Source organism: Terrabacter aeriphilus, from assembly GCF_039542985.1.
GTDB classification, from domain to species: domain Bacteria; phylum Actinomycetota; class Actinomycetes; order Actinomycetales; family Dermatophilaceae; genus Terrabacter; species Terrabacter aeriphilus.
In genome coordinates this window covers 1-57,257 of record NZ_BAABIW010000002.1, presented here as the reverse complement: position 1 = coordinate 57,257, position 57,257 = coordinate 1, and the positions used below count along the sequence as shown (strand labels likewise).

The following is a 57,257-nucleotide window of genomic DNA, read 5'->3' as shown; positions in this document are numbered from 1 at the left end:
GCACGAAGCAGAACGTGCTCATCCAGAGCTTCGTCTCCGAGAGCAGGGGCCGCGACATCCGGGCGCTCGTCGTCGGCGACCGCGTCGTCGCAGCCATGCGGCGGCGCGCGAAGGGCGACGAGTTCCGCTCCAACGTGCACCGCGGCGGCATGGTCGAGCCGGTCGAGCTGACACCGGAGTACGAGCAGGCAGCCGTCCGCTCGGCCCAGATCATGGGGCTGCGGGTCGCGGGCGTCGACATGCTCGAGGGCAACGATGGCCCGCTCGTCATGGAGGTCAACTCCTCCCCCGGCCTCGAGGGCATCGAGCGGGCGACGAACCTCGACGTCGCGGGCGCCATCGTCGACCACATCGCGGGCCAGGTCGCCTTCCCCGAGATCGACGTGCGCCAGCGGCTCACCGTCTCGACGGGCTACGGCGTGGCCGAGCTCGTCGTGCACGCGGGGGCCGACATCATCGGCAAGACGATCGGCGAGTCGGGGCTCGAGGAGCGCGACCTGCAGGTGCTCACCCTGCACCGCGGGCCGAGCGTCGTGCCGAACCCGCGCCGCCGCGTCGTGCTCGAGGCCGAGGACCGGCTGCTGTGCTTCGGTCGCCTCGAGGAGATGCGCTCGATGATCCCGGAGCGCCGTCGACGGCGGGCCAAGGTGCGCAAGCTGCCGACCGAGCCGCTCCACCCGACCGCCTGACAGCGGTCGGGTCGGGCGTCGGGCCAGGCGCTCGGGTCAGGCGGTCGGGTCAGGCGGTCGGGTCAGGCGTCCCCGGCGCGGGGCGCGAGCACGTCGAGGTCACGCTCGGCGTACAGCCGGTGGTGCCACTCCTCGCTGAGGATCGTGCGCAGGATGCGGGTGACGGGATACGGCTCCGGCTCGGGGTAGCCCGGCTCGGTGACCGGGGTCGTCGTGCCCGCGAGCTGCTCGTCGGTGAGCGCGTCGACGACGCGGCGCACCATGGCCGTCCGCTCGGCGCGCAGGGCCAGCACCTCCTCGAGCGAGGGACGCACGCTCCGGTCGCGCGGCACCGGCGGCGAGTCGGGCATGTCGTCGTGCGGCAGGTCGAGCGGGTGCCACGGCTCCGGGTCGCCGAGCAGCGCCCGCGCCACCCACGCATCGGTGGCGAAGGCGAGGTGGCGCAGGGTCTCGATGAACGACCACTCGCCGTCGACGCTCGCGTGGAGCAGCTCCGGGTCGAGGGTGCGGGCGCGCTCGACCGTGCCGGCCCACCGTCGCTCGAGCACGTCCCACGCCTCGCGGTGGCCGGCGGCGTCGGTGGGGCGCATCTTCGGCCGGTCGGGGTCACGGCGGTCGAGCTCGGCCTCGATGAGCGGGGCGACGTCGACGCCGTTGATGCGCACGTTCTCGACGTCGCCGGTGATCTCGACGTCCTCGAGCCACACGTCACGGTCGCGCAGGCCGCGCAGGTCGACCATGCGCAGGCTCGCGCCGCGCAGGTCGACGTCGTGCAGTCGCGCTCCGTCGAGGTGGACGTCCTCGAAGGTGGCACCGGTGAGGCGCACCCGCTCGAACCTCGCGCCGCTGCGGTCCTCGTGCGTCTGCTCACCCACGGCCGGCCTCCCCACGTCCCGTCGGCCACCGTGGCCGCTCGTCGTCGAGCAGCGTAGGACCGGTTGCGGACGTTCGGGGGTGTCGACGGGGTGTCGTCGGGGGGGGTCGACCGGGGTGTGGCCGGGCGGGGTGGTGACCGGCCGACAGGTCAGCGCACGCCCTTGATGATGAGCAGCACGCCGAAAACGAGGAACGCGGCGGCGGCGCCCCACTTGATGACGTGCTCGGGCAGGCGCTTGCCGAGGGCGGCGCCGACGACGATGGCGAGCGCGTCGGCCGCGACCATGCCGATGGTGCTGCCGAGCCACGTGCCGAACCAGCCGTGCTGCGTGGCGAGCGTGATCGTCGCGAGCATCGTCTTGTCGCCGAGCTCGGCGAGGAAGAACGCGACGGTGACGGCGATGATCGCGGTGCGGCGCGTCGTGCGGGCGACGGACGCCTCCTCGTCGGAGAGCGAGTCGCCGCGCAGCGTCCAGGCGGCGAAGACGAGGAAGGCGACGCCGGCCGTGATCGAGATGGCGTCGCGGGGCAGGTTGTCGCCGATGGCCGCACCGATCGCCACGGAGCCGAGGTGCACGACGGCGGTGGCGATCGTGATGCCGATGAGGACGTGGAGCATCTTGAAGCGGGTGGCGAAGGTCATCGCCATGAGCTGGCTCTTGTCGCCGAGCTCGGCGACGAAGATGACGGCAGCGCTGATCAGGAAGGCGGACATCGGTGGGTCTCTCCTCGGCACACCGGCACGAGGCACGTCGGGAGCCTCGACCTGGTGCGCCCGTCGGTGGGTCGGCACGAGGTCGAAAGTCTCGTCCGCCCCACGTTGACGACCGGTGGTGCCGGTGTCACGTCGAGGGCCCACCGCACCGGGCCGGAGCCAGTATGTCGATGCGGTCGTTAGGGACTACTCCCTTTCGATGGCACGACCGTAGGCGCACCCCGGCGGGTGGTGCAACGTCTCGGTCTGCCTAGCGATTCTTCTCGGAAAGCCTTGTGGCGCTGATGTGTCGGCACACGGAGTAGTGACAACCCTTGTCGTTCAAGGCATCTCGTGCTGCGGGCTCGACGCAGACGAGCAGTGCAGACACCGCCTGGTCGCCGAGCTCGGCGGTGGTCGCCCCGCCCGCTCCGGGAGCAGTGACCGCGACGAGCGTGGCCCCGCCGAACGGACGACGCTCGCGCACGACGACCTCCGCGTCGACGCACACCCCGGTGTCGGCGAGCCAGCGCAGCAGGGCCGGGTCGTCGTCGTCGATGCGGGCGACGTAGCGCGGCTCGTCGACGGGCACGTCGGCCAGTGGTACGGCGGCGGGCTGGTGCAGCACGCCGTCGGCCGTCGGGATGGGGTCACCGTGCGGGTCGCGCCAGGGGTGGCCGAGCTGCTCGGCCATCCGGTCGACCATGAGCGTGGAGACGGCGTGCTCGAGCACCTCCGCGTCGTCGTGCACCTCGTCCCAGGAGTAGCCGAGCGAGGTGACGAGGAAGGTCTCGACGAGGCGGTGGCGACGCACCATCCGCAGGGCCTGGGCCAGCCCCTCCTCGGTCAGGCGCATGCCGCCGTAGCGCTTGTGCGCGACGAGGCCGCCATCGGCGAGCTTGCGGGCCATCTCCGACACCGACGACGTGGAGACCCCGAGCCGCGCTGCCACGGCCGCGTTGCTCACCGTCTCCTCGTCCCACTCGCCGAGGGAGAAGATCACCTTGAGGTAGTCCTCGACGGCGGTGCGGTTCTCGGTCTTGGCCACCGCCAGAGACTACGGGAGCAGACGGTCGACCAGCCATGCGAGCAGCACGAAGGCCGCGACGAAGGCGGCCGAGCGCACCACGCCGGTCACGAGCACGCGCACCTCAGAGTTCGGCATACCCAACTTTTATCATAGGGAAGCCGAGCTCGCGGCTTTTCCCCGCGCCGCGTCAGGAGAGGGTGTCGGCGACCGCGACGACGAGTCCGCCGAGGAGGAAGGCGGCGATGGCCGCGGCGAGCACCGGCGTCGGCAGGTCGGGGACGAACCGCCTCGCGCCGGTGGGCGCGGCATCGCCGTGGAGACCGTGCGTCAGCGCGTGCCCCTTGCCGCGAGCGAGCAGGTGGCGGTTGACGGGGTAGGCCGCGAGGAAGGCGGCGACGAGCGAGATCGCCATGCCGACCCAGAAGACCACGTTGACGAGGCCGGCATCCATGGCTCCGGGGATGACGGCCATGACGAGGTTGTCGACGACCTCCATCGTGAGGATCGACACCGTGTCTGCGGCGAGCACGAGCCGCAGCGCCGCGCCGAGCGACAGGCCGCCCCGCAGCAGCGGGAAGCTCGAGAGGGTGTAGCCGAAGACGAAGGCGAGCGCGATCGACAGCGCGATCGTCTGCGCCGAGCCCAGCCCCACGGCCGCACCCACGAGCAGGCCGACGATCTCGCCGACGGCGCACCCGGTGAGGCAGTGCAGGGTGGCGCTGCCCGCCATCGACGACGCAGCGCCCCCGTGCGCGCCATGCGCGCCGTGCGCGCCGTGCGCGGCGTCCTCGCGAACGCCCTCCTGACGATGGTCCAGGTGCTCCATGGCGGGCCCTCCGAGCTGGTCGTCACATACCCCCAGTGGGTATGTCTTCGGCCACGTCAACGCAACGGCGCCCGGTTCTCTTCCCCCACGGGACGCCGTCGCCCCAGCACCGCGGCCGGAGCCCTCGACGACGATGCTTGACCTTGACGCAGCGTCAAGGTTGCACGCTGGCGCCATGACCACGACACACGCCATCGAGGTCGCCGGGCTCACCAAGTCCTACGGCGACCACCCCGTGCTCCGAGGGGTGGACCTGCGGGTCCACCCCGGCACCGTCCTCGCCCTGCTCGGCTCCAACGGGGCCGGCAAGACGACGCTGGTGCGCATCCTGTCCACGCTCCTGCGGCCCGACGGCGGGACGGCTCGCGTCGAGGGCCACGACGTCGTCAGCGACCCCGCGAGCGTCCGCGCCTCGATCAGCCTCACGGGGCAGTTCGCCGCCGTCGACGAGGTGCTCACCGGTCGCGAGAACCTCGTGCTCGTCGCCTCGCTGCGGCGCGTGCCCGACCCCGGTGCCGTGGCGGACGAGCTGCTCGCCCGGTTCGACCTCACCGAGGCCGGCGGCCGGCGCACCGCGACGTACTCGGGCGGCATGCGCCGGCGCCTCGACATCGCCATGAGCCTCGTCGGCGACCCGCCCGTGCTCTTCCTCGACGAGCCGACGACGGGCCTCGACCCGCAGGCGCGGATCGAGGTGTGGCGCACCGTGACCGAGCTCGCCGGTCAGGGCACGACGGTGCTGCTGACGACGCAGCACCTCGAGGAGGCCGAGCAGCTGGCCCACCGGATCGCGATCCTGCACGAGGGGCGGATCATCACCGAGGGCACCCTCGCCGAGCTCAAAGCGCTCGTCCCACCCGCCACCGTCGAGTACGTCGAGAAGCAGCCGACGCTCGAGGAGGTCTTCCTCGCCGTCATCGGCCACGGTGGTGCGAGCACGGCGGAGGCACGGCGATGACGACGACGCCCCGCACCCCGGCCAGCCACGCGGTGCACGACACCACCGTGCTGCTCGGCCGCTCGCTGCGCCACGTCCTGCGCAGCCCGGACACCATCATCACGACCGCCGTGACCCCGATCGCGATGCTGCTGCTCTTCGTCTACGTCTTCGGCGGGGCCATCTCGGTCGGCACCGATCGCTACGTCGACTACCTGCTGCCGGGCATCCTGCTCATCACGGTGGCCTCCGGCATCGCCTACACCGCGTTCCGGCTCTTCACCGACGTCTCGGGCGGCATCGTGGAGCGGCTGCGGTCGATGCCGATCGCGCGTTCCGCCGTGCTGTGGGGCCACGTGCTCACCTCGGTCGTGGCCAACCTCGTCTCGCTGGCGCTCGTCGTGCTCGTCGCCCTCGCGATGGGGTTTCGTTCCGGGGCCGGCGTGCTCGCGTGGCTCGCGGTGCTCGGCATCCTGCTCGTCTTCACGCTCGCCCTGACGTGGCTCGCCGTGATCCCGGGCCTCACCGCGAAGACGGTCGACGGCGTGAGCGGCTTCTCGTACCCGCTCGTCTTCCTGCCGTTCCTCAGCTCCGCGTTCGTGCCCACCGCCGGCATGCCGGGACCGGTCCGCTGGTTCGCCGAGCACCAGCCGGTCACCTCGATCGTCGACACGATCCGCAACCTCTTCGCCGGCCGGCCCGTCGGCGCGGACCTCTGGGTCGCCCTGGCCTGGTGCGTGGGCCTGCTCGTCGTCGCCCACGCCCTCGCGATGCGCACCTACCGCCGCACCGCGGGCTGAGACGGGCTCGGTTGGGCTGGCCCGGCCGGATGCCGGCACCGGCGGTCCGCGGCCTGTCACACTTCCCGCGCGCGGACCGTCAGGTGCACGGGACCGTCGGATCGCGACCACGCCGACCCGCCGGCATCCCGGCCCCACCCACCGCTCACGAAGGAGTCGACCATGAAGACCATGACGTGCCGGGCGCTCGGCGGCCCGTGCGACCTCGAGCACCGCGGCGCGACCGCGGACGAGGTCATCAAGGCCCAGGACGCCCACCTCAAGGAGGCCGCGGGCGGCGGCGACGCGGCCCACGGGCCGGCGCGGGAGGCGATGAAGGCCCGCTGGCGCCACCCGAAGCGCTCGATGGACTGGTACCGCGAGGCCAAGGCGGCCTTCGCCGCCCTGCCCGAGGACTGAGCCATTTCGCGCCGGCGGCAGCCGCCGGGCAGCGACGGCCCCCGGCGCGCCACGGAAGCGCTGCGCGCGGCGCACGACGGGTGCACACTGACGACGTGGAGCGCGACGAGATCGTTGCCGGTGTCCGACGCCTCTTCGACCTCGTGGCCGACAGCTACGACGCCGTCGGGGTGACCCTCTTCGAGCCCATCGCCACCGGCCTCGTGGAGGCGGTGGGCGCCAGCCCCGGTGACCGTGCGGTCGACCTCGGCTGCGGCAACGGGGTCTCGAGCCGGGCGCTCGCGGCCGCGGTCGGTCCCACCGGCTCGGTCGTCGGGCTCGACCTCAGCCCGGCGATGGTCGAGCGCGCCGCGGCGGCGCTCGACGGGAGCCCGACCGAGGTCACGTTCGTCGTCGGCGACGCCCAGGACCCCGACCTGTCCCCGGCCTCGTTCGACGCGGCCATCGCCTCCCTCGTCGTCTTCTTCCTCCCCGACGCGGCCGGCGCGGTGTCGCGCTGGCTGCGGCTGCTCCGGCCCGGCGGCCGCCTCGGCATCAGCACCTTCGGACCGTCGAGCCCGCAGTGGCAGGCGCTCGAGGCCCCGCTGCGCGAGTTCATGCCCCCGACCGACCCGCGGATGGCCGGCCCGCAGAGCCCGTTCGGGAGCGACGGCGGCATGGAGGCGCTCGTCACGGGCGCCGGCGCCGTCGACGTGCAGACCTCGAGCCGCCGCGTGGAGTTCGCGTTCGACGACGTCGACCACTGGGTGCGCTTCTCGCGGTCCGTCGGGCAGCGCATCGCCTGGGAGCGCATGACGGACGACCAGCGCGCCGGCGTGCTCGAGCGGTCGCGCGCGACCTTCGCCGAGGTGGCCGGGCCGGACGGCTCGCTGCCGGTGTGGCAGCAGGTGCGCTACACCGTCGGGCGCGCGCCCGGTGACCCGAGCCGGAGCTAGAGCAGGCCGGTCAGCACGCCGCCGTCGGCGCGCAGGGCCGCGCCGTTCGTGGCGGACGAGAGCGGGCTGGCCAGGAAGACCACGAGGTCGGCGATCTCGCGCGGCTCGATGAAGCGCTGCACGAGCGAGGTCTGCCGTCCGGCGACGATGGCCCCCTTGAGCTGGCCCACTGGAACGCCCTGCAGCTGCGCGATCTGCTCGACGGCCCCGGCGACACCGTCGGAGTACGTGGGGCCGCCGAGGATCGTGTTGACCGTGACACGGGTGCCCCGCGTGCGCTTGGCCAGCCCGTTGCCGAGGGCGAGCACGGCGGCCTTGGTGACGCCGTAGTGGACCATGTCCGCGGGCACGTCGACCCCGGACTCGCTGCTGACGAAGATGATCCGGCCCGCGCCGCGCTCGATCATGCCGGCCAGCACGCCCCGCGAGAGCCGCACCCCGCTCATGACGTTGAGCTCGAAGTAGGCCTGCCAGTCCTCGTCGGCGACGTCCTCGAAGGCCTTGACCTCGAAGGCGCCGACGTTGTTGACGAGGATGTCGAGGTCGCCGAGGTCGCCGAGCCGGGTGAGCACGCGCCCGACCCCGTCGGGGTCCGCGAGGTCGGCCGCGATGCCGGTGACGTCGGCGCCGGGCACGGCCTGCGCCAGCCGCTCGGTCGCGGCCCGCACCCGCTCCTCGGTGCGCCCGTTGACGACGACCCGGGCCCCCTCCTGGAGCAGCGCCTCGGCGACGGCATAGCCGATGCCCTGCGTCGAACCGCTGACGAAGGCCCTCTGGCCACTGAGCTGCAGATCCACGTCGCACACCTTCCCCGGCCCGGTGACGCCGAACCCATTGACTTTCTCGATCAAGTGAAAGCCACCTTCGATGAGTTTCTTGAGCAAGTCAAGCCGGGTAGTCTCACCCCATGCCCGACCGTCTGCCCGACTCCGACGTCCCGGACCGGCTCACCGGCGAGGACCTCGAGACGTGGTCCTCGCTCGCCACCGTGCTCGAGTGGCTCCCGCCCGCCCTCGACCGCCAGCTGCTGCGCGACGCCGGGATGACGCACTTCGAGTACGGCATCCTCTACGCGCTGGCTGCGGCGCCCGAGCGGACGCTGCGGATGAGCACGCTCGCCACCTACGCGAACAGCTCGCTCTCGCGCCTGTCGCGCGCCGCGGCCCGGCTCGAGCGCACCGAACTCGTGCGCCGCCGTCCCGATCCCACCGACGGTCGCTACACCCTCGCCGTCCTCACCGAGATCGGCATGAGCACGATGGAGGCCGCGACCCCGGGCCACGTGCGCACGGTGCACGCGCTCGTGCTCGACCGCCTGACCGCGGCCCAGAAGCGCCAGCTGAAGGAGATCAGCCGACGGATCGTGCGCGCCGTCGGCGAGGGGCAGGGCTGGGAGCCGCCGACGGATGCCGGCCGGCCGGGCTAGTCGGGCTGGTCGGGCTGGTCGGGCTGGTCGGGCTGGTCGGGCAGGTCGAGGAGGGCGGCGATCCCCTCCAGGACGAGGTCGAGGCCGGGCTCGAACTCGCGCGAGAAGTCATACCCGGGCGCGAGCACGACGTGCTGGGTGAACCACACCATGTTGGGGTGGGCCGCCACGACCTCGGCGAGCGGGCCGGCGCTGACGAGGTCGGCGGCCTCGGAGCCCGACCGGAACGGCAGGGAGGTCTCCTGGAGCACGAAGCCGTAGACGAAGGCGTCGACGACGGCGTACGCGTGGGCGACCTGGGCGGGGGTGAAGCCGGCCGACCGGAGGCAGGCGATGTTCGCCTCGTGGTAGGCCAGCGTCGCGGGTCCCGGCGCGCCGCGTGACTCCATGAGGGGCAGGGCCCACGGGTGCCGGCCCAGCACCGCACGCACCGACAGCGAGCGCCGGCGCAGCTCGGCGTGCCAGTCGCGGGCGGGGTCGGGCAGGGCCACCTCGGCGTACACGCGGTCGACCATGCCGTCGAGCAACGCCTCCTTGTTCGCGACGTGGTGGTAGAGCGACATGGCCTCGACACCGAGCTCGCCCGCGAGACGACGCATGGAGAGGCGGCCGATCCCCTCGGCGTCGGCCATCGTGACGGCCGTGTCGAGCACGCCCTCACGGGTCAGCTTGCGCGGGGGCATCGTCTCTCCTGGGGATTGCTTGCCTTACGCCGTAATGCTAGCGTCCCGACAAGACTTACACCGTAAGAGAGCGAGTCGCCGTGAATGCCTTCAGCGCCCCCAGCCCCACCCCCGGCCCCAGCGGGCCCGCCACGACACCGGACCGGATCCCACGGACGGGGCGTGCCGTGACGCGCCGCCGCTACGGCGGCGTCGAGCAGGTGCGCGTCGAGGTGCTCGACGTTCCCGAGCCCGGCGCGGGCGAGGTGCTCGTCCGGGTGGGCGCGGCCGGGCTGGATCGCGGCGCGCTCCACCTGCTCACCGGCACCCCGCTCCTCGCCCGCGCGGCCTTCGGACTGCGCCGGCCGCGCCAGCCGGTCCTCGGCTTCGAGCTGGCCGGCACCGTCGTCGCGGTCGGAGCCGGGGGCGCCGCCCGGTCGTCGACACCCGCTCTCGCACCCGGCGACCGCGTCTTCGGCACCGCGTCCGGCGCCTTCGCCGAGTACGCGGTGGCCCGGCCCGACCAGCTGGCGCCCGTTCCCGAGGCGGTCACCGACGAGCAGGCCGCGACGTTGCCCGTCTCGGGCGGCACGGCCCTGCTGGCGGTGGAGGACCACGCGCGCGTCGAGGCCGGGCAGCGGGTGCTCGTGCTCGGCGCGTCGGGCGGGGTCGGCGGCTTCGCCGTCCAGCTGGCCGCGCGGCGCGGGGCCGAGGTCACCGGGGTGTGCCGCGCGGCCAAGGCCGACCACGTCCGCGGGCTCGGCGCCGCGCACGTCGTCGACTACGCCACGACCACCCCGCGCGACCTCGACGGGCCCTACGACGCGGTCATCGACATCGCCGGCAACCACCCGGTGCGCGAGCTCCGCCGCCTCCTGACGCGCACCGGCGCGCTCGTCGTCGTCGGCGGGGAGGGCGGCGGCCGCGTGCTCGGCGGCCTGCACCGCAACCTCGCCGTCTCGGTGCTGGCGCCGCTGACCCACCAGCGACTCTCGTGGTTCGTCACGCGCCAGACGAGCGCGCTGCACGCCCGCCTCGGCGAGCTCGTCGCCGCGGGCGAGATCCGCACGCCGATCGACCGCACCGTCGGGCTCGACGGTGTCGCCGACGCGCTGGCCGCCCTGCAGCACGGCACCCTGCGCGGCAAGGTCGCCATCCGCCCCTGACGCCGGCGTTCCCGGTGCGGCCCCGCCCCTGGTGGAGCCCGCACCGGCAGCGCTCGTCCGAGCAGGGTCCCCTCGCTAGCCGATCACCGCCGTCAGCCGGATCGAGACGAGCACGCCCGGCAGCTCCGGCCCCAGCCGGGCGACGTAGCGCGCGGGCGGGTCGTGCGGGAAGACCTCGGCATACGCCTCGTTGAGGCCGGCGAAGTCGTCGGGACGGGCCAGCAGCACACCCACCTCGACGATGTCCGCCGCCGAGCCACCAGCCGCCTCGACGACGCAGACGCAGTTCGCGAGCGCCTGCCTGGTCTGCGCCTGGATCGTGGGGCCGGCCATCTCGCCGGATGCCGGGTCGCCCCCCGTCATGCCGGACACCCAGAGGTGTGGCCCGGCCCGCACGCCCTGGGCGAAGAGCGGCGAACGCGGGGCGTGCTCCGTCGTCACGACCTGACGTGCCATCCCGGCCTCCCTCGGCTCGACCCACCGACGATTCTGCTCCGGGGTCGAGTGCTGGGTCGAGCCCATGACCCGCGCGCAGGCCAACGGGCCTGCCAGTCGCGGCCCCGACGAGCGGGACCGGGTCAGAAGTTGTTGGCCATGTTCGTGAAGCGGCTGAAGTGACCCTGGAAGGCGACGACGATCGTGTCGGTGGGGCCGTTTCGGTGCTTGGCCACGATGAGGTCGGCCTCGCCCTCGCGCGGGGAGTCCTTCTCGTAGGCGGCCTCGCGGTGGAGCAGGATGACCATGTCGGCGTCCTGCTCGATCGAGCCGGACTCACGCAGGTCGCTCATCGCCGGCTTCTTGTCGGTGCGCTGCTCGGGACCACGGTTCAGCTGCGAGATCGCGATGACCGGCACCTCGAGCTCCTTGGCGAGCAGCTTGAGCGCACGCGAGAACTCCGAGACCTCCTGCTGGCGCGACTCGACGCGCTTGCCCGAGCTCATCAGCTGGAGGTAGTCGATGACGACGAGCTTGAGGTTCTCGCGCTGCTTGAGCCGGCGGCACTTGGCCCGGATCTCCATGAGCGACATGTTCGGCGAGTCGTCGATGAACAGGGGCGCGTCGGAGACCCGGCCCATCGTCGAGGCGAGACGGGTCCAGTCCTCCTCGCGCATGGTGCCCTTGCGCATGTGCTGGAGCTGGATGCCGGCCTCGGCGGAGAGCAGACGCATCGTGATCTCGGTGCGGCTCATCTCGAGCGAGAAGACGACGGCAGCCATCTTGTGCTTGATCGCCGCCGAGCGGACGATGTCGAGGCCGATGGTCGACTTGCCCATCGCCGGTCGGGCCGCGATGACGATCATCTGACCGGGGTGCAGACCGTTCGTCAGCGCGTCGAAGTCGGTGAAGCCGGTCGGCACGCCGGTCATCTCGCCGGAGCGGCCGGAGGCGACCTCGATCTCGTCGACCGTGGCCTCGATGACGTCGCCGATGGCGTGGTAGTCCTCGCCGCCGCGCTTGTCGGCCACGGCGTAGACCTCGGCCTGGGCCGCGTTGACGATGTCCTCGACGTCGCCGCCGCCCTGGGCGTAGCCGAGCTGCACGATGCGGGTGCCGGCCTCGACGAGGCGGCGGAGAACGGCCCGCTCGCCGACGATCTGGGCGTAGTAGCCGGCGTTGGCGGCCGTCGGCACCGAGGCGATGAGCTGGTGGAGGTAGGCCTGGCCCCCGACCCGGCCGAGGTCTCCGCGCTTGGTCAGCTCGTCGCTGACGGTGATCGCGTCGGCGGGCTCGCCACGACCGTAGAGGTCGAGGATCGCGTCGTAGATCAGCTCGTGCGCGGGGCGGTAGAAGTCGGTGCCCTTGAGCTGCTCGACGCAGTCGGCGATGGCGTCCTTCGACAGCAGCATGCCGCCGAGGACGGACTGCTCCGCGCCCACGTCCTGCGGGGGGAGACGGTCGTCGGGCGGTCCGCCGTCGCGGGAGGACGACGACGCGAACGCGCTCGTGCTCAGCTCGTCGAGCGACACGTGCTTCCCTTTCGCCGGAGGTCGGATGCCAGTGGGTGCACCCCGTCGACATCAGTAGACATCGCAGCGCCGACACGGCCACCCGACCGGGTCGGCGGGTCGGCACCGTGGAGCACCGACCCACCGTAGGGGCGTGGCCGGGCAGCGACCAACCCGAGGGCGGGTCCGGCATCCACTGCCTGTGGACAACCCGTGGACAACTTCCTCCGACACGCCGTACACAGGTGTGGACAAGGTGTGTGTACAACTGTGGGCAGCGCTCGCCCGCCCGCGCAGTTCGTGCTCCACGACCTGCGCAAACGCCCGTCCACGGGCTGTGGAGGAAAAGTTCCCCACCCCTGTGGGTTGTCCACAGCCGGTGCGACACGCCGCGTGAGCACGAGCCGACCGGTCGGACGCTCGGGACTCCGGAAGGGCTCGTCCCGCCCGCTGCGTCCCCGGCGCGTCCTACAGTCGGAGCATGTGCCGCAACATCCGCCAGCTCCACAACTTCGAGCCCGCCGCGACCTCGGAGGAGGTGCACGCTGCCGCCCTGCAGTACGTCCGCAAGGTGAGCGGCAGCACCAGGCCGAGCCAGGCGAACCAGCACGCGTTCGACGAGGCCGTCGAGGCGGTCGCGCACGCGACGGCGCACCTGCTCGAGCACCTGACGACGAGCGCACCGCCGAAGGACCGCGAGGTCGAGCGGCAGAAGGCCCGGGAGCGCAACGCGGTCCGCTTCGGCACGCCGGCCTGAGTCACCGGCCGGGCCCTCGCCCGGATCCGTGGCAGGGCGGGCAGCCGCGACACCGCACACTGGACCCGTGCCGATCTTCGTCGTCCTCGTCGCCGTCCTCCTCGCGCTGCTCAGCCTCCTGCTCCACCGCCGCCTCGCCGTCGCGCCCGGGTGGTCCGCGCCGGTGCGCCGCGCGGCCGGCGTCGCCCTCGCCCTCGGGTGGGCCTGCGCGCTCGCCGGCTTCGCGCTCCAGGCGGGCGTGCTCGACCCCCGCCCCGTGCGCTGGGTGGCGTGGGCGGGCTTCACCTGGCTCGCGCTCGCCTGGTACCTGCTCCTCGGCACGGCCCTGCTCGCCGTCGTCATGCTCGCCCTGCGCGCGACCGGCCGGGCCGCGCACCGGCGGCGCGTGCTCCGGGTCGGCACCCCGCTGCTCGTGGTCGCGGCCCTCGGCACGACGGCATACGGCCTCGGGGAGGCGGCCTCGCCGACGGTCACGCCCGTCACCGTCACGCGACCGGGCCTGCCGGCCGAGCTCGACGGACTGCGGGTCGCCCTCGTCACCGACCTGCACGTCGGCCCGGTGCGCGACGCCGGGTTCACCCGCCGCGTGGTGGAGCAGGTCAACGCGCAGCGGCCCGACGTCGTCGTGCTCGGGGGCGACCTCGTCGACGGCAAGGTGAGCCAGGTCGCCGACGCGCTGGCTCCGCTGGCCGACCTCGAGGCGCCGCTCGGGACCTTCGCCGTGACCGGCAACCACGAGTTCATCTCGCAGGAGGCCGACAGCTGGATGGACCACTGGGAGACGCTCGGCATCGACGTGCTGCGCAACGAGAACGTCACGCTGACGAAGGGATCCACCTCCTTCCACGTCGCCGGCATCCACGACGTCACCGGACGCGGCGACGACGCCCCCGACCCCGCGCGGGCCCTCGACGGCATCCCGGCCGACGACCTCACCCTCTTCGTCGCGCACCAGCCGGTGTCGGCGCAGGACGTGCAGGGCCGCGGCGTCGACCTCCAGGTCTCCGGCCACACCCACGGCGGGCAGCTCTGGCCGTTCCGGTATGCCGTCCTCCTCCAGCAGCCCGTCGTCGACGGACTCGACGCAGTGGGCGACGTCCCCGTGCTCACCTCGCGCGGGGCCGGCGCCTGGGGTCCCCCGGTGCGCGTGCTCGCCCCGCCGCAGATCCCGGTGGTCACCCTCCGGGCCGGCTGACACGCACCGGGCCCCGCACCCAACCCCTGGGGCCCCGGATGCGTCCTAGTGGTGTGACCGACAGGGGAGAAGATCCATGAACCGCACCGAACGCGAGGCCGGCTTCGCCGACTACGTGGCGGCGCGGCGTCCGAAGCTCTACCGCACGGCATACCTCGTCTGCGGCGACCCGCACGAGGCCGAGGACCTCGTGCAGACGGCGCTCGCCAAGCTCTACGTCGCCTGGCCCCGGGTCGTCGCCACGGGCCAGCCCGACGCCTACGTGCGACGGGTCATCGTCAACGCGCACCTCGACGAGATCCGCCGACCGCACCGACGCCGCGAGCGCAGCACCCGTGACGAGCTGCTCGACGGCCCGGCCGGCGACCCGGAACGGCCCGAGGACACCGACGAGCTGTGGCAGGCCCTGCGCGCCCTGGCCCCGGGCCAACGGGTCGTCGTCGTGCTGCGGCACTACTGGGGGCTCTCGGTCAACGAGACCGCCGAGACGCTCGGGCTCTCGCCCGGGACCGTCAAGAGCCAGACCTCCTGCGCCCTCGAGCGGCTCCGCGCCGCCCTCGACCAGCACCACCTGACCACAAGGGGATGACATGTCCGACCAGATGATGCTCGACCGACTGACCCGGCTCGCCGACGACGTCACCGCACCGGACACCGCGGTGGCCGACGACGTGGCCCGCGGGCGACGCGGCCTGCGGCGCCACCGCGTCCGCACGGGACTCGGTGGCGTCGTGGCCGCCGGCACGGTCGCCGGCGCGGTGCTCGTCGGGTCGAGCCTGCTGCCCGGGGTGGCCACCGACGGGTCCGTCACGGCCTCGAGCCCGACCGGCGCCCACGCCTCCCAGCTCGCGGCATCCTCGCCGCTCGCCCCCGCCGGCGACGGGAGCGGGGGCGTGCACCCAGCGCCCTCGCCGTCCGCGTCGGGCACCGAGCCGACGCCGGACCCGGCCACGCGCGAGGCCATGGTCGCCGCGATGCGCCGCCTCGACCCGCAGGGCCGCCACCTCGACCGGAGCGACCTGACCGGCGAACAACTGGGCTGGGGCTACGACCGTCGCGGCCTGACCGGGGCGTCGCTCGACGTGCGGTGGCGCGAGCCCGGCCAGTCGGCCGTCGGAGTGGCCCGGGTCGGCCTGACCCGCGAGCCGTTCGTGTGCGCCCTGGAGCCGCCGAACCCGTCCGTGCAGATGCGGTGCGAGACCGTCATGCTCGGCAGCGTCAAGGCCACGAAGGTGCAGTCCGTCATCAAGAACCAGGCCCCGACGTCGCCGGAGTACTACCTGCAGAACCCGTCCGGCACGTGGGTCTACGGCTACGTCTCGCCCACGTACGGTCCGAGCCCGGCGAAGCTCAGCTCGCTCTCGGTCACGCCGGCCCAGCTCGGCGCCATGCTCACCGCCCCCGGGCTCGAGCTGCCTGCCCCCAACTGACGGAGCTCCTCGGGCCGGCACGTGCGGTCCATGCCCGTGGCGCGAGCGGTCGGCCTAGGCTGCCCGACATGGGCATCTGGGCCAGGCAGGTCACGCCGCGGCTCGTGGCGCGTGGCACCGAGCCGGAGCGGATCCGCCGGTTGCGCGCGCGCACCTGCGCCGGCCTCCACGGCGAGGTGGTCGAGCTCGGCTTCGGCAGCGGCGCCAACCTCGGCCTCTACCCGGCCGAGGTGACGCGCGTCGTCGCGGTGGAGCCGTCCGACGTCGGGTGGGGGCTCGGGGCGGAGGGTCGCGCGCGCAGCGCCGTCCCCGTCGTCCGCGGCGGCCTGGACGGGCAGCGCCTCGACCTCCCCGACGCGAGCGCCGACGCCGTGCTCGCCACCTTCACGCTCTGCACGATTCCCGACGTCGCGCGGGCGCTGCAGGAGGTGCGCCGGGTGCTGCGGCCGGGCGGCCGGCTGCACTTCCTCGAGCACGGGTTGTCGCCGGACGAGGGCGTGCAGCGGTGGCAGCGCCGCCTCGAGCCGGTGCAGCGCCGGGTCTTCGACGGGTGCCACCTCACGCGGCCGATCGACCGGCTCGTCGAGGACTCCGGGCTGGTGCTCGAGTCGGTCGAGCGCGACTACGCCCTGACGCCGAGCCTCGCGCGACCGTGGGTCTACGCCTATCTCGGACGGGCGCACCGCGCCTGACGACCCGGCGCTAGCGTGGCGCCCATGCCGGAGCAGGAGGTCGCGCGCGGGGTCGCGCCCGAAACCGAGCGGGGGGAGGCGCAGCGCGAGCTCGTCTCCGCCGTGACGACCGCCCTTCGCGCGGCGGCCGACCCGGAGCGGGCGATCGGGCAGCAGCGCTACATGAAGTCGTCGCTGCCCTACTTCGGCCTCACCGCGCCCGAGCTGGCGGCGACGCTCCGGCCGCTGCTGCGCGACCCCGACCTGTCGATGCGGTCGCGCGAGGAGTGGGCGGCGACGATCCGGGCCCTGTGGGAGGGCGCCACGCACCGCGAGCAGTGGTATGCCGCCATCGCCCTCGCGCGTCACCGCACCTACCGCGCGTGGGTCGACAGCGACGCGATGCCCTTGTGGGAGAGCCTGATCCGCGCCGGCGCCTGGTGGGACGTCGTCGACGACATCGCCACCCACCTCGTGCGCGACACCGTCCTGTCCCACCCGGACGTCGAGGGACTGCGGATGCGGGAGTGGGCGGCCTCCGACTCGCTCTGGGTACGGCGAGCCGCGATCATCTGCCAGGTCGGGGCCGGTGGCCGGCTCGACCAGGCCCTGCTCCGCGACGTCATCGAGCCGAACGTCGCCGACCCGGACTTCTTCAGCCGCAAGGCGATCGGGTGGGCGCTGCGCGACCACGCGCGCCACGACCCGGACTGGGTGCGCTCGTTCGTGACGACCCACCCCGACCTCTCCGGGCTCTCCCGGCGTGAGGCCCTCAAGCACCTGGGACCGACGACGTGAGCCTGCCCGCCCCGCCTCCCGTGAGCCATCGCCGCGAGATCGTGCGCCTCGCGGTGCCGGCCTTCCTCGCCCTCATCGCCGAGCCGCTCTTCCTGCTGGCCGACTCGGCGATCGTCGGGCACCTCGGCACGGCCGAGCTCGCCGGCCTCGGGGTGGCGAGCGCCGCCCTCATCACGGCGGCCGGCATCTTCGTCTTCCTCGCCTACGGCACGACGAGCGTCGTGGCCCGCCACCTCGGGGCCGGCGACGAGCGGTCGGCGGTCAGCGCGGGCATCGACGGGCTGTGGCTCGCGCTGGGGCTCGGCGCCGTCACGGCCGTGGTGGTCGCCCTCGCGGCCGAGCCGATCAGCGCGGTCTTCGGGGCGTCCCCCGCCGCGCTCGAGCAGGCCACGACCTACCTGCGCATCTCGGCGCTCGGCATCCCGGCGATGCTCGCCGTCCTCGCCGTCACGGGGGTGCTGCGCGGCCTGCAGGACACGACGACGCCGCTCGTCGCGTCGGTGGCCGGCTTCGGCACGAACATCGTGCTCAACCTCGTCTTCGTCTACGGGTTGCACTGGGGCATCGCCGGATCCGCGTGGGGCACGGTGATCGCGCAGACCGGCATGGGAGCCGCCCTCGTCGCGGTGCTGCTCGTGCGCGCACGGGCCCGGCACGCCCGGCTGCGACCCCACCCCGCGCGCGTCCTCGCCGCGGCCCGCACCGGCATACCGCTCCTCGTGCGCACGCTGGCGCTGCGGGCCACGCTGCTCGTGACGACCTGGGTGGCCGCGTCGCTGGGCGACGTGCCGCTCGCGGCGCACCAGGTCGCCCTGACGGTCTGGTCGTTCCTCGCCTTCGCCCTCGACGCGCTCGCCATCGCGGCCCAGGCCATCACCGGACGGGCGCTCGGCGCCGGCGACCGCCAGGCCGTGCGGGTCGCCATGGGCACGATGGTGCGGTGGGGCGTGTGGGGCGGCCTCGTGCTCGGGCTCGTCCTCGTCGCCCTCCACGGCGTCATCCCCGCGCTCTTCACCACCGACCCGGCCGTCCAGGAGGCCCTCGGGGCCGCCCTCGTCGTCGTCGGTCTCGGCCAGGCCGTCGCCGGCTACGTCTTCGTGCTCGACGGCGTGCTCATCGGGGCCGGCGACGGGGCCTGGCTCGCCAAGGGCATGGCCGTCACGTTCATCGCCTACCTCCCGCTCGCGCTCGCGGTGCGCGCGGCCGGTTCGAGCGGATCGGCCACCCACGACGTCGTCGTGCTCTGGCTCGCCTTCACCGGCTTCATGGTGATCCGCGGCGTCGTGCTCGGCTGGCGCGCCCGCCACGACGACTGGATGGTGATCGGCGCGCGCTGACCGGTCGGGGCGCGGGTCTCGCTCAGCCGCCCCGCACGGCGCCCGCGACGAGCAGTCCGGCCGAGGCGAGCGAGAGCGCCGCCCCGCACGTGTTTCATCGCGACCCAACCCGGCGCACACCCCTGCCAGGCGGCCGCGGTGGCCGGTGTCGTCGCACCGACCCGGGCGCCGGCCCGAGGGCCCGATCGGGGTCTGGGCCAACTGCTACCTGATTCCCAGCGTTCTTTAAGGTACGGCGGTCATAGTCGTTCTCGTGAGTTGCTCCTGTGCGGCTCGGTGATCTCCTCCCCTGTCAGATCACCGGGCCAAGGGCACCTGCTCCTGCTGGTCGAGTTCGGCGACGTGACCAGCAGGAGCGGGTTTTCTCGTTTCCAGGGGCCGTCCGGCGCTTCCGCGTCAGAGCGCGCCGTCGGCCACCTCGACGTCGGAGAGCAGGGCGTGGACCTCGGCCGTCGTCGGCATCGCGGCCGAGCACTCGAGCCGCGCGGACACGAGGGCGCCGGCCACCGAGGCGAAGTGGAGCGTGCGCTCGAGGTCCCAGCCCTCGAGCAGGCCGAGCACGAGCGCCCCGCCGAAGGCGTCGCCGGCGCCGAGACCGTTGACGACGTGCACCGGGAAGCCGGGGACCGTGACGAGCTCGTCGTGGGTGAGCGCGAGGGCACCGCGGCGGCCCCGGTCGACGACGGCGAGCGCCACCCCGGCGTCGACGAGCGCCCGGGCCGCCCGCAGCGGGTCGGCCTCGCCGGTGACGACCTCGCACTCCTCGGCGGTGCCGACGACGACGTCGACGAACGGCAGCGCCCAGGTGGCGGCGGACCGCGCCGCCTCGCCACTCGCCCAGAACTCCGTGCGGTGGTCGAGGTCGAGCACCGTGAAGGGCGCACGGCCGCGCTCCTCCCAGGCCGCGCGGTGGGCGGCGCGACTCGGCTCCTGGCTCAGCCCGGTCAGGGTCGACCAGAACACCCTCGCCTCGCGGATCACCTTGAGCGGCAACGATTCCGGCGTGACGAGCAGGTCCGGCGCCGTGGGATAGCGGTACGACCAGACCGGGAAGTGGTCGGGCGGGAAGATCTCGCAGAAGGTGACCGGCGTGGGCGGCCCGGCCGTGATCGTCTGGACGTGGGCGTCGTCGACCCCGAGCTGGAGCAGCTCGCGGTGCACGAAGCGGCCGAACGCGTCGGCACCGGTCGCGCTGACGAGGGCCGCGCGCAGGCCGTGCCGCGACGCCGCCACCGTCACGTTCGCGGCCGTGCCGCCGAGGAACTTCTCGAAGGTGCGCACCTCGTCGAGGGTGACGCCGTGCTGCAGCGGGTAGAGATCGACGCCGACCCTGCCGATGGCGACGAGGTCGTAGGCGGCGTAGGCGGTCATGGAGCCTCCCGGTCCGCGGCGATGCCTGGGGACTCCACGCTAGCCGTCGACCTGCCGCCGTGGCAGCCGAAGCACCCCGGCCGCCGCCCCGCCCGCCGACCCGCCAGCCGACCCCGTCGTGCCACCGCCTCCCGAGGTCACGGAATGGTCACGGGTCTTGACGGACGGGACCGCCTCCCGTCATCCTCGCCGTGAGAGCGCTCTCACACCCGTGATCCACGCAGGGAGAGCGCTCCCACACCCACCCGGGGATGAGACCGAAGGAGCTCTCCATGACATCCCGACCCACCCGGTTCGCCGCGCCCACCGGGCGCCCGCGCCACGCCGTCCTCGCCACCCTCACCGTCGGCCTGCTGGCCCTGTCGGCCTGCAGCTCGAGCTCGCCCGACGGCCCCGCCGCCACGGCAGCCGGCAGCACGGGCGGATCGGGCGGCGGCCCCGTCACCCTGACGCTCGCCACCTTCAACCAGTTCGGCTACGAGGAGCTGCTTCCCGAGTTCGAGAAGTCGCACCCGAACATCAAGGTCACCCACAAGAAGGCGGCCACCTCCAACGAGGCCCGCGACACCTTCTTCACCCGCCTCTCGGCCGGTAGCGGCATGGCCGACGTCGAGGCGGTCGAGGTCGACTGGCTCCCCGAGATGCTGCAGTACTCCGACAAGTTCACCGACCTCAACTCCGCGGACGTGCAGGGCCGCTGGCTCGACTGGAAGGCCAAGGCCGCCACCGACGCCGACGGCCACCTCATCGGCTACGGCACCGACTCGGGGCCGGAGGCCATCTGCTACCGGAGCGACCTCTTCAAGGCCGCCGGCCTCCCGAGCGACCGCGAGTCGGTCGCCAAGATGCTCGGCACCACGTGGGAGAGCTACTTCGCGGCCGGCAAGGAGTTCAAGGCCAAGTCCAAGGTGCCGTTCTTCGACAGCATCGGCGCCACCTACCAGGGCATGGTCAACCAGCTCCCGGCCGCCTACGAGAACCCCGACGACGACACCATCACGGCGACCGAGAACGCCGACGTCAAGAAGGTCTACGACCAGGTCATCCAGGCCGGCATCACCGACGGCCTCTCGGCCAAGCTGCAGCAGTGGGGCGACGACTGGACCGCGAGCTACCAGAAGAACGGCTTCGCGACGATGCTCTGCCCCGGCTGGATGGTCGGCGTCATCGAGGGCAACGCCAAGGGCGTCAAGGGCTGGGACGTCGCCAACACCTTCCCCGGTGGCGGCGGCAACTGGGGCGGCAGCTACCTGACCGTGCCCAAGCAGAGCGCGCACCCGAAGGAGGCGCAGGAGCTCGCCGACTGGCTGACCGCCCCGGAGCAGCAGATCAAGGCCTTCAAGAAGGTCGGCGCGTTCCCGAGCCAGAAGCAGGCCCTCGAGAGCCCCGACCTGCTCGGCTTCAAGGTCGCCTCGTTCAACGACGCCCCGACCGGCCAGATCTTCGCCGACCGGGCCAAGGCCGTGACGATCACGCCCTACAAGGGCGCGCACTACTTCGCCATCAACGACGCCATGCAGCAGGCCCTCACCCGGGTCGAGCAGGGCACCTCGCCCCAGGAGTCCTGGGACAAGTGGGTCGGTGACGTGAAGGCCCTCGGCTGACCCGAGCCACCAGCCGGTTCGTGGACGGCCCGGCGCCCCCCATGCCCCGCCGGGCCGTCCACCCGACGATCGGATCCACCGCATGACCCTGCAGACCCCCGCCCGTCCCACGCCCACCGGGACGGAGCCCGCGCCCGAGTTCGTCCGGCGCTCCCCGATGCCGACGCGGTCCGGCTGGCGCCGCCGCCTCACCAAGCTCGACGAGACCGGCGCGCCGTACGCGTACATCTCGCCGTTCTTCCTGCTCTTCGCCCTCGTCGGGCTCTTCCCGCTGCTCTACACGGCCTACGTCTCGCTCCACAAGTGGAGCCTCATCGGCGGCCAGGGCGACTTCGTCGGGCTCAAGAACTACGCCGACGTGCTGGCGCAGCCCTACTTCTGGAACGCGCTGAAGAACACCGTCAGCATCTTCCTGCTCTCGAGCGTGCCGCAGGTCATCGCGGCCCTGCTCATCGCCGCCGCCCTCGACAGCGGCCTGCGCGCCCGCACCTTCTGGCGGATGGGCGTGCTGCTGCCCTACGTCGTGGCCCCCGTCGCGGTCGCGCTCATCTTCAGCGACCTCTTCGGCGACAAGTTCGGGCTCGTCAACCACCTGCTCGGCCTCGTCGGCATCGACCCGGTCCAGTGGCACAAGGAGGTCGTGCCGAGCCACGTCGCCATCGCGACGATGGTCAACTTCCGGTGGACCGGCTACAACGCCCTGATCTTCCTCGCGGCCATGCAGGCCATCCCGCGCGACTACTACGAGGCCGCGATGATCGACGGCGCGGGCCGCGTGCGTACCTTCTTCTCGATCACCGTCCCCCAGCTGCGCTCGACGATCATCTTCGTCGTCATCACCTCGACGATCGGCGGCCTGCAGATCTTCGACGAGCCGCGGATGTACGACCAGTACGGCCTCGGCGGCGCCGACCGGCAGTGGCAGACCCTGACCCTCTACCTCTACCAGCTGGGCTGGACGCAGAAGAACTTCGGCAGGGCCGCGGCCGTCGCCTGGATGCTCTTCCTCATCGTCGTCGTCTTCGCCGTCGTCAACTTCCTCGTCACCCGCCGGATCGCCTCGAAGGGGCAGCGATGACCGCCTCCACCCTCACCCCGCCCCGCCGGCGCACCCGACTGGTGCGGCGCACCCAGGCCAGCCCGGCGGCATACGTCGTGCTCGTCGTCGTGCTGCTGGCCTCGGGCTTCCCGCTCTGGTGGTCGTTCGTCATCGGCAGCAAGGACTCCGCGGCGATCGTGCAGGACCCCTACTCGCTCGTGCCGGGTGGGCACTTCCTGCAGAACGCGAGCACCGTCATCACGACGATCCCGTTCTGGAAGGCCCTGGGCAACAGCATCCTCGTCAGCGGCACCGTGGCGCTGCTCGTCGTGCTCTTCTCCGCGATGGCCGGCTTCGCCTTCGCCAAGCTGCGCTTCCGCGGCCGCAACGGGCTGCTCGTCTTCGTCATCGCGACGATGGCGGTGCCGACGCAGCTCGGGATCGTGCCGCTCTTCATCGTCATGAGCAAGCTCGGCTGGATCGGCAGCCTCTGGGCCGTCATCGTCCCGAGCGCCGTCAGCGCCTTCGGCGTCTTCTGGATGACGCAGTACCTCCAGGAGGCCCTGCCCGACGAGCTCATCGAGGCCGCCCGCGTCGACGGGGCCTCGAGCCTGCGCACCTTCTGGTCGGTCGCACTCCCGGCGGCCCGGCCGGGCGCGGCGATGCTCGGGCTGTTCACCTTCATCGCGACGTGGACGAACTTCTTCTGGCCCTTCATCATCCTCGACCCCGGCAACCCCACCCTGCCGGTCGCGCTGCAGCAGCTGCAGGCGGCGCACTTCGTGGACTACTCGCTCGTGCTCAACGGCGTCGTGCTCATGGCGCTGCCCCTCATCGTCCTGTTCGTCTTCGCCGGGAAGCAGCTCGTCTCCGGCATCATGCAAGGAGCTGTCAAGGGATGACCTCGCAGACCCGCACCCACCCCGCCCTCCTCGTCCCCTCCGCGGCACCGGACCTCGTGCTCGCGACGTCGCGCCCCGTGCCGCAGGACTTCGTGCTCGGCGTCGCCACCGCCGCGTACCAGATCGAGGGGGCCCGCCACGAGGGCGGACGCACCGACTCGATCTGGGACACCTTCAGCCACACGCCCGGGGCGGTGGTCGGCGGGGACACCGGCGACGTCGCCTGCGAGCACTACCACCGCTACGAGGCGGACGTGGAGCTGATGCGCTCGCTCGGCATGCAGTCCTACCGCTTCTCGACGTCGTGGGACCGCATCTGCCCCGACGGCGGACCGGTCAACGCCCGCGGCCTCGACTTCTACGAGCGGCTCGTCGACTCGCTCCTCGCGGCCGGCATCGCGCCGTGGCTGACGCTCTACCACTGGGACCTCCCGCAGGCCCTCGAGGACCGCGGCGGCTGGACGTCGCGCGAGACCGTCGACCGGTTCGTCGACTACGCGCTCGCGGTGCACGACCGCCTCGGCGACCGGGTGCGCACCTGGACGACGCTCAACGAGCCGTTCTGCTCGGCCTTCCTCGGCTACACGGCGGGGATGCACGCGCCGGGCCGCACGTCGCCGGCCGACGGCCTCGCCGCCGCCCACCACCTGCTCCTCGCGCACGGGCGCGTCGTGCAGCAGCTCCGGGCCCGTGACGCCGACCTCGAGCTCGGCCTGACGCTCAACTTCACGGTGGCCGACCCGCTCGACCCGAGCGACCCGCGCGACGTCGACGCCGCGCGACGCGTCGACGGTCAGATGAACCGGATCTTCCTCGACCCGGTCTTCCGGGGCAGCTACCCCGCCGACCTGCTCGACGACGTGCGCCACCTCGGGTTCGAGGACCACGTCCACGACGGCGACCTCGAGGTCATCGCGACCCCGATCGACGTGCTCGGCGTCAACTACTACAACGGCGAGGCCATCGGGCACGAGCCGCCCGCAGCCGCGCTCGACGACAGCGTCAACGGCGGCCGCACGACGCGCTCGCCCTTCCCGGCGGCCGACGACGCGCACCGCCACCCCCGGGGCCTGCCGCTCACGGCCATGGACTGGGAGATCCAGCCCGACGGTCTGACCCGCCTGCTCGTGCGCCTCCAGACGGAGTACGCCGGCCCGGCCGGCGTCGCCCTGCACGTGACCGAGAACGGCGCGGCCTTCGCGGACGTGCCCGACGACCGCGGCTTCGTCGACGACCGCGACCGGACGGCATACGTGCGCGCGCACCTCGGCGCGGTGCTCGACGCCGTCGACGCGGGCGTGCCGGTGCGCGGCTACTTCTACTGGTCGCTGCTCGACAACTTCGAATGGGCCTGGGGCTACGCCAAGCGCTTCGGTATCGTCCGAGTCGACTACGACACCCAGGTGCGCACGCCCAAGGCCAGCGCGCTCGACTACGCCCGGATCATCGCGACCCGCCGGCTGCCCACCCCGTGGGCCGAGCTGACGGAGGGTGGCCCGGACCCCGATCCCGCAGGAGAACGCCGCAGATGAGCGACGGCACGCTGGCCCACCCGATGGGGCGGCCCACCCTCGAGGAGGTCGCCCGGGTGGCCGGCGTGTCCCGCGCCACGGTCTCTCGCGTCATCAACGGCTCGCCGCGGGTCAGCGCCGACGTGCTCGCGGTCGTCGAGAAGGCCATCGCCGAGCTCGACTACGTGCCGAACCGGGCGGCCCGCTCGCTCGTGGCCCGGGCCACGATGTCGATCGCCCTCGTGGTGCCCGAGGACGCGCACCGCTTCTTCGGCGACCCCTACTTCGCCGACGTCGTCCAGGGCATCAGCGACCGGCTCGACGACAGCGACTACGTGCTCAACCTGCAGCTGACCCACCCGAGCTCGCCGTCGGAGAAGACGAAGCGCTACCTGCTCGGCGGCAACGTCGACGGGGCGCTCGTCGTCTCGCACCACTCGGGCGACCACTTCCTCGCCTCGCTCGGCCGGTCGCTGCCGGTCGTCTTCGGCGGCCGGCCGCTCGGCGACGTCGCCAACCCCGGCGACTACTACATCGACGTCGACAACCGGGCGGGCGCCCGACGCGGCGTCGAGCACCTCGTGGCCCGCGGGCGGCGCACCATCGCGACGATCACCGGACCCGCCGACATGCCCGCGTCCGTCGACCGCGAGCTCGGCTGGCGCGACGCGCTGACGGCGGCCGGGCTCGACGCCGGCCGCGTGGCCCGCGGCGACTTCACCGAGGCCGGCGGCATCCGGGCGACGCTCGCGCTCGTCGACGCCCACCCCGACCTCGACGCGCTCTTCGTCGCGAGCGACCTGATGGCGAGCGGCGCCCTGCTCGCGCTCGAGGAGCGCGGGCTGCGGGTGCCCGACGACGTCGCCATCGTCGGCTTCGACGACAGCCCGTATGCCACCCGCGGGAAGGTCGGCCTCACCACCATCGCGCAGCCCGCGCAGCAGATGGGCGTCGTCATGGCCGACACCCTGCTGCGCCTGCTCGCCGGCGAGAACCCGCCGCACGTCACGACCCTCGACACCCACCTCGTCGAGCGCGACTCCGCCTGAGCCGACCCCTCAGGGCCCGGGACATGACGGAGGGCCGGGCCCCGCGGTGCGGGTCCCGGCCCTCCGGCCGTGCTGGTGAGCTGCGCTCAGGCGGGGACGACCTCGAACTTGAGGGTCGCCGACACCTCGGCGTGCAGACGCACCGTCGCCTCGTAGGAGCCGACGGTCTTGATGGCCTGCTTCACCTCGATCTTACGCTTGTCGAGCTCGGGGCCACCGGCGGCCTTGACGGCCGCGGCGATGTCACCGTTGCTGACGGCACCGAAGAGACGGCCGGACTGGCCGGACTTCGCGGGCACCTTGACCGACGTCGCCTCGAGCTGGCCCTTGACGCCCTTGGCCTGGTCGAGGTCCTTGATCTCGCGGACCTCGCGGCCCTTGGTCAGGGCGTCGACCTGCTTCTGGCCACCCTTGGTCCAGCCGGTCGCGAGACCGCGCGGGAGCAGGTAGTTGCGGCCGTAGCCGTCCTTGACCTCGACGATGTCGCCGGCCTCGCCGAGACCCGAGACCTCGTGCGTGAGAATGAGCTTCATGGTTCTCTCCTAGTTCTCGAGCGGACTCAGCGAGCCGAGCTCGAGTAGGGCAGCAGAGCCATCTCACGGGCGTTCTTGACGGCCGTGGCGATGAGACGCTGCTCCTGGACGGACACACCGGTCACGCGACGCGCGCGGATCTTGCCGCGGTCGGAGATGAACTTGCGCAGCAGCGCGGTGTCCTTGTAGTCGATGTTCTCGACCTTCGCCGCCTTCAGCGGGTTGGCCTTCTTCTTGGGCTTGCGCACAACGGGCTTTGCCATCGTGGTGCTCTCCTTCTTGATGAGAGCCCGGGGGTTCGTGCCCCGGGATGGGAGGTAAAGAGATGATGTATGCCGTCCGGTGACCTCACCGGGCGACGGTGCCGACCTGCTCGATCAGAACGGGGGCTCGTCGTAGCTGGGAGCAGCGCCCCAGCCACCACCCTGGCCACCCTGGCCGCCGGAGGGCTGGCCACCGGACGGCTGACCGCCCGAGGGCTGACCACCGGAGGACGAGCCGCCGGACGACTGGCCCCAGCCGCCCTGGCTGCCGCCACCCTGGCCACCGGCGGAACCGCCGGTCGCCCACGGGTCCTCGGCCGAGCCGCCGTTGGTGCCGCCGCTCCAGCCGCCGCCCTGGTTGCCCTGGCCGCCGCCGAAGCCGCCACCGCCACCACCGCGCTGGGTCTTGTTGACCTTCGCGGTGGCACTGCGCAGGGACGGGCCGATCTCGTCGACGTCCATCTCCACGACGGTGCGCTTCTCGCCTTCCTTCGTCTCGTAGGACCGCGACTTCAGGCGGCCGGACACGATGACGCGCATGCCCCGCTGGCAGGACTCCGCGACGTTCTCCGCCGCGTCGCGCCACACCGAGCAGCGCATGAACAGCGTCTCGCCGTCCTTCCACTCATTGCTCTGGCGGTCGAACTGCCGCGGCGTCGAGGCCACGGTGAAGTTCGCGACCGCAGCCCCGGACGGCGTGAAGCGCAGCTCCGGGTCGGCGGTCAGGTTGCCGATGATCGTGATGACGGTGTCGCCTGCCATGCGTGGCTCCGTTTCGTCCTTCGTCGGGTGGTCGAGCGGTTCGGGTGACGGTCGCTGATCAGGCGCCGGGGCGCAGCAGCTTCGTGCGCATGACCGACTCGCTGAGGCCCAGCTGGCGGTCGAGCTCCTGAGCCGTGGCCGGCTCGGCCGTCATCGTGACGACGACGTAGATGCCCTCGGACTTCTTCTTGATGTCGTAGGCGAGGCGGCGACGGCCCCAGATGTCGACGTTGTCGACGGTGCCGCCGTCGTTCTTCACGACGGTGAGGAACTTGTCCATCGTCTTGTCGACGGTGCGCTCTTCGGTCTCCGGGTCGAGGATGACCATGAGTTCGTACTGACGCATGCTTCTAACCCACCTCCTCTGGTCTCGGCGGTCACGAGTCTCTCTCGTGACAGGAGGGTTGCATTCGTCCCGCCGCGAGCCCAGGTGCCGACCGGAGTGATCCGGCCCGCTCAGCCTCGCAGAACCCACCGACATCGAGTCGGCACGATCCACAGGGCCACCAGGCGCACGGCGAACTGGGCAAGACTACCCGGAGGCGGCGCGCGCGAAGAAATCCGGGCGGCTGCGGGGCCGCTGGGGGGGGAAGCTCGCCCGCCCCATCCTGCTCCGTTTCCGGGAGCAGGGTGCGACGGGCGCGGTGGTCAGGAGAAGCGGACGAGCAGCCGGTCGTCGACGTCGGCCAGCGGCCCAGCGAGGTCGTCGTGCTCCCCCCGCCGGCGGCCCCAGCGCCGGCGCACCCGCAGCCACACGACGGCGGCGAGCCAGAGCACCGCCACGACACGCAGCATCGAGAAGAACGAGTACCAGGCCGGCGGCATCCCGCGGCTGGGCACCGTGGTGGCCGCGATGGTGAGCCACACGGCGACGAAGTTGAGCGCCTCCGCGCCGGCCCACGCGAGGTGGTCGCGCCAGGCCAGCGCGCACCAGGCGACGAGCGGCACGAGCCACAGCGAGCTCTGCACGGTGAACGACTTGCCCGTCACGAGGACGATCGCGACCATGACGAGGGAGAGCTCGGCGAGGCCCGGCCGGCGCGCGGAGCTGAGCGCGAGCGCCGCACCGGCCACGAGCGCGGCGAGCCAGCCGACGACGGCGAGCGCGGTCACGGCCCCCACCGGGAGCGGGTGCCCGGCGAGCTGGGGCAGCAGCCACGGCGAGCCGTAGCCCGCGCCGGCCGCGGCCCACGACCGGTACGCCGAGCCGGCGGCGTCCGGGTTGAGCAGCCACACGAGGCCGAGCACGACGCCGAAGGTGAGGCCGGCGTACCCGGCGGTGCGACCGAGGTCGCGCAGCCTCCCGGTGCGCACGCAGAGGAGCGCGATGGCCGCGAGGAGCAGCACGGGGTAGGAGCGCGCCGCCATGGCGAGCCCGAGCAGCACGCCGGCCGCCGTGCGGTGCCGGCGCGACCACGCCCACAGGCCCGCGCTCGCGAGGGTCACCCCGAGCAGGTCGGCCGACACGAAGGCCACGAGCGCGACGACGGGCGCGAGGGCGACGTGCGCGGCGACGAAGGGGCGCGACGCCGACGAGGCCACGAGCCACACGAGCACGAGCAGCAGGAGGGTGAGCAGCACCGACCACAGCGCGAAGTACCAGGCCGCACGGGTGCGCAGCGACCCGTCGTCGGGCACGAGGCTCGCCACCGCCGTCAGCGCCAGGCCGGTCAGCGGGGGCTGTCCGGTCGTGGGCGCGCCCTGACCACCCTGCAGGTAGGCCGCCAGGCCGTCCTTGACCTTGCCGTCCCGGTAGGCGACCGGCAGGTCGGCGTAGCAGGCGCTCCAGAACTGGGTGTCACCGGTGAAACCGGTGCGCAGGCACGGGGCGCGGAGCAGGATCCCGAGCCCGGCCGTCACGGCGGTGAGCGCGGAGAGCACCGCCGCCGTCAGCACCCACGGGAGCTCGCGCGCGGCGGCATACCGGCCGCGGGGGCCGCCGATCACCTCGGACGCCTCCCGCACGACGGGGTCGACCCCCCGCTCGGACACCCGCTCGCTCGGCCGCTCGGTCACCTGACCACGGGCCCTGTCACTGCCCGGCGCCGGCGGCGGTCGACGAGCGGTTGCCGAGCGGCAGCGGGATCGTCGCCGACGGCTGCTGGGTGGTCGGCCTCGGCCGGCCGGTGCGCGTCGTCGTCGGCGGGGCCTGGTCCGTCGTGGTCGGCGGGGCCTCGCTCGTCGTCGGCGCCTCGCTCGTCGTGGTCGCCGGCTCGGTCGTCGTCGTCGTGGTCGTCGTGGTCGTCGTGCTCGGCGCCGTCGTCGTCGAGCCGGTGGTCGGCGGCGGCGTGTAGGTCGTCGTCGGCCGCAGCTTGTCGTCACCGACACCGGCGCGGTCCGGGAAGTCCTGCACCTCCATGTTCTCGGTCGCGACCTTCATGAAGTCGAGCCAGATGTTGGCCGGGATCGTCGAGCCGTCGGCCTCGGAGGACTCGGAGGGGCTGAGCTCCTGGCTGCTCTTGCCGTCGGCGGTCGGCTTGTACATGCCCACCGACACGGCGAGCTGCGGGATGAAGCCGGAGAACCACTTCGAGCGGTTGCTCTCCGACGTGCCGGTCTTGCCGGCGACGGGGCGGTCCAGGGTGCGGCCGATCTTCGTCGCGGTGCCGCCCGGGCGCACGGTGTAGGTCATCGCGTCGGTGACGTCGGCCGTGACGTCCTTGTCGAAGGCGCGCTTGGTCTGCGGCTGGGCGGTGAACGTGAAGTCGCCGGAGGTCGAGGTGACCTTCCTGACGAGGTAGGGCGTCGTGCGCACCCCCTGCGCGGCGATCGTCGAGTAGGCCGAGGCCATGTCGACGACGTGCGGCGAGGCCGTGCCGAGCACGTTCGTCAGGTCGGTGCCGAGGCCCGCCGTCTGGCTGGGGATGCCGGCGTCGATGGCCGCCTGCTTCGTCTTGTCCGGCCCGATCTGGTCGTTGAGCGCGACGAACGCGGTGTTGATCGAGCGCCCGATCATCCGGCGCATGTCGACCTGGCCGTACGAGGTGTACTCGAAGTTGTTGATCTTGGTGTCGCCGAAGGTCTGCGGGCTGTCGCCGTCGAACTTCGTCTTCGTCGACACGCCGTCGCGCACGGCCGCGAGCACGGCGAACGGCTTGAAGTTCGAGCCGCCCTGCATGATCGCCTGCGTCGCCGTGTTGAGCTGGGTCTTCGAGTAGTCCGGCCCGCCGTACATCGCGACGACCGCGCCGTCGCCGGGCTTGATCGCGACCAGGCCGGCCTTGACCTTCTTCGGCAGGTTGTCCTGCACGGCGGCGACCGCGGCCGCCTGCGCCTTCTTGTCGATCGTCGTGACGATGCGCAGCCCGCCGTTGTCGATCTCCTGGTCGGTCAGGCCCGTCTGGAGCAGCTCGCGCTTGACCTGGGCGGTGATGTAGCCGCCCGGGCCGGAGGAGAACTTGATCCCCTTGTAGGCCTGGATCTTCGGCAGCTTCGTGTACTTCGCGCGGTCGGCCGAGCTGAGCCAGCCCTCCTCGACCATGCCGTCGAGCACGTAGGCGAAGCGCTTCTCGAGGTTCGCCTCGGCCTTGTCGCCGTTCGCCGGGTCGTAGAGCGACGGGGCGTTGATGACGGAGGCGAGCACGGCGCCCTCGGGGATCGTCAGCTTGCTGACGTCCTTGCCGAAGTACGCCTTGGCCGCGCTCTGGATGCCGTAGGCGCCGCGACCGTAGTAGATGGTGTTGAGGTACTTCTCGAGGATCTCGTCCTTGGACAGCTGGCCGTCGATCTTGACGGCGATGAGGATCTCGCGCGCCTTGCGCGAGATCGTGCGGTCCTGGGTGAGGAAGTAGTTCTTGACGTACTGCTGCGTGATCGTCGAGCCGCCGACCTGGGCCTCGCCCGTGACGGTCGTCTTGACGGCCCGGAGGATGCCGCCCACCGAGATGCCGTTGTTCTCGTAGAAGGTGCGGTCCTCCGCGGCGATGTGCGCCTGCTGGACGAACTTCGGCACCCGCTTCAGGTCGACCGACTCGCGGTTGCCGTCCTGCACGGCGATCCGGTCGAGCTCGGTCTTGCCGTCGCTGTAGTAGACGATCGAGACCTGCTTGTTGGCCAGCTCGTTCGGCTGCGGGATCGAGATCTGGTTGTAGGCGATGACGACGCCGACGACGCCGATGACGAAGAGCGCCGCGCCCGTGATCGCGCCCCACTTGAGGGTGGGGATCACCCAGCGGCGCCAACCGGTGCGCACCTTCTTGCGACCCTTGCGGCCGTCCTGGGCGCCCGCCTGCGCGGCTCGCACCTCGCGCCTGCTCTGCGTCACAACCTGCTCCGTTTCCCGACGAGGCCCGAGGCAAGGGTGCCCCGGGCCGCCACTCAGTATGACCCGATCCGCGCCCCGACGCCGAAACGACGAGGGCCCCTTCACACGTCGCTCACACCGGCCCCACAGCCCGCGCGCCCCGCCGTGCAACCTTCCCGGCACCCTCACCGGTCCTCTCCCACGTGACCACGACAATGGATGCCGGCGCCGGCGACGCGCGCGCCACCGACCGACGAAGGGCAGGGGGACGCGTGGCCGACCGCACCGACTTCGACACGTTCGTCGCCGCCCGATCGGCGGGGCTCGTCCGCACCGCCTACCTGCTCACCCACGACCGCGGCCTGGCCGAGGACCTCGTGCAGACCTCGCTCACCAAGGCGTGGTTCGCGTGGGGACGCATCGAGGGCCGACCCGAGGCCTACGTGCGCCGGGTCATGGTCAACACCTACTCGAGCTGGTGGCGGCGCCGCTGGAACGGCGAGCAGGCGACCGACGAGCTGCCCGAGACCGCAGGTCGGCCGGACCGGGCCGCGCGGGACCGGGCCTCGGGGGCCGGGCAGGTCGACGACCGCACCGACCTGTGGCGCGCCCTCGCCCGCCTGCCCAAGCGGCAGCGTGCCGTCGTCGTCCTCCGCTTCTACGAGGACCTCTCCGAGGCCGAGACCGCAGAGATCATGCAGTGCTCGGTCGGCACCGTGAAGAGCCAGGCGAGCCGGGCGCTCGCCAAGCTCCGCATCGACCCCACCCTGGCTTCGACCTCCGACGAGGAGCGTGTCCGATGAACCTCAGCGACCTGCGCGACGAGCTGTCCACCCGCGCCGACGACCTCGGCCCGACGACCGACCTGCGAGCCGGCGTGGCGCACGGGGTGCGGCGGACGAAGCGACGCCGCGCCGTGGCCACGGGGTCGGCCGCGACCCTCGCGGTCGCCGCGCTCGCCGTCGGCGTCCTGACCTCGGTCGGTCGACCGACGCCGCCCGCCCCGGCGACGACGCCGTCCACGAGCGCCGCGCCCATCATCGGGTCCGACGGCATGCCGTTCCGCTCCGTCCCCGACGCACCCGGCGACGTCGTCAAGGACGGCCTGCGGCTGCGCGCCCGGGTCGCCGACGACACGCTCGTGGCCGGCGCCATCAGCGACCGCGGCCAGGCTGCGCGCGATCTCGCCTGGACCCCCACGACGGCCCGGGTGTCGCTCGGGGCCGACTGCTGGATCCCGAGCCGCAGCCCGGAGGCCGCCATGCGGGCCGTCGTGGAGCTCAAGGTCGCGGGCGAGTACCTCTTGGCGGCGTCCTGCGGGTCGCAGGCACCGGACGGGCCCGACCTTCCCGCAGGTGGCGGCCTGCCCGGTGAGCCCGGCCAGGGCTGGGACGTGCTGACCGTGGGGAAGCCGACCTCGGCGACCGTGCGCGTCGTCGACCGTGACACCCACGAGCTCGTGACCGACCCGGACGTGCAGGTCGTCGGCTCGGTCTACGAGGTGGGTCCGGAGACGTCGGTGCGTGACGTCGCCGGCACGCCGGTCGTCGCCCTGCCCGACGTCGTCGAGCACGAGGGGTACCGCTACCGCATCGCCTCCGTCACCAGCGCCGCCCTCGCGTCCGGACCGCTCCCCCGCGTCGCGGCTCCCTCCGGCCCGGCCCTCGTGACCTGGGGCTCGAGCGGCGACGGACTCGTCGGTGCGACCGCGACGGCGAACTCGAGCCTGCGCCTGACGGGCCTGCAGGGCAGCGACCAGGGCCGCGGCCTCGGCTCGTGGGGCACGACTCCGGTCCCGGCCGGCTCCACCGGCACCCTGGCCCTGGCCGCGGAGGGCTCCCGCCCCGACCACGGCACCTCCTTCCTGGCGCTCTACACCCTCATCCCCTGACCCCATCCGGGCAGGCGAACGGCGCGATGCGTCGCGGGGATGTATCGCAGCGATATATCTGCCTGTAGAGTGGGGCCGTGCCGAAGTCCGAACGCCCCCAGAGCCGCCGCGCGGCCCTGCTCGAGTTCGCGGTCCTCGGCCTGCTCCACGACGGGCCGGTGCACGGCTACGAGCTGCGCAAGCGCCTCACCACCGCCCTCGGCATCTTCCGCGCCCTCTCCTACGGCTCGCTCTACCCCGCGCTCAAGCACCTCGTCGACTCCGGCTGGATCCACGAGACGACCGAGGCGGCCACCGGCGCCAGCAAGCGCCCCCGCATCACGTACGAGCTGACGGCCGACGGCAAGGAGCACTTCCAGGACCTCGTCGCGGCGAGCGGGCCGGACGCCTGGGACGACGACGACTTCGACGTCCGCTTCGCCTTCTTCTCACGCACCGAGGCCCAGGTGCGCCTGCGCATCCTCGAGGGCCGGCGCTCCCGGCTCGAGGAGCGCCTCGCCAACGTCCGTGACGCGAGCGCCCGCAACCGCGAGCGCATGGACGACTACACCCTGGCCCTGCAGCAGCACGGCGAGGAGCGGGCCGAGCGCGAGGTGCGCTGGCTCGAGGAGCTCATCGTGGCCGAGCGGCGCGCCGCCCTCGACCCCGGCCCGGCCGCGTACGACGGGCCGGACGGCACCACCCCCGACCTTTCCACCACTCAGAGCACGACCACCAACAACAAGGAGTGATCCATGGGATCCGTACGCGTCGCCATCGTCGGCGTCGGCAACTGCGCGAGCTCGCTCGTGCAGGGCGTCGAGTACTACAAGGACGCTGACGCAAGCGCCGGCGTCCCCGGCCTCATGCACGTCGCCTTCGGCGACTACCACGTCGGCGACGTCGAGTTCGTCGCCGCGTTCGACGTCGACGACAAGAAGGTCGGCAAGGACCTCTCCGAGGCCATCAACGCCTCGGAGAACAACACGATCAAGATCGCCGACGTGCCGACCACGGGCGTCGAGGTCCAGCGCGGCCACACCCTCGACGGCCTCGGCAAGTACTACCGGCAGACGATCGACGAGTCGGCCGCCGAGCCGGTCGACGTCGTGCAGGTGCTCAAGGACCGCCAGGTCGACGTCCTCGTCTCCTACCTCCCGGTGGGCTCCGAGCAGGCCGACAAGTTCTACGCCCAGTGCGCCATCGACGCGAAGGTCGCCTTCGTCAACGCCCTCCCGGTCTTCATCGCCTCCGACCCCGAGTGGGCCGCGAAGTTCGAGGCCGCCGGCGTGCCGATCATCGGTGACGACATCAAGAGCCAGGTCGGCGCGACGATCACGCACCGCGTCATGGCCAAGCTCTTCGAGGACCGCGGCGTCGTGCTCGACCGGACGTACCAGCTCAACGTCGGCGGCAACATGGACTTCAAGAACATGCTCGAGCGCGAGCGTCTCGAGTCCAAGAAGGTCTCCAAGACCCAGGCCGTCACGAGCAACCTCACCGGCCCGCTCTCGGGTCTCGTCGACAGCAAGAACGTGCACATCGGCCCGTCCGACTACGTCGCGTGGCTCGACGACCGCAAGTGGGCGTACGTGCGCCTCGAGGGTCGCGCCTTCGGCGACGTGCCGCTGAACCTCGAGTACAAGCTCGAGGTGTGGGACTCCCCCAACTCGGCCGGCATCATCATCGACGCCATCCGCGCGGCGAAGATCGCCAAGGACCGTGGCATCGGCGGCGCCCTGCTGTCCGCCTCGTCCTACCTGATGAAGTCCCCGCCCGAGCAGCGCCCGGACGACCTCGGTCGCGCGAAGCTCGAGGCCTTCATCGCGGGCACCGAGGAGCGCTGACCCGCACCCGGCCTGCCTGACGGCAGGCCGCAGGAGTGCCGTGAGGCCCCCGTCCGCCCGGACGGGGGCCTCACGCGTTCGCGGGCGCGACGTCCGGCAGCAGGCAGGATGGGTCGGTGCGCGTCGTCTCCTGGAACCTGCTGACCGACACGGCCACCGATCCGCCGCCCTGGGCGGAGCGTCTGCCGTTGGTCGTCGCCGTCCTCACCGATCTCGCGCCGCACGCTGTCGGCACGCAGGAGGGCTCGGTGGCGATGCTCGACGACCTGGCCGAGGCCCTCGGCGAGCGCTGGGTGTGGGTCGGCGAGGGGCGCTGCGGCGGGCGCGACGACGAGCTGACCGCCGTCCTCGTCGACACCGACCGCCTCGAGGTGCGCGCCTGGCGCACGCGCTGGCTCTCCCCCACGCCGGAGGTGCCCGCGTCGACGGGCTGGGAGGCCGCCTTTCCCCGCACCCTCACGGAGGTGCACGTGCGGGACCGGCGCGACGGCACGGCATACCTGCTCGTCAACACCCACCTCGACCACGTGAGCGGGCAGGCGCGCCGGGAGGGTGCCCGGCTCGTCGCTGCAGCGGCGGCCGGCAGGGGCGCGGTCGTCACGGGCGACTTCAACGCCCCCGCCGACCCCGCGGACGCCGCGGGCCCCTACGCCGTGCTCACCGCCACAGGCCTCGTCGACGCGGTGGCGGTGCACGACGGCGACCGCTCGGCGGGCAGCTTCCCTGCCTTCGCGGCCCCCGTCGTCGGGGCCGAGCGCATCGACTGGGTGCTGGCGTCGCCCGACCTCGAGGTGAGCGCCGCGCGCGTGGTCGCCGACGGTGTGCTCGGCGCGGCCGCAGCCCGCGGGCAGCACGCGTCCGACCACCTGCCGGTCGTCGCGGACGTGAGCACGCGCTGACGCGTCACGCGTGCGAGTGCGTGCGCCCGCCGTCCCGCACGTCGCGCAGCTGCTGCGTGGAGGACGTCAGGGCCGCGACGCCGAGGGCCAGCAGCACGAGGGCCGGCCAGAACGTCGGCGAGCGCCACGGCGTGAACTGCGGGTAGGACGCGAGCGCGACGCCCGCGGCCACCGCGCAGAGCAGGCCGGCCACAACCTCGGCCACCCCGATCCGTCGTGACCCGGATGCCGCCCGGCGCGCGTCGTGGGAGGTGTCGCGCAGGACCCGTGCCGCGGCGATGGCGAGCACGAGGGAGACGACGACGAGGGCGAGGCCGGGCACGGCGGCGACGCCGCCCAGACCGGCGTCGGGACGGGTGCCGGCGACGACGAGCACGAGGCCGGTCGCGAGGGCGGCCAAGGCGATGACGACGTGCCCGACCGCGATGACCCGGGCGCCGGTGGAGGAGACGGGCGGCGCTCCCGTCGACGAGTTCACCATGCTCCAGCGAACCACCGGCGGCCGTCGTGGCGCGAGGGTCCCCGGGTCACGGACCGGTGCCGATCCGGATGCGCCCCGGTCACGCCCTCCGGGCGAGCACGACGGCCTGGTCGTCGCGCTCGGTGCCCACGGCCCGGCGGACGAGCCGCGCCTGCTCCTCCGCCCCGGCGGCGGCGAGCCCGCCGGCGAGGTCGTCGGCCGTGTGCAGGTGCCGCTCGAGGGTGATGTCGTGCCCGAAGCGTCGGTAGCTGGGCGCCACGTCGCGTATGCCGTGTCCTGACTGGGCGCCCACGAGCAGGTGGCCGCCCGGCCGGGTCACGCGCACGGCCTCGGCGAGCAGCTCCCCGAGTCCGGACGGGGGGGTGTGGATGACCGAGTACCAGAGGAGCACCCCGTCGGCCGAGGCGTCGGCGAACGGCAGCGCGTCGAGCGAGGCCACGCCGAACCGCAGGTCGGGATGGTCGCGCCGGGCCATCGCGACCATGCCGGGCGAGAGGTCGACGCCGTGGGGTCGCACCCGACGGTCGGCGAGGTAGCGGCTCATCCGCCCGGCGCCGCAGCCCGCGTCGAGCACGTCCGCATCGGGTCCGACCGCCGCGACGAAGGCGTCGACCATCGCGAGCTCGAGCGGGGTCTCGGCCCGCGTGTCGGGAAAGTACGCCGCATAGTCGGCGGCCACGGTGTCGTAGGCGTCCCGCACCGACGCGTAGCCGCCGGGGATGTCGCGGTCCGCTGCTGTCGCTCCCGATGCCATGCGCGCAGCCTGCCAGACGCGACCGACGGAGCCCGCGCTCCTCAGCCGAGCAGGCGGGTCAGCTCGCCGACGAACGCGTCGACGTCGGCCTCCGTCGTGTCCCACGAGCACATCCAGCGCACCTCGCCGGTCGCCGGGTCCCAGTCGTAGAAGCGGAACGTCTCGCGCAGCGCGTTCGCGACGTCACGGTCGAGGACGGCGAAGACGGCGTTGGCCTGCACCGGGCGCTGGATCGCCACCCCGGTGAGCCCGCCGACGCCGGCGGCGAGGCGGGTCGCCATGGCGTTCGCGTGCGAGGCCGACCGCAGCCACAGGTCGCCCTCGTAGAGCGCGACGAGCTGCGCCGACACGAACCTCATCTTCGAGGCGAGCTGCATCGAGAGCTTGCGCACGTGCACGAGCCCGAGCGACGGGTCGGCGGCGAGCTCGGGGTCGACGACGACGACCGCCTCGGCCGCGAGGGCACCGTTCTTCGTGCCGCCGAGGCTGAGGACGTCGACGCCGGCCTCGCCCGTGAAGGCCGAGAGGTCGGTGCCGAGCGTGGCCGCGGCGTTGGAGATGCGCGCGCCGTCGAGGTGGACCTTCATGCCGAGCGAGTGCGCGTGGTCGGCGATCGCCTTGACCTCGTCGGGCGTGTAGCAGGTGCCGAGCTCGGTCGTCTGGGTGATGGAGACGACGAGGGGCTGGGCGCGGTGCTCGTCGCCGAAGCCCCAGGCCTGGCGGTCCACGAGCTCGGGCGTCAGCTTGCCGTCGGGGGTGGGCACGGAGAGCAGCTTGATGCTGCCCATCCGCTCCGGGGCACCGCCCTCGTCGGTGTTGATGTGCGCCGTCTCGGCGCAGACGACGGCGCCCCAGCGGGGCAGCAGCGCCTGCAGCGCCACGACGTTGGCTCCCGTGCCGTTGAAGACGGGCCACGTGACGGCGCCGGCGCCGACGTGGCCGGCGACGACCTCCTGCAGGCGGGCCGTGTAGGCGTCCTCGCCGTAGGCGATCTCGTGGCCGCCGTTGGCATCGGCGAGCGCGGCGAGCACCTCGGGGTGCAGGCCGGCGTAGTTGTCGGAGGCGAAGCCGCGCTTCTCGCGGTCGTGCAGGGTGGTCACGAGATCCTCTTCGTCGGGATTCAGGCGGTGGTCGGCCAGAGCTCGACCCGGCGGCCGTTGAGCTCGGCGGCGTCGGTGTCGAGCAGGCCCACGAGCCAGTCGGCCAGGGCAGCCGGCGTCGTCGCCGTCCTGCCGCTGCCGATCCACTTCACCACACCGGTCACGGCGGCGGAGCCGGGGGTGGCCTCCGCGGCGGCGAAGGAGTCGGCGAGCGCGCGCAGCCACGTCTCTGCGGCCGCCTTCGCGCTCGCGTAGGCGGCGTTGCCCGCCGTCGGGGTGCCCGCGGCGGCGGCGCTCACGATCGCGACGCGCCCACGGCCCGAGGCGAGCAGGGCGTCGTGGAAGGCGATCGTCGTGTGGCGCAGCGTGTCGACGAGGTTGCCCGACAGCTCGCGCCACTGCTCGTCGGTCGAGTCGGTGAAGCGGTCGGTGCCGGCCCAGCCGCCGACGAGGTGGAAGAGCCCGTCGACCCGGCCGAAGGCACGGACGACGTCGCCGGCGAGCGCCCGCACCGCGTCACCGTCGCGCAGGTCGCAGACGCGGGTCTCGAGCAGCGCGACCCGCGAGGCGTCGCCGGCCGCGAGCTCGTCGACCAGAGCGCCGAGCGACGACTCGTCACGGCCGACGGCGACGACCCGGTGGCCCTGCGCGAGCAGCGCCGCGCAGGTGGCCCGCCCCGTGGCGCCCGTGGCGCCGGTGACGACGACGACCTGCGACGCGCCGCCCGTCACGCGCTCGCCCCGGTGATGCCGGCCGTCGACTCGATGACGGTCTTCATCTTCTTGCTCAGGGCCTCGTAGAACATCGAGAGCGGGAACTCGTCGGGCAGCACCTGGTCGGTCAGGCCCTTCGGCGGGCCGTCGAGCGGCAGCGCCGAGAGGTCGCCCGCGCGGTGCCGCGCCCACGCCGACATCGGGTGCGGGGTGAGCACCGAGGCGACGAGGTCGTAGGCGGCGATCCAGTGCGCGACCTTCGGGCGGTCGATCGAGCGCCAGTAGAGGTCCTCGACCGCGCGGCCCAGCTCGAGCACCGGCTCGGCCACGCGCTCCCAGTCGATGGTGAGACGGTTGTCGGTCCAGTGCAGCACGCCCTTCTGGTGCAGCCAGGCGAACAGCAGCTGGCCACCGAGGCCGTCGTAGTTGCGGGTGCGGTCGCCCGTGATGGCGAAGCGGAAGATGCGGTCGAAGAGGATGGCGTACTGCACGTGCCGGGCGTACGGGTGGCCCTGGGCCTCGAGGGCGACGGCCTCCCGGAAGGCGGTCAGGTCGCAGCGCAGCTCCTCGAGCGAGTAGAGGAAGTACGGCATCCGCTGCTTGATCATGAAGGGGTCGAACGGCAGGTCGCCGTGCATGTGGGTGCGGTCGTGGATGAGGTCCCACATGACGAAGGCGCGCTCGGCGAGCTGCTGGTCGGCGAGCAGGCGGGCGGCATCCGGCGGCAGGGAGAGCCGCGTCACGGCGGAGGCCTCCGAGACGACGCGGCGGAAGCGGGCGGCCTCGCGGTCGGCGAAGATGCCGCCCCACGTGAAGGCCGGGACCTCGCGCATCGCGACCGTCTCGGGGAAGAGCACGGCCGAGTTCGTGTCGTAGCCGGCCGTGAAGTCGAGGAAGCGGATCGGCAGGAAGAGCGTGTTGCTGTAGTCGCCACCCTCGAGCTCGGCGACGAAGTCGGGCCAGATGACCTCGAGCAGGACGGCCTCGACCTGGCGGTGCGGGTTGCCGTTCTGGGTGTACATCGGGAAGACGACGAGGTGCACGAGGCCGTCGGTGCGCTGCTGCGCGGGGGCGAAGGCCACGAGGGAGTCGTAGAAGTCGGGCACGGCGAAGCCGCCGTCGGCCCAGCGGCCGAAGTCCTTGACGAGGGCCTCGAGGTAGTCGGCGTCGTGCGCCAGCTGCGGGGCGAGCGCCTCGATGCCGGCCACGACCCGGCCGACGTGGGCGGCCGCGGCCGCGTGGTCGGACGTCTCGGGCACCGAGCCGTCGGTGGCCTGCAGGGCGCGCAGGTCGGTGACGGCGGCCTTGAGGCCGGCCCAGGCGTCCGACGCGACGAGGGGGTGCACGGGAGCGGCGACAGCACCGGCCGCACGCGTCGCTCGCGGCGCGACGTGGCACACGGCGTTGTGGACGAGCTCGGCGAACGACGTCTCACCCGCAGCCGGGCCGGCGTCGACGGCGAGCACGACGACGCGGGCGTCACCGAGCTCGCTGACGGCCGCGACGGCACGGCCGTCGGCGGCGAGGAGCGGGCGGGCGGGCGCCTCGACCTCGAGGGAGCCGGTGGCGCCCAACGTCGTGGGCTCCACGCGCGCCAGCAGGTCCTCGCCCACCTCGGTGTCGCGCTCGATGCGCACGGCCGGGGCGAGGGCGCCGGCCGGCACCTCGGCGCCCAGGGCCACGCCGGGAAGGCCCAGCCCCGCCCCGGCGGCGTGCCCACCCGCGGCGGCGGTGAGCACGACGACACCACGGCCGGCCGCGAGCGCCTCGCGGACGGCCCCCTCGCCCGCGGTGGCGGCGTCGAGCACGAGCACGTCGGCCTCCCCGGCGGAGGTGACCTCCGCGCCGCGGTGGGTGAGGGCGGCAGCGAGACCGGGACGGTCGACGGCGACGGCCACGCGGGGGAAGAGGTTCATGGAGGCACTCCTGTCCAGCAGAAACTTCGGCATTGATGCGTTCTTGACGAAGAATCTACGGCCTTAAAGCCACTCAAGGCCAATTCATGCCGTATGCCGTGACAGTCGCCACACCGTCACCACCCTCGGCGTGCTGCGGGCCGTGCTGCGGGCCCGGGCAGCGGAAGGCCCGGGCAGCGGAAAGGGTGGCCGTTCCTCCCCTGAGGGAACGACCACCCTGCCGCGTGGTGCGGGTGAGCGGGGCTCAGCCCCGCACCGAGATCACTTCGAGGACGTCTGCTTCTGCGTCTCGGCGTTGGTCTTGCACTTCTTGCCCATGGCGTCGAGCTTGTCACCGGCGGCCGACACGACCTGGCGCTGGCCGTGCCAGTCGCTCTGGAACTGCTCGGCGTCGGTGCCGCCCCAGTTGCTCTTGATCGTGTTGACGGCCCCGTTGACGGCGTCGACGATGCCGTCGAGCTCGCCCTTGTAGCCGACGAGCTTGTCGCCGGACGCGGACACCGAGTCCGCGTTCATGCCCTTCTTGTAAACAGCCATGTCAGTTCCCCTTCGAAAAGTCTGCGTGAGTGGTTCGGTCGATGAGCCGGTCGAGCGGGTCGAGCCGGTCGAGCGGGTCGATCAGTACTGCGAGGAGGTGCTGCGCTGCTGCGAGACCTCGTGGTCGATCGTCGACTTCATCTCCGTGAGCAGCTTCTGCGCCTTCTGCAGCTCGGGACGGTGCGTGCCGGTCCACTCCTGCTCGAACTGCTTGGAGTCGTCACCCTGCCAGTTCGCCTTGAGGGACTCGACCTCCTGGTCGACCTTCGTGATGAGCTTCTGGATGGCCTCCGCCTGCTGCTGCAGGACGTTGCCCTGGGCGTTGACCTCATCGTCGTTCATTCCGAGCCAAGCCATGACCTTCTCCTTTGCCTGTGTTCCCCCGACTGATTCGGGAAGCTCTCTTCCGGACCAACCGTTCAGGCCCGCGCTGTGCAACTCCTCGACGTCCGCGACGCCTCGGGGGTTTCGTCCCGATGGCGGCTTTCGTCGACAAGCAAAAACCTAAATGACGCTCCCACGGGTGTCGATGGGGAGCACTCCCCACCGACTCCCCACCGGCCACCCACCTCACGGGCGGCCGACCTGGAGCAGCTCGAACTTGCCCTTCTCCACGACGAACCCGCGGCCCGGGGGCAGCTCGGCCCGGTTGAGCGGGGGCAGGTTCGCCTTGAAGACCGAGAGCCCCTCGTTGCCGTCGGGGTGCAGCGCGAGCCCGGACCGGGAGGTCTTGAGCAACGCCTGCAGCCCGAAGTTGCTGCTGAAGAAGGCCGCCTCGCCCTCGGCGACGACGAGCTGGTCGTTGTCGACGCAGGCCTTGGTCAGCGCCGTGAGGGCGTTCTCGGCACCCGCCGGCGCAAGGTCGTCGATGCGCTCGACGAAGACCGCGACAGGACGCGTCGTGCGGCCCTGCTCGATCTCGTCGGTGAGCCGTTTCGCGAGCGCCGTGCTCGCCTCGCCGCCGACGGCCGTCTCGGCCCAGACGCCGAGGTCGAGCAGCTCGGAGGAGCGGCGGGGCGTCAGCAGGTAGAGCGCCGAGGCCGAGCTGAACCGGTAGAGCCCCGCAGCCACCGCCGCCACCGCCGTCGTGCGGCCCGACCCCGAGGGGCCGGTGATGACGAAGGTGCCCTTGGGGTCGAAGCCGTGCGGCTCGAGGCTCGAGCTCGCGACCCCGACGACCGGCCGGCCGCCGTGCTCCGGCGGCAGGTCGGCGAGCGGGATGTCCTCGGCCAGGCTCTCGATCGGCAGGGCCTCGCTCACGCCGGCCTTGCGCGTCGCGTCGGCGAACGCCGCGACGGCCGCGGCCTGCACCGTGACGTCGGAGGAGCCGCCGAGCACCGCGACCTGCACCTCGGAGCCGGCCATCAGCCCGCGCCCGGGTGGCGACGACATCGTCAGCACGTCGCCCGGCACGCCGAAGACGGAGTAGTCGTCGACCGCGCTCATGCGCAGGATGATCCGGCCCTGCACGGCGGCCGCGAGGTTCGTCGGCAGTCCGGTGCGCTGGTCGGACGCGATGACGAAGTGCACGCCCACGGGTCGTCCGTCGGCCGCGAGGCCGGCGAGCAGGTCGAGCCACTGGAACCGCCCGCCCACCTCGTAGGCCTGCCGGAAGGCGGTCATGTTGTCGATGAGCACGAGGATGCGCGGCTCGTCGGGCCGGCCGGCGAGGCGCCGGTAGTCGGTGATCGTCGCGGCGCTGACCCCGGAGTAGCGCGAGGCACGCTCGTCGATCGTCGCGCGCAGCATCCGCAGCAGGCGCGTGACCCGCTCGTGGTCGCCGCCCGGCACGATCGAGCCGACGTGCGGTAGCGCCTCGAGCATCGCGAGGCCGCGGTTGCCGAAGTCCAGGCCGTAGACGTGGCACGGGCCGCCGCGCACCGTGTAGCCGGCCGCGACCGCGATCGAGCGCAGGAAGACCGACTTGCCGGAGCCCGACGTGCCGTAGATCGCGATGTTGCCCTCCTTGTCGGGGCGGAACGCGATCTCGGGCTGGGCCTGGTTGTCGGGGTCGTCGGCCACGCCGAAGACGAGCTCGTCGTCGCGCCGCTGCGTCGGCAGCGTGGCGAGGTCGTAGACGGCCCGCATGTCGGGCAGCCACGGCTGGCGCGGCTGGGGCAGCTCGGCCATCCGGGCCGCACGCCCGAGCGTGCCGACGAGGCGCTGGATGTCGGTGGGGCCGAGGTCGACCTCGTCGTCGCCGCCGACCCGCTGCGGCGGGTCCCACAGGGTGCCGGCGCCGAAGACGAGCGTCTCGACCTTCATGTCGGGCGGCGGCGGCACGTCGGAGGTCCAGCCGCCGGCATACCCGGCCTGGAAGGGCACGAGCCGGCCGGGGCCGGTCTTGCTCACGGCGCGCCCCGGCAGGGCGGGGTCGAAGAACGCGGCCTCCTTGGAGCCGAGCACGTCGTCGGAGTCGTTCTCGTCGGCCATCCGCAGGGCCATGCGCAGGTTCGTGTTGGCGCGCAGGTTGTCCTTGATGACGCCCGCGGGCCGCTGCGTGGCGAGGATGAGGTGCAGCCCGAGCGAGCGGCCGCGCTGGGCGACGTTGACGACGCCGTCGACGAACTCCGGCACCTCCTGCACGAGCGCCGCGAACTCGTCGACGACGATGATGAGCGACGGCGGGGCGTCGACCTCGCCGCGGCGCTCGAGCTCGACGAGGTCCTTCGCCTTGTGCCGGGCGAGCAGGTGCTCGCGGTGGTGCAGCTCGGCCGCCAGCGAGGCGAGCGCCCGCCGCACGAGGTGGGGCGAGAGGTCGGTGACGAGACCCACCGTGTGCGGCAGCTTGACGCAGTCGCGGAAGGCCGAGCCGCCCTTGTAGTCGACGAGCAGGAAGGTGACCCGCTGCGGCGAGTGCGCGGCGGCCATGCCGAGGATCCACGCCTGCAGCAGCTCGGACTTGCCGGCGCCCGTCGTGCCGCCGACGAGCGCGTGCGGGCCGTCGGAGCGGATGTCGACCGAGAAGGTGCCCTGGCTCGACTGGCCGACGACGGCGCGCAGGTTGCCCGGCTTGCGGGGCAGCACGGCCGGCGCGAAGGGGCCGGTGAGGATGGAGCGCGACTCGCCCCACTTCTCGATGACCGCCTCCTCGGAGCTCGCGAGGTCGGTGCCGGTCAGGGTGAGCAGCGAGACCGAGCGCGGCAGGTCGCTCGCGTCCTCGACCGGCACGCCGGCGTCGACGACGGGGGCGAGCTGGCGGGCGCACGCGAGGGCCTCGTCGTAGCCGACCCGGTCGACCGCGACGGGCTGCACCGACGCCCCGGCGTGCACGTAGCCGGCGAGCGAGGTGTGGTCGTCGCTGACGACGAGGAAGGTCTGGCAGGCGGCCGGGAGCAGCTGCTGGCTCTCGGCGACCCAGACGACGATGACGCCCGACCGGTGCCCGCGCTCGGCGAGGGCGACGAGGCGGCTGCGGTCGATGGGGGCGTCGCCCTCGACGAGGACGATCACCGCGGGGCGGGCGGCCGTCGCGTCCTCGCGCTCCTGCGGGCTGCCCTTGAGCTCGACGATGTCCTCGAGGGCGTCGGCGAGCGCCGAGCACGCGGGCGCGCTCGCGGCGAGGTGGTCGACCTCGACCGGGCTGTGCGGCGACGTCGTGTGGGGCAGCCACTTGAGGAAGTCCCAGTCGCGGGCCGAGCTGCCCGACGCGAAGGCGCAGATGGCGAGCTCGGCGGGCGAGTGGAGGGCGGCCGCCTGCAGCACGATCGAGCGGGCGGCGCCGAGCGCGTTGGCGCGGGCCCCCGCGACGCCGATCGCACCGGCGCTGAGGGGCGTCGCGACGACGGGCACGTCGGGCACCACCTCGAGGCCGCTCAGCTGCTCGCTCACGGCATACCAGGCCTCGGCCTTGGAGCGGCCGACCGCGGGCATCGTGATCGTTGAGCGCGACGCCAGGGTGCCGAGCCCGAGGCGCACCTCGGCGAAGCCGTTGCCGTCGCGTCGGCGGGTCCAGAGCAGGGCACTGCGGTCGCGCACGGCGGTCAGGGCGTCCTCGCCGCTCGGGTGCTCGCCACGGCGCACCCGGCCCTCCTGCTCGAGGGAGCCACGGATGCGCTGGGCGAGGGTGCCGAGGTCCTCGTTGAAGTCGACCATCGCCTGGGCGAAGTCCTTCTTCTGCTGGCGCCGGGCCTCGTAGAAGGTGCCGGCCATCATCATCGGCATCATCAGCATGAAGATGATCGAGAACGCACTGCGGGTGATGAGGTACATGACGATGCCCATGAGCAGCGGCACGACCATCGCGACGACGGGCAGCGGCATGAGCTTGCCGCGCTCGGGCAGGTCGGGCACCTGGAACTCCTGGCCCCCGAAGAGCGGGGCCACGCGCGGCGAACGCGAGAACGCGACGACGCCCGCGTCGCCGGAGAGCACGCCGCTGCCGGGCCGGCTGACCGCGCCGTCTCCGACGAGGTGCACCTCGAGCTCGGTGTCGCCGAGCCGCACGACGTCTCCGCTCTTGAGCTGGGCGCGCGTCACCTGCTGGCCGCCCGCCGTGATGCCGTTGGCCGAGCCGAGGTCGACGACCTCGACGACCTCACCGACGACGAGCTTCGCGTGCTGCCGGCTCACCGACTCGTCGGTGAGCCGGACCTCGCACCCGCGCCCCCGCCCGATGTAGGCCGTCCCGCGGGTGAGCGGGACCTCGGTGCCCGCCTCCGGACCGGACCGGATGTAGGCGACCGCGGCGGGCCGTCCCCGGTCGACGAACCCCTCGCCGGCCCGCGTCACCGAGACGCGCATGCCCGACTGCAGGCCGCTCTCGGTGACGGTGGCTCGGGGGTCGAGGGCCCGCAGGTCCTGGTCGACGAGCGCGAGGGTCATCGCCTGCTCGAGGCCGAGGGCGCTCGAGCGGTGGGGGTCGGCGGCCGCGAGGTGGGCGGCGAGGTCGCCCACCGTGGTCGCCGAGTCCGTCGTCGCGACGAGGTCGGTCTCGCGGTCGCCCGACCGCAGGACGAACTTCAGCTTCACGCGTCCTTGCCCTTCCGTGCTGCACGTGCACTCTTCGCCCCGGGCGCCGCGGTGCCGACGCCCGCCGTGGTGCCTCGAGTGCTCCTACCGGTCTGCTTCGGTCCCCCCTGGCGGCGCGACGTGCGCGCGAGGGCGGGCCCGAGGCCGGCTCCCGAGGGCAGGTGGTCGCGGAAGGTGCGCAGGGACACGTCGCCGCGCACCTTCTGCCAGAAGCCCTGCTCCGCGCGGATCCGCTTGCGCGCCGACTCGACGTCGGCCCAGAAGGCGTCGACCTCCTCCGCCGTCGGCTCGGTGACGTCGAAGACGTGCCCGTTGGCCGACGCGGCGAGCGGCACCAGCGCCAGCGAAGGGGCCGGTGCGGCGGCGGGAGCAGCCGACGGGACCGGGGCCCCCATGAGCGCGCCGTCGACGACGGGGCTCGGCTTCTCGGGGGCGGGTCCGTGCACGTGCTCCTCGAGTGCCCGGGCCTGCTCGAGCCGGGTGCCCTTGACGGGCAGGGGGATCCGCAGGTCACGGGCGGTGTCGACCACCTCGCGCCACCCGCTGCTGACCCGGCCGGCGGTGCCGCCCGTCGTGCGCCGACGGCGCCGCCTCAGCCACTTGGCGAAGCGGATGGCGCCGTAGACGAGCAGCAGGACGAGCGCGGGGGCGACGAGGAAGAAGACGAGGTAGCGCAGCCAGTCCGGCCAGTTGTCGGGGTCGAGCGGGTTCTTGTCGTCCTTCGGCGGGTTCTTCAGCTGCGTTGCGTTCTGCGCCTGGTCGGGGCCCTGCAGGACGCTCGGCGGGTTGTTCGCCGACGGCGGCGGCACCTGGGCGCCGGTCTTCTTCTCCTCGGACTTCTGGATCAGCTGCTGGGGCTTCTTGTTGCGTTCCGGCACGAACTGCTTCCAGTAGATCGGCTGCCAGGAGCCGTCGGCCTTGGCCACCTCGACCCACGCGTGGACGTCCTTGCCCTTGACGACGCCCGCGGCGTCGGGCTCGGCCCCGAGCACGACGCGGGCCGGCACGCCGAGGCGGTTGGCGACGAGCGCCAGTGCGGCGGCGAACTGCTCGTCGTTGCCGGCCAGCTGCGTCGCCTTCATGAACTGCGTCATCCGCCGAAGGCTGTGGCCCGGCAGGAAGACGTTCTGGTAGTCGCCGGGAGCACCACCGTCGGTGTAGGCGCCGTCCTGCATGGCCTTGGCGACGGCGACGACCTTCTGCCACTGGCCGTCGACCCGGTCGGTCCACGGGGCGATCTTGTCGTCGAGGAACGTGAGGTTCTGGCTGTCGACGACCGTGCCGTCGGCGACGTCGAGCTCCGCCGGCAGCTTGGCGTCGATCTTCTCGGCCAGCGCGCTGACGGTGTACGTGTCACCCGCTCGGAGCTTCTCGGGCAGCACACCGGTGTTGGTGTCGATGTTGAAGCGCAGGTCGTCCGAGAGCTGGTCGCCCCGCGGCCCACCGAACTCGAGGCCGGTGACGGTGCCGAACGTCGGCAGCCACACGTCGTCGTAGCCGGCGGCCGGCACGCTGACCGTCGCCGTCACCGGGTCGCCGGTGCCCTCGGCCGCGATGTGGCTGCCGACCTTGCGGAAGCCCGTGCCGTCAGGGACGTCGCCCGTGCCGTCGTTGGCGAACTGGCCGGCGCCCCAGACGAAGCCGTCGTAGGTGTCGAGCGCGGCGATGCGCACCGGCACCCCGGCCGGCAGGCCCTTGACGGTGAGCAACGTCTTGTCGAAGAGCTCGGAGCCGTTGGGCTCGGTGTACTGCCGGAAGCCGGCGAGCGGCGACGAGTACTGCGTGACGTCGAACGGCGGCACGAGGGCGGAGCGGAAGACGGTGCGCTCGGTGCCGTCGGCGCCCGGCAGGTGCGGCCCGACGAAGAAGCCGCCGACCGTGGCGGCGGCGAGCAGCGCCGCCGTCGTGACCGCACGCGTCGTGCGCCCGGCGCCGTTCTGGAGCGCGGGACGGTTGCGGTTGCTGCGCAGCGCCGTCCAGCCGATCGCGACGAGCGCGAAGACGGCGCCCTGGAGCAGCACGGCGGCCGGCGTCAGGGTGCCGAGGACGATCGAGGCGACGAGGAGCAGCACCGGGGCGACGAGCGCGGTGACCGCGCCGGGCCAGCGTCGGGCGACGCCGTAGGTGAGCGCGGCGCCGACGAGGCCGAAGAGGAAGGGCAGCGCCATGTAGGGGCCCTCCGAGTCGACCGGGGGCAGCGCCGTGAGCAGCTCCTTCCAGCCCGGCACGGCCATGTGCACGAGCGTCGCGAAGCTCTGCCCCGAGGGGACGAAGCCCACGAGGAGGTCCTCGCGCACCGCGACCGGCCCGCCGAGGAGGAGGTATGCCGCCGCGACCGCGAGCAGCGTGACGATCCCGGGTGCCCGGAAGGTCGCCGTCACGTGCGACACGAGCAGGCCGAGCACGAGGCCCGCGAGCCCGACCCAGAGCCAGCCGAGGCCGAAGAAGGTGGTGCGGAAGCCGACGAGGGCCAGGCCCACGAGCACGAGGGTGAACCCGGCGTCGACGAGGTGCGCGGCGCTGGGACGCAGGCGCCCGAGCTGGGTGCGCAGTCGCTCGGCCACCGTCGGTGGCGTCACGAGCGCGGAGGGCGGCGGGGCGGAGATCGACCCGGTGGGCCCGTTGGGCGTCGGGGTGCTCATCGGGCCACCCCTGAGACGAGAAGCATGCGGAGGTCCTCGAGTGTGCGCATGGTGAGGATGACGAGGCCACCCCCGTGTCGGATGCCGTGGTCGGCCTGCGGGTCGATGACGACGACGACCCGCGTCACCTCGGGCTGGAACTGACCGGCCGCACGCTGCAGGTCGATGAGTGGCCGGTGCGGGCCGGTCACGATGAAGCACGTGCTCGTGTCGGGCGCGAGGTCGGCGGCGTCGAGCGAGGTGCTGAAGAGGTCGACGGGACCCGGCTCGACGCGGGACATCGCGTCGAGGCCGACCTGCGGCACCGACTTCGTCACCTTCTGCGCACCGCAGACGATCGTGCAGTCCTGCTCGTCGAGCATGACGCGCACCATGATCGAACTGCCGACCGAGATGGCCGTCTCGACGTCGCGCTGGATCGCGGTCGGGGCATTCGCGGCCATGACGTCGCGCTCGACGTCGCGGTCGGTCTGCCCGGTCTTGCCGTGGCCCGAGCGGTACTGCTCCGGGTCGGGGTCGACGATGACGGTCACGTGCGACCGGCGCGTGTCGAGGAACTGGCGCACGAGGAGCTTGCCGGCCTTGGCCGAGCTGCGCCAGTGGATGTAGCGCCGGTCGTCGCCCGGCTGGTACTCGCGCAGCGCGTGGAAGGCGAGGTCGCTCATCGAGACGTCCTCGGTGGTGCTGCCCTCGAGGTCGCGGAGCAGGCCCGCCCCGAGCGACTCGAGGGCGACGGTGCGCGGGTGGACGAACAGCTCGGTGCGCTCGGTCCACGTCAGCTGCCGGCGCATCAGGCCGAGCGGGTCGCCCTGCACGGTCGTCGCGGGACCCACCTGGATGACACCGCGGCGCGAGGTCGGCACGACGAAGAGCTCCTCGTGGGCGTTGCCCGGCGTCAGGGCCGGCAGCACGAAGCGGGCGGCCGACAGCCCGACGGGCAGCTCGACGAGGATCGGCAGCATCGGCGTGCGCGCCTCGTTCGTGACGAGGATGCGGCCGGTCGCCGGCTCGCCGACGACGACGCGGCGGGGGTCGACCTCGGCGACGATCCGGACCTTGGTGCGGCCGAGCGCGAGCACGAGGCAGATCGCGAAGAGGACGAGGGCCGCGGCGGCGACCATGAGCAGCTCGGTCCAGCCCCACCGGACCCCGACGACCCAGCACGCCACGCCGAGGGCGAGGATCGTCCGGCCGAGCGGCGAGACCCACCGCAGGATGCCGGCAACCGGGCGCCACACACCCTCGGTCTGGCCGGCGACCTGCTCGATGCCGCGCGTCAGCGGCTGCGTGATCTGCCGGATGCCTCGGCTCGTCGTGCCCGACACGGCACGCACGAGCCCGCCGGTCTGCGACGGCGCCACGGGCGCTCCCGCGCCGGAGGGCGCGGGCCGGCGTGACGGCATCCGGAAGCGGCTGCCACGGCGTGGCGGCGCGGCCTGCTGGTCCTGCTGGGTCATGCGGTCCCCTTGGTCGTGTCCGGTCCTGCTCAGGCAGAGGCGCGCTCGGCCGGCGGCGCGATGTCGCCGAGGATCGAGTCGATGACGTTCTCGACGGTCGTGCCGGCGAACTGCGCCTCGGCACCGAGCAGCAGGCGGTGGCTCAGCACCGGCTCGGCGAGCAGCTTGATGTCGTCCGGGATGACGTAGGTGCGGCCCTGGCTCGCGGCCCACGTCTTGGCGCAGCGCACGTAGGCGAGGCAGCCACGGACCGAGAGGCCGAGCTTGAGCGAGGGGTGGCGCCGCGACTCCTCGGCGATGCGGCTGACGTAGCCGAGGATGGCCGGGTCGACGTGCACCTCGTCGGCGAGCTTGCTCATCTCGACGATGACGTTGCTCGCGATGAGCGGGCTCAGCGTCTTGGCGCGGTCACGCGTCTTGGCGTCGGCGAGCACGGCGATGGTCGCCTCGTGGTCGGGGTAGCCGACGCTCGCCTTCATGAGGAAGCGGTCGAGCTGGGCCTCGGGGAGGCGGTACGTGCCGGCCTGCTCGATGGGGTTCTGCGTCGCGATGACCATGAAGGGCTCGCCGACCGAGTGCGGCTTGCCGTCGATGGTGACCCGGCCCTCCTCCATGACCTCGAGGAGCGCCGACTGCGTCTTCGGCGAGGCGCGGTTGATCTCGTCGGCGAGCACGATGGTCGCGAAGATCGGGCCGGGGTGGAACTCGAAGCTCTGCTTCGTCGGCTCGTAGATCGTGACGCCGGTGACGTCGGAGGGCAGCAGGTCGGGGGTGAACTGGATGCGGCTGTGCGTGCCCTGCACCGTCGCCGAGAGGGCGCGCGCGAGCTGGGTCTTGCCCGTGCCCGGGAAGTCCTCGAGGAGCATGTGGCCCTCGGAGAGCAGGCAGGTCAGCGCGAGGCGCGTCACGTGCGCCTTGCCGAGGACGGCCTTCTCGATGTTGCCGACGAGCTGGTCGAAGGTGTGCGCGAACCAGGTGACCTGCTCCTGGGTGATCTGCGTGCTGGGCGTGCTGTGCGTGCTCTGGTCGGTGACGCTCATGGTGCGGGTCTCTCCTGTGGTGGTGGGTGGTGCGTGCTGCGTGCGTGCGTCGGTGGTGGTGCGGTCGGGTCGGGTCGGCTCCCGGTCGGGCATTCTTCGGGGGCTCCGGTGTCACCAGCCCCAGGGTCTGGCCGTGAACGAGTCGGTGCCGTTGCTGCCCGTGCACTGGACCGTGACGTAGCCGTTGCCGAAGCCGTAGAACTTCGTCGACTCGTTGGGGCCGTTGGTCGGCTGGTGCGACCCGCGGGTGCCGTCGTCGTAGCTGTACGGGAAGTCGCCGGGATACGTGTCGGTCGTGATGAAGCAGCTGATCCCGCCCTGGAAGTTCGAGAGCGTGTAGCCGATGCGGTAGCAGTCCCCGTTCTCACAGCCCCTGACCGAGCCGGTCCGGCTGCCGTGGTAGACGGAGTCGACCTTGGGCGCCGGCGGCGGCGGCGCGTCGTTCGTGCGGCCCGACACGAAGTCGGTCCACGGACCGGGACCGGAGTCCTGGGCGATGGCGCGCACGCGGATCCGCTTGGACGTCGAGTACGGCAGCCCGTCGAAGGTCGTCTCGCGGGTGCCGGCGCCGACCGTGGCGTTGCGGTCGCCGTCGATCTCGTAGCCCGTGACCGGTCGGCCGTTGCTCGACGCCGCGTCCCACCGGAAGGTGACGGTGTGGTCGTCATGGCTCTCGCGCAGGTTCGGCACGCCCTGGGTCGTGCCGTAAGGGGTGATCGGCGCGGATCCCGACGTCTGGCACAGGCCGGCGCTGTTGCACGTCGTCACCGTGATCGTCTGCGGCCCCACGGGCAGCCTGCCCGTCTGCTGCGTGCACGAGCCGGACGCGCAGGCGAAGCTGCCGCTCGCGCCGCTCGAGGTCGAGTACGTGACGCGCTGGCCGCCTCCGGCGTGCGGCGCCCCGATCGAGTAGCTGACGTCGGCCGTCTGGTCGGACCGCGGGGTCGAGGCCCCGCCCATGGCCGGCTTGTCGGGGTAGCCGTTGGCCGTGTAGCCGGCGAAGTTGGCCCGGTCGGAGGTCGCCCCACCGCCGTTGGTGGCCGTCACGGCGTACTGCACCGTCTGGCCCTCGTAGGGGATGGTGTCGCTGACGACGCGGGACTGGCCGCCGGAGCGGGTCGCGATGCTCGTCCACGCCCCGCCGCCCGTGCGACGGAAGACCTCGTAGCCGGTGATGGGCGGGCCGTTCGGGTCGGTCGCCGCCCAGCGGATCGTCACCTGCGCGTTCGCCGCCCCCGGCACCGGGTCGCGGGGCGCCAGCTTCGGGGCCGGCACGGATGCCGGCTTGCCGAACGACTGCGCCTTGACCTGCGGACCGAACGGGCCGTAGCCGGCGCCGTTCGCGGCCTGGACGCGCACCGCGTAGGCGTCGTTGTTGACGAGCCCGCCCAGCAGCTTGCTGAGCGCCGGGGCCGCCACGGTGGCCTGGCTGGTCGCGCCGGCGTTGCCGCCGATGTTGATCCACTGCACGCGGTAGGTGACGACCGGGCTGCCCTCGTTCTGCGGCTCGGCCCAGCGGACCGTCAGCCGGCGGTCACCCGGGGTGATGTCGGTGATCGACGTCGCCTTCGGCTTGGTGTCGGGCCGCACCGTGTGGCTCGCCGGGCTGGGCTCGGACCAGCCGACCGCGTTGCGGCTGCGGACCGTGAACGTGTAGTCCTTGCCGTTGGACAGCCCCTCGACGGTGCAGGGCGCCGCGCTGCACGCGGTGGTGCCCCCACCGGGTCCGACGGCCGTGACCTCGTAGCCCTGGATCGGCAGGCCGCCGTCGTAGGAGGGCGGTCGCCAGTCGACGCGGGCGCTGCTGCCGAGGATGCGGTCGGCGACCGCGACCGGCGCGGCCATCGGGTCGGGCTTGCTGCGCACGCTGACCGAGACCTCGCCCGATGCCGACGGCCGGCCCGGCGCATCGGTCGCCCTGACGCTGATGCGCGCGTCGCCGCGGGCCTGGTCGGAGGCCGAGACGCTCAGCTGGCAGCCGCGCTGCGACACCGAGACGCCGGTGCCGCTGCGCACGCTCGCCGAGGTGATGGCGCACTGCGGGGCCGACAGCGGGCTGTCGAGGAACTGGGCCAGGTTGACCGTGCGGCTCGTGCCGGCGATGAGCCCCTCGACGTTGGCCGGGCGGAGGGTGGCGCCGGGCGGCGAGCTGACGACGCGGACCTTGATCTTGAAGGAGTCGGCGCCGCCACGGGCCTTGACGGTGACCGAGCCGGTCGCGCCCTCCTGGGCGGCGGGCTGGGCCTGCAGCACGACCTGGCGCCCGCCGGCGCCGGCCTGGCTGAGGTCGACCCGGTCGATGCCGGGGTCCCAGCTGGCCTCGTAGCGAGCCGTGCTCGTGTCCATGCCCGTCGGCAGCCACGCGTGGCACAGCCGCGGGATGTCGAAGCTGCGGGCGGGGCCGTCGGCGACGAGGCGGACCTCGTGGCTCGGGCAGCGCAGCACCGGCACGTCGGGCCCGATCTGCACCGGCAGCGTGACGTACGTCGTGCGCCCGGCCTTGTCGGACGGGCCGGTCGCGTTCGTGACCTCGAGCATGAGCGCGGCCGGGCCGACGTAGCCGTTCGTCGACGTGAGCTTGAGCTCGGTGCCCGAGACGACGTCGGCCTGGAGGTCCGCCGACGGCGAGGTCGAGACGGTGTCGGGCGAGGTGACCTTGACCGTGCCGCCTCGGGGGTCGGTGACGTAGTCGCCGAGGGGGAGCGTCACCGTGGAGTCGGCGCCCATCGTGACGACCTTGCCCTCGACGACGAACGGCGCGCCGTTCGAGCCGGCCGGCACGTAGATGAGGGCCATCGCCGTGGCGCCGTCGGCGTCCTCGATGACGTAGGGCACGACGCGGGCCTGCGGGCGCAGCTGGATGCGCAGCTTGCGCCCCTCGCGGGTCACGCCGTCGCCGACGAACTTCGTGATCTTCAGCGTGGACTGGTCGCCGTCGAGGTCGCGGTCGTTGGCGAGCGCGTCGACGAGGATGGAGGTGTCGCCCTGCTTGGCGACTCCCGTGTCGTCCACTGCCACGGGCGGGTTGTTGAAGTCCTTCTGGCCGCGGACCGTGAGCGTCGACTTCGACGCGTCGAACAGGCCGTCGGTGATGCCGTAGGTCAGCACCTTGGCCGGACCGTCGTCGGGGGCGACGACCTTGAAGGTGTCGTCCTTCTGGCGCTGGAAGTCCTTGAGGACGTCGGGCTCGTTGAGCGTCGACAGGTCGACGAACGAGACCGAGTCGCCGGCGGCGATGAGGTCGTTGGCGAGCACGTCGGCGTGAACCGTGCGGCCGGGCGCCGCCACCACGTCGTCCTCGACGGCGACCGGGGGCTGGGGGTCGCCGGGCTGGACGACCCCGACCCGGACGAAGCCCTCGCTCGTGCCGCCGAAGCGGTCGCGGAGCTCGTAGCGGATGACCTCGGTGCCCGAGCTGCGCGGGTAGGCCTCGTAGCGGATGGTCGCGGCGCCGAAGCCGAGCACACGGCCCAGCTCGAGGTCGACGGCCTTGCCGTCCTCACCGACGATGCCGCTGACGAAGGTGAGGTCGCCGTCGGGGTCGACGCCGCTCGTCGGCACGGTGATGGAGAGGGTGTCACCCGCCGTGACGCTCGCCGAGAAGCTGCGGGCCGACGGCGGCCGGTTCGGGTTCTTCACGGCGTCGGGCAGCGGGTTGATCGTGACCGTGACCCGGCCCGTGACGGCCCGCGCGCGCAGGCCCTCGGGATAGGTCGCGTACTCCAGGATCGCCGACTTCGGGCCCGTCTGGGCGCCCTGCTCCGGCACGTAGCGCACGACGGTGCCCGAGGCGAACGCCTGCCCGCCGCCCGAGAGCACCTTGACGCCCGCGGGGTCCAGCTTGAGCGGGATGCCCTCGCTCATCGAGTCGTTGTCGAGCACCGGGATCGTCACGGCGTCGCCGACCCGCACGGTGGCGACGTCGTCGACGACGGTGGGCAGCACCTTGTCCTTCGGTTCGGGCTTCTGCACGACCGAGAGCTGCCCGACGGCCGTCTTCGTGCCGTCGCTGATCGTGTAGGTGACGGTGCCACGACGCTGGGAGCTGCCGTCGAGGGGTGCGGTCGGCTCGACGCGCACCCAGCGGCCCTGCACGACGGAGACGCGCAGCCACGCGTCGCCCGTGACGACCCTCTGCACGACGAGGACGTCGCTGCGGGGGCTGTAGTCGTTGGAGAGCACGTCGGCGATGACCGGCGTCTGACCGCGCACGACCGCACTGTCCGGGGTGGCGACCGGCGGCAGGTCGGGCGAGGGGTCGGGCAGGATGTCGACGCGCACGCGACCGACGCTGACCCCGGAACCGACCTGGGCGGCATACGTGATCGTCGACGTGCCCGGGGTCTGGCCGGTCACCGTGAGCACGCTCGTGTCGAGGTTGGTGTCGATGGTGAGCTGGCCGGGGCCCTTGACCTCCTGCGCGAGGCGCATGCGGGCCTCGGGGTCGGTCGGGTCGGCGCCGGCGATGTCGTTGCCGAGCGGCTGCAGCTGCACCGGCTTGCCGACGACGGCGCGCAGCACGTCCGGCTGCGTCCTCGGCGGCACGGCCTTGCTGTCCTGCTCGCCCAGCACGTCGAGGGTCACCGAGTCCTTGGCGGTGCCGCCGCGGCCGTCGTCGACCTGGTACTCGACGACCTGGTCGCCCTGGTCCGCCTTCGCCTTGACCGTGAGCGCACCCGAGCCGTCGACGCCGGTGCCCGCGGGGTCGAGGGCAGCGACCTGGATCGGGTCGTTCTCGGCGTCGCGCCAGTCGGCGATGACGCCGACCCGCACCGAGCCGCTCGCGACGACGGGGTACTTCGCGCGGGCCAGCCTGGCCTGCCCGGTGCGCAGCCGCGGGGGGCTGTTGACGTCGTCGCCGACGACGCGGACGGTGACCTTGGCCGTGGCGCGGCCGTTCTTGGCGGTCGTGCCGTTGTTGACGGTGTAGTCGAAGGAGAACGACCCGGTCGCCTCCTCGGGCACCGTGACCTGCACGGTCTGGCCGTCGGCGGAGGCACTCGTGGAGATGCCCTCGGCACTGGGCCGGCCCACGTCGCCGGGCGAGATGGCGAGGATCGAACCCTGCGAGTCCGAGTCGTTGTCGAGCACGTGCAACGTCGAGGTCCGCCCCGCACGCACCTGCAGGTTGTCCGGCTGCGCCTTCGGCGGCGTACGGCTCACCTCGTCATCGACGAGG

General features: G+C 72.7%; 51 protein-coding genes (1 of these 51 running past the window's edge). 24 read left to right on the top strand and 27 right to left on the bottom strand.

Features of this window, described 5'->3' with window-relative positions; all coding sequences use genetic code 11:
* A protein-coding gene (locus ABD979_RS01320) for a RimK family alpha-L-glutamate ligase (protein WP_345505621.1) crosses the window boundary here: on the top strand, positions 1-689 show its 3' portion. 505 nt of this gene lie to the left of the window's left edge; the window shows 689 of its 1,194 coding nt (coding positions 506-1,194); its start codon lies beyond the left edge, outside the window; its stop codon occupies positions 687-689.
* Positions 690-751: 62 nt separating this feature from the next.
* Here ABD979_RS01320 and ABD979_RS01315 read toward each other — a convergent pair whose 3' ends face one another.
* From ABD979_RS01315 to ABD979_RS01300, 4 genes are all read right to left on the bottom strand, one after another.
* Positions 752-1,564, bottom strand: a complete 813-nt coding sequence (locus ABD979_RS01315) for a DinB family protein (RefSeq protein WP_345505620.1) — start codon at positions 1,562-1,564, stop codon at positions 752-754.
* A gap of 149 nt (positions 1,565-1,713) precedes the next feature.
* On the bottom strand, positions 1,714-2,280 hold the full coding sequence (locus ABD979_RS01310; RefSeq protein WP_345505619.1) for a TMEM165/GDT1 family protein: 567 nt from the start codon (positions 2,278-2,280) through the stop codon (positions 1,714-1,716).
* A gap of 250 nt (positions 2,281-2,530) precedes the next feature.
* Positions 2,531-3,307, bottom strand: a complete 777-nt coding sequence (locus ABD979_RS01305) for a metal-dependent transcriptional regulator (RefSeq protein WP_345505618.1) — start codon at positions 3,305-3,307, stop codon at positions 2,531-2,533.
* A gap of 169 nt (positions 3,308-3,476) precedes the next feature.
* Positions 3,477-4,115 (bottom strand): DUF4396 domain-containing protein, encoded by a 639-nt coding sequence (locus tag ABD979_RS01300; protein ID WP_345505617.1) that lies wholly within the window; start codon positions 4,113-4,115, stop codon positions 3,477-3,479.
* A 175-nt stretch (positions 4,116-4,290) separates the two neighbouring features.
* Here ABD979_RS01300 and ABD979_RS01295 point away from each other — a divergent pair, with 175 nt between their 5' ends.
* The 4 genes from ABD979_RS01295 to ABD979_RS01280 all read left to right on the top strand — a co-directional run bounded on the left by ABD979_RS01295 (position 4,291) and on the right by ABD979_RS01280 (position 7,186).
* Positions 4,291-5,073 carry an ABC transporter ATP-binding protein gene (locus tag ABD979_RS01295; RefSeq protein ID WP_345505616.1) on the top strand — a complete coding sequence of 261 codons (783 nt, stop codon included), beginning with the start codon at positions 4,291-4,293 and terminating at the stop codon, positions 5,071-5,073.
* Entirely contained in the window at positions 5,070-5,852 is a 783-nt protein-coding gene (locus ABD979_RS01290; RefSeq protein WP_345505615.1) for an ABC transporter permease, read from the top strand. The genes ABD979_RS01295 and ABD979_RS01290 overlap by 4 nt, the downstream gene beginning before the upstream one ends.
* Positions 5,853-6,014: 162 nt before the next feature.
* Positions 6,015-6,251 carry a DUF1059 domain-containing protein gene (locus ABD979_RS01285; RefSeq protein WP_345505614.1) on the top strand — a complete coding sequence of 79 codons (237 nt, stop codon included), beginning with the start codon at positions 6,015-6,017 and terminating at the stop codon, positions 6,249-6,251.
* A 95-nt stretch (positions 6,252-6,346) separates the two neighbouring features.
* Positions 6,347-7,186, top strand: coding sequence for a class I SAM-dependent methyltransferase (locus ABD979_RS01280; RefSeq protein WP_345505613.1), 840 nt, complete (start codon positions 6,347-6,349; stop codon positions 7,184-7,186).
* On the opposite strand, the gene ABD979_RS01275 is transcribed toward ABD979_RS01280, so the two are convergent.
* Positions 7,183-7,983, bottom strand: coding sequence for an SDR family NAD(P)-dependent oxidoreductase (locus ABD979_RS01275; RefSeq protein WP_345505612.1), 801 nt, complete (start codon positions 7,981-7,983; stop codon positions 7,183-7,185). The two genes, ABD979_RS01280 and ABD979_RS01275, sit on opposite strands and share 4 nt — an antisense overlap.
* 110 nt (positions 7,984-8,093) lie before the next feature.
* Here ABD979_RS01275 and ABD979_RS01270 point away from each other — a divergent pair, with 110 nt between their 5' ends.
* Positions 8,094-8,612: a MarR family winged helix-turn-helix transcriptional regulator gene (locus ABD979_RS01270; protein WP_345505611.1), complete on the top strand. Its 519-nt coding sequence runs from the start codon at positions 8,094-8,096 to the stop codon at positions 8,610-8,612.
* Here ABD979_RS01270 and ABD979_RS01265 read toward each other — a convergent pair.
* Entirely contained in the window at positions 8,609-9,295 is a 687-nt protein-coding gene (locus ABD979_RS01265; RefSeq protein WP_345505610.1) for a TetR/AcrR family transcriptional regulator, read from the bottom strand. The genes ABD979_RS01270 and ABD979_RS01265 overlap by 4 nt on opposite strands.
* 167 nt (positions 9,296-9,462) lie before the next feature.
* On the opposite strand from ABD979_RS01265, the gene ABD979_RS01260 reads away from it, so the two are divergent.
* On the top strand, positions 9,463-10,440 hold the full coding sequence (locus tag ABD979_RS01260; protein ID WP_345505609.1) for an NAD(P)-dependent alcohol dehydrogenase: 978 nt from the start codon (positions 9,463-9,465) through the stop codon (positions 10,438-10,440).
* A 75-nt stretch (positions 10,441-10,515) separates the two neighbouring features.
* On the opposite strand, the gene ABD979_RS01255 is transcribed toward ABD979_RS01260, so the two are convergent.
* Both ABD979_RS01255 and dnaB read right to left on the bottom strand, forming a co-directional pair.
* Positions 10,516-10,896, bottom strand: a complete 381-nt coding sequence (locus ABD979_RS01255) for a RidA family protein (protein WP_345505608.1) — start codon at positions 10,894-10,896, stop codon at positions 10,516-10,518.
* A gap of 122 nt (positions 10,897-11,018) precedes the next feature.
* A complete protein-coding gene (gene dnaB, locus ABD979_RS01250) occupies positions 11,019-12,407 on the bottom strand; it encodes a replicative DNA helicase (protein WP_345505607.1) in 1,389 nt (462 codons plus the stop codon).
* Between the two features lie 460 nt (positions 12,408-12,867).
* Between dnaB and ABD979_RS01245 the strand changes: the two genes are divergently transcribed.
* The 7 genes from ABD979_RS01245 to ABD979_RS01215 all read left to right on the top strand — a co-directional run bounded on the left by ABD979_RS01245 (position 12,868) and on the right by ABD979_RS01215 (position 18,574).
* On the top strand, positions 12,868-13,143 hold the full coding sequence (locus ABD979_RS01245) for a DUF2277 domain-containing protein (protein WP_345505606.1): 276 nt from the start codon (positions 12,868-12,870) through the stop codon (positions 13,141-13,143).
* A 67-nt stretch (positions 13,144-13,210) separates the two neighbouring features.
* Positions 13,211-14,338 carry a metallophosphoesterase gene (locus ABD979_RS01240; protein ID WP_345505605.1) on the top strand — a complete coding sequence of 376 codons (1,128 nt, stop codon included), beginning with the start codon at positions 13,211-13,213 and terminating at the stop codon, positions 14,336-14,338.
* 76 nt (positions 14,339-14,414) lie between these two features.
* Entirely contained in the window at positions 14,415-14,927 is a 513-nt protein-coding gene (locus ABD979_RS01235) for a SigE family RNA polymerase sigma factor (RefSeq protein ID WP_345505604.1), read from the top strand.
* 1 nt (position 14,928) lies between these two features.
* Entirely contained in the window at positions 14,929-15,768 is an 840-nt protein-coding gene (locus tag ABD979_RS01230) for a hypothetical protein (RefSeq protein ID WP_345505603.1), read from the top strand.
* A 68-nt stretch (positions 15,769-15,836) separates the two neighbouring features.
* On the top strand, positions 15,837-16,460 hold the full coding sequence (locus ABD979_RS01225; protein WP_345505602.1) for a class I SAM-dependent methyltransferase: 624 nt from the start codon (positions 15,837-15,839) through the stop codon (positions 16,458-16,460).
* A 24-nt stretch (positions 16,461-16,484) separates the two neighbouring features.
* The gene (locus ABD979_RS01220) at positions 16,485-17,237 is read left to right on the top strand and encodes a DNA alkylation repair protein (protein ID WP_345505601.1); all 753 of its coding nucleotides are present in this window, start codon (positions 16,485-16,487) and stop codon (positions 17,235-17,237) included.
* Complete coding sequence (locus tag ABD979_RS01215; protein ID WP_345505600.1) at positions 17,234-18,574, top strand: MATE family efflux transporter; 1,341 nt, start codon at positions 17,234-17,236, stop codon at positions 18,572-18,574. Before ABD979_RS01220 ends, ABD979_RS01215 begins: the two co-directional genes overlap by 4 nt.
* Positions 18,575-18,970: 396 nt before the next feature.
* Here the strand turns inward: ABD979_RS01215 and iolC are convergent, their stop codons facing one another.
* A complete protein-coding gene (iolC, locus tag ABD979_RS01210; protein WP_345505599.1) occupies positions 18,971-19,945 on the bottom strand; it encodes a 5-dehydro-2-deoxygluconokinase in 975 nt (324 codons plus the stop codon).
* Positions 19,946-20,217: 272 nt separating this feature from the next.
* On the opposite strand from iolC, the gene ABD979_RS01205 reads away from it, so the two are divergent.
* The 5 genes from ABD979_RS01205 (at position 20,218) to ABD979_RS01185 (ending at position 26,050) form a co-directional block, all read left to right on the top strand.
* Positions 20,218-21,549, top strand: a complete 1,332-nt coding sequence (locus ABD979_RS01205) for an extracellular solute-binding protein (protein ID WP_345505598.1) — start codon at positions 20,218-20,220, stop codon at positions 21,547-21,549.
* Between the two features lie 82 nt (positions 21,550-21,631).
* Complete coding sequence (locus tag ABD979_RS01200) at positions 21,632-22,627, top strand: carbohydrate ABC transporter permease (RefSeq protein WP_345505597.1); 996 nt, start codon at positions 21,632-21,634, stop codon at positions 22,625-22,627.
* Positions 22,624-23,490, top strand: a complete 867-nt coding sequence (locus ABD979_RS01195; RefSeq protein ID WP_345505596.1) for a carbohydrate ABC transporter permease — start codon at positions 22,624-22,626, stop codon at positions 23,488-23,490. The genes ABD979_RS01200 and ABD979_RS01195 overlap by 4 nt, the downstream gene beginning before the upstream one ends.
* Complete coding sequence (locus ABD979_RS01190; RefSeq protein ID WP_345505595.1) at positions 23,487-25,022, top strand: GH1 family beta-glucosidase; 1,536 nt, start codon at positions 23,487-23,489, stop codon at positions 25,020-25,022. The genes ABD979_RS01195 and ABD979_RS01190 overlap by 4 nt, the downstream gene beginning before the upstream one ends.
* Positions 25,019-26,050 (top strand): LacI family DNA-binding transcriptional regulator, encoded by a 1,032-nt coding sequence (locus tag ABD979_RS01185; protein ID WP_345505594.1) that lies wholly within the window; start codon positions 25,019-25,021, stop codon positions 26,048-26,050. Before ABD979_RS01190 ends, ABD979_RS01185 begins: the two co-directional genes overlap by 4 nt.
* An 86-nt stretch (positions 26,051-26,136) precedes the next feature.
* Here ABD979_RS01185 and rplI read toward each other — a convergent pair whose 3' ends face one another.
* The 6 genes from rplI to ABD979_RS01155 form a co-directional block, all read right to left on the bottom strand.
* Positions 26,137-26,583 carry a 50S ribosomal protein L9 gene (rplI, locus tag ABD979_RS01180; protein ID WP_345505593.1) on the bottom strand — a complete coding sequence of 149 codons (447 nt, stop codon included), beginning with the start codon at positions 26,581-26,583 and terminating at the stop codon, positions 26,137-26,139.
* Positions 26,584-26,609: 26 nt separating this feature from the next.
* On the bottom strand, positions 26,610-26,846 hold the full coding sequence (gene rpsR, locus ABD979_RS01175; RefSeq protein WP_013494395.1) for a 30S ribosomal protein S18: 237 nt from the start codon (positions 26,844-26,846) through the stop codon (positions 26,610-26,612).
* 114 nt (positions 26,847-26,960) lie between these two features.
* Entirely contained in the window at positions 26,961-27,608 is a 648-nt protein-coding gene (locus ABD979_RS01170; RefSeq protein ID WP_345505592.1) for a single-stranded DNA-binding protein, read from the bottom strand.
* 58 nt (positions 27,609-27,666) lie between these two features.
* Positions 27,667-27,954 carry a 30S ribosomal protein S6 gene (gene rpsF / locus ABD979_RS01165; protein WP_345505591.1) on the bottom strand — a complete coding sequence of 96 codons (288 nt, stop codon included), beginning with the start codon at positions 27,952-27,954 and terminating at the stop codon, positions 27,667-27,669.
* A gap of 302 nt (positions 27,955-28,256) precedes the next feature.
* A complete protein-coding gene (locus ABD979_RS01160) occupies positions 28,257-29,624 on the bottom strand; it encodes a hypothetical protein (protein WP_345505590.1) in 1,368 nt (455 codons plus the stop codon).
* A gap of 16 nt (positions 29,625-29,640) precedes the next feature.
* Positions 29,641-31,872, bottom strand: a complete 2,232-nt coding sequence (locus tag ABD979_RS01155) for a transglycosylase domain-containing protein (protein WP_345505589.1) — start codon at positions 31,870-31,872, stop codon at positions 29,641-29,643.
* Between the two features lie 251 nt (positions 31,873-32,123).
* Here ABD979_RS01155 and ABD979_RS01150 point away from each other — a divergent pair, with 251 nt between their 5' ends.
* From ABD979_RS01150 to ABD979_RS01130, 5 genes are all read left to right on the top strand, one after another.
* A complete protein-coding gene (locus tag ABD979_RS01150; protein ID WP_345505588.1) occupies positions 32,124-32,654 on the top strand; it encodes a SigE family RNA polymerase sigma factor in 531 nt (176 codons plus the stop codon).
* Positions 32,651-33,742 carry a hypothetical protein gene (locus ABD979_RS01145; protein ID WP_345505587.1) on the top strand — a complete coding sequence of 364 codons (1,092 nt, stop codon included), beginning with the start codon at positions 32,651-32,653 and terminating at the stop codon, positions 33,740-33,742. The genes ABD979_RS01150 and ABD979_RS01145 overlap by 4 nt, the downstream gene beginning before the upstream one ends.
* Before the next feature lie 77 nt (positions 33,743-33,819).
* Positions 33,820-34,473, top strand: coding sequence for a PadR family transcriptional regulator (locus ABD979_RS01140; protein ID WP_345505586.1), 654 nt, complete (start codon positions 33,820-33,822; stop codon positions 34,471-34,473).
* Positions 34,474-34,476: 3 nt separating this feature from the next.
* Positions 34,477-35,568: an inositol-3-phosphate synthase gene (locus ABD979_RS01135; protein ID WP_345505585.1), complete on the top strand. Its 1,092-nt coding sequence runs from the start codon at positions 34,477-34,479 to the stop codon at positions 35,566-35,568.
* Positions 35,569-35,684: 116 nt separating this feature from the next.
* Positions 35,685-36,467: an endonuclease/exonuclease/phosphatase family protein gene (locus ABD979_RS01130; protein ID WP_345505584.1), complete on the top strand. Its 783-nt coding sequence runs from the start codon at positions 35,685-35,687 to the stop codon at positions 36,465-36,467.
* Between the two features lie 4 nt (positions 36,468-36,471).
* On the opposite strand, the gene ABD979_RS01125 is transcribed toward ABD979_RS01130, so the two are convergent.
* The 12 genes from ABD979_RS01125 to ABD979_RS01070 all read right to left on the bottom strand — a co-directional run bounded on the left by ABD979_RS01125 (position 36,472) and on the right by ABD979_RS01070 (position 57,241).
* The gene (locus ABD979_RS01125) at positions 36,472-36,948 is read right to left on the bottom strand and encodes a hypothetical protein (RefSeq protein WP_345505583.1); all 477 of its coding nucleotides are present in this window, start codon (positions 36,946-36,948) and stop codon (positions 36,472-36,474) included.
* A 79-nt stretch (positions 36,949-37,027) separates the two neighbouring features.
* Complete coding sequence (locus ABD979_RS01120; RefSeq protein WP_345505582.1) at positions 37,028-37,702, bottom strand: class I SAM-dependent methyltransferase; 675 nt, start codon at positions 37,700-37,702, stop codon at positions 37,028-37,030.
* A 41-nt stretch (positions 37,703-37,743) separates the two neighbouring features.
* Positions 37,744-38,802, bottom strand: a complete 1,059-nt coding sequence (locus ABD979_RS01115; RefSeq protein ID WP_345505581.1) for a threonine aldolase family protein — start codon at positions 38,800-38,802, stop codon at positions 37,744-37,746.
* A 20-nt stretch (positions 38,803-38,822) separates the two neighbouring features.
* Positions 38,823-39,533: an SDR family NAD(P)-dependent oxidoreductase gene (locus ABD979_RS01110; protein ID WP_345505580.1), complete on the bottom strand. Its 711-nt coding sequence runs from the start codon at positions 39,531-39,533 to the stop codon at positions 38,823-38,825.
* Positions 39,530-40,861, bottom strand: a complete 1,332-nt coding sequence (locus tag ABD979_RS01105; protein WP_345505673.1) for a DUF6421 family protein — start codon at positions 40,859-40,861, stop codon at positions 39,530-39,532. The genes ABD979_RS01110 and ABD979_RS01105 overlap by 4 nt, the downstream gene beginning before the upstream one ends.
* Positions 40,862-41,692: 831 nt before the next feature.
* Positions 41,693-41,968 carry a WXG100 family type VII secretion target gene (locus tag ABD979_RS01100; RefSeq protein ID WP_345505579.1) on the bottom strand — a complete coding sequence of 92 codons (276 nt, stop codon included), beginning with the start codon at positions 41,966-41,968 and terminating at the stop codon, positions 41,693-41,695.
* Positions 41,969-42,049: 81 nt separating this feature from the next.
* Positions 42,050-42,325 (bottom strand): WXG100 family type VII secretion target, encoded by a 276-nt coding sequence (locus ABD979_RS01095; protein WP_345505578.1) that lies wholly within the window; start codon positions 42,323-42,325, stop codon positions 42,050-42,052.
* A 213-nt stretch (positions 42,326-42,538) separates the two neighbouring features.
* A complete protein-coding gene (locus ABD979_RS01090) occupies positions 42,539-46,939 on the bottom strand; it encodes a type VII secretion EssC family protein (protein ID WP_345505577.1) in 4,401 nt (1,466 codons plus the stop codon).
* Complete coding sequence (locus tag ABD979_RS01085; protein ID WP_345505576.1) at positions 46,936-49,581, bottom strand: transglutaminase family protein; 2,646 nt, start codon at positions 49,579-49,581, stop codon at positions 46,936-46,938. The genes ABD979_RS01090 and ABD979_RS01085 overlap by 4 nt, the downstream gene beginning before the upstream one ends.
* A complete protein-coding gene (locus tag ABD979_RS01080) occupies positions 49,578-51,038 on the bottom strand; it encodes a DUF58 domain-containing protein (RefSeq protein WP_345505575.1) in 1,461 nt (486 codons plus the stop codon). The genes ABD979_RS01085 and ABD979_RS01080 overlap by 4 nt, the downstream gene beginning before the upstream one ends.
* 29 nt (positions 51,039-51,067) lie before the next feature.
* On the bottom strand, positions 51,068-52,078 hold the full coding sequence (locus ABD979_RS01075; protein ID WP_345505574.1) for an AAA family ATPase: 1,011 nt from the start codon (positions 52,076-52,078) through the stop codon (positions 51,068-51,070).
* 111 nt (positions 52,079-52,189) lie between these two features.
* Complete coding sequence (locus tag ABD979_RS01070) at positions 52,190-57,241, bottom strand: Ig-like domain-containing protein (protein ID WP_345505573.1); 5,052 nt, start codon at positions 57,239-57,241, stop codon at positions 52,190-52,192.
* Between the last annotated feature and the right edge of the window lie 16 nt (positions 57,242-57,257).

Bases quoted from the DNA above. Each gene is read 5' to 3' on its own strand.
- ABD979_RS01310 (WP_345505619.1), bottom strand. From the start codon at position 2,280: ATGTCCGCCTTCCTGATCAGCGCTGCCGTCATCTTCGTCGCCGAGCTC.
- ABD979_RS01300 (WP_345505617.1), bottom strand. From the start codon at position 4,115: ATGGAGCACCTGGACCATCGTCAGGAGGGCGTTCGCGAGGACGCCGCG.
- ABD979_RS01295 (WP_345505616.1), top strand. From the start codon at position 4,291: ATGACCACGACACACGCCATCGAGGTCGCCGGGCTCACCAAGTCCTAC.
- ABD979_RS01290 (WP_345505615.1), top strand. From the start codon at position 5,070: ATGACGACGACGCCCCGCACCCCGGCCAGCCACGCGGTGCACGACACC.
- ABD979_RS01285 (WP_345505614.1), top strand. From the start codon at position 6,015: ATGAAGACCATGACGTGCCGGGCGCTCGGCGGCCCGTGCGACCTCGAG.
- ABD979_RS01270 (WP_345505611.1), top strand. From the start codon at position 8,094: ATGCCCGACCGTCTGCCCGACTCCGACGTCCCGGACCGGCTCACCGGC.
- ABD979_RS01265 (WP_345505610.1), bottom strand. From the start codon at position 9,295: ATGCCCCCGCGCAAGCTGACCCGTGAGGGCGTGCTCGACACGGCCGTC.
- ABD979_RS01255 (WP_345505608.1), bottom strand. From the start codon at position 10,896: ATGGCACGTCAGGTCGTGACGACGGAGCACGCCCCGCGTTCGCCGCTC.
- ABD979_RS01245 (WP_345505606.1), top strand. From the start codon at position 12,868: ATGTGCCGCAACATCCGCCAGCTCCACAACTTCGAGCCCGCCGCGACC.
- ABD979_RS01235 (WP_345505604.1), top strand. From the start codon at position 14,415: ATGAACCGCACCGAACGCGAGGCCGGCTTCGCCGACTACGTGGCGGCG.
- ABD979_RS01230 (WP_345505603.1), top strand. From the start codon at position 14,929: ATGTCCGACCAGATGATGCTCGACCGACTGACCCGGCTCGCCGACGAC.
- ABD979_RS01225 (WP_345505602.1), top strand. From the start codon at position 15,837: ATGGGCATCTGGGCCAGGCAGGTCACGCCGCGGCTCGTGGCGCGTGGC.
- ABD979_RS01220 (WP_345505601.1), top strand. From the start codon at position 16,485: ATGCCGGAGCAGGAGGTCGCGCGCGGGGTCGCGCCCGAAACCGAGCGG.
- iolC (WP_345505599.1), bottom strand. From the start codon at position 19,945: ATGACCGCCTACGCCGCCTACGACCTCGTCGCCATCGGCAGGGTCGGC.
- ABD979_RS01205 (WP_345505598.1), top strand. From the start codon at position 20,218: ATGACATCCCGACCCACCCGGTTCGCCGCGCCCACCGGGCGCCCGCGC.
- ABD979_RS01200 (WP_345505597.1), top strand. From the start codon at position 21,632: ATGACCCTGCAGACCCCCGCCCGTCCCACGCCCACCGGGACGGAGCCC.
- ABD979_RS01195 (WP_345505596.1), top strand. From the start codon at position 22,624: ATGACCGCCTCCACCCTCACCCCGCCCCGCCGGCGCACCCGACTGGTG.
- ABD979_RS01190 (WP_345505595.1), top strand. From the start codon at position 23,487: ATGACCTCGCAGACCCGCACCCACCCCGCCCTCCTCGTCCCCTCCGCG.
- ABD979_RS01185 (WP_345505594.1), top strand. From the start codon at position 25,019: ATGAGCGACGGCACGCTGGCCCACCCGATGGGGCGGCCCACCCTCGAG.
- rplI (WP_345505593.1), bottom strand. From the start codon at position 26,583: ATGAAGCTCATTCTCACGCACGAGGTCTCGGGTCTCGGCGAGGCCGGC.
- rpsR (WP_013494395.1), bottom strand. From the start codon at position 26,846: ATGGCAAAGCCCGTTGTGCGCAAGCCCAAGAAGAAGGCCAACCCGCTG.
- ABD979_RS01170 (WP_345505592.1), bottom strand. From the start codon at position 27,608: ATGGCAGGCGACACCGTCATCACGATCATCGGCAACCTGACCGCCGAC.
- rpsF (WP_345505591.1), bottom strand. From the start codon at position 27,954: ATGCGTCAGTACGAACTCATGGTCATCCTCGACCCGGAGACCGAAGAG.
- ABD979_RS01145 (WP_345505587.1), top strand. From the start codon at position 32,651: ATGAACCTCAGCGACCTGCGCGACGAGCTGTCCACCCGCGCCGACGAC.
- ABD979_RS01135 (WP_345505585.1), top strand. From the start codon at position 34,477: ATGGGATCCGTACGCGTCGCCATCGTCGGCGTCGGCAACTGCGCGAGC.
- ABD979_RS01125 (WP_345505583.1), bottom strand. From the start codon at position 36,948: ATGGTGAACTCGTCGACGGGAGCGCCGCCCGTCTCCTCCACCGGCGCC.
- ABD979_RS01120 (WP_345505582.1), bottom strand. From the start codon at position 37,702: ATGGCATCGGGAGCGACAGCAGCGGACCGCGACATCCCCGGCGGCTAC.
- ABD979_RS01100 (WP_345505579.1), bottom strand. From the start codon at position 41,968: ATGGCTGTTTACAAGAAGGGCATGAACGCGGACTCGGTGTCCGCGTCC.
- ABD979_RS01095 (WP_345505578.1), bottom strand. From the start codon at position 42,325: ATGGCTTGGCTCGGAATGAACGACGATGAGGTCAACGCCCAGGGCAAC.
- ABD979_RS01085 (WP_345505576.1), bottom strand. From the start codon at position 49,581: ATGAGCACCCCGACGCCCAACGGGCCCACCGGGTCGATCTCCGCCCCG.
- ABD979_RS01080 (WP_345505575.1), bottom strand. From the start codon at position 51,038: ATGACCCAGCAGGACCAGCAGGCCGCGCCGCCACGCCGTGGCAGCCGC.
- ABD979_RS01075 (WP_345505574.1), bottom strand. From the start codon at position 52,078: ATGAGCGTCACCGACCAGAGCACGCACAGCACGCCCAGCACGCAGATC.